At 44.4% G+C, this 57,671-nt stretch carries 57 protein-coding genes (1 of these 57 cut by a window edge); 35 read left to right on the forward strand and 22 right to left on the reverse strand.

What is annotated here, in order from left to right; genetic code table 11:
- Positions 1-2 precede the first annotated feature (2 nt).
- The gene (locus AACR09_RS02600) at positions 3-1,208 is read left to right on the forward strand and encodes a carbohydrate porin (protein ID WP_193835975.1); all 1,206 of its coding nucleotides are present in this window, start codon (positions 3-5) and stop codon (positions 1,206-1,208) included.
- Between the two features lie 91 nt (positions 1,209-1,299).
- Here the strand turns inward: AACR09_RS02600 and AACR09_RS02605 are convergent, their stop codons facing one another.
- The 3 genes from AACR09_RS02605 to metN all read right to left on the reverse strand — a co-directional run bounded on the left by AACR09_RS02605 (position 1,300) and on the right by metN (position 3,883).
- A complete protein-coding gene (locus AACR09_RS02605; protein ID WP_004734371.1) occupies positions 1,300-2,109 on the reverse strand; it encodes a MetQ/NlpA family lipoprotein in 810 nt (269 codons plus the stop codon).
- Between the two features lie 66 nt (positions 2,110-2,175).
- Entirely contained in the window at positions 2,176-2,859 is a 684-nt protein-coding gene (locus AACR09_RS02610) for a methionine ABC transporter permease (protein WP_004734372.1), read from the reverse strand.
- Entirely contained in the window at positions 2,849-3,883 is a 1,035-nt protein-coding gene (gene metN, locus AACR09_RS02615) for a methionine ABC transporter ATP-binding protein MetN (protein WP_102561139.1), read from the reverse strand. The genes AACR09_RS02610 and metN overlap by 11 nt, the downstream gene beginning before the upstream one ends.
- 240 nt (positions 3,884-4,123) lie before the next feature.
- On the opposite strand from metN, the gene gmhB reads away from it, so the two are divergent.
- The 5 genes from gmhB (at position 4,124) to treC (ending at position 9,616) form a co-directional block, all read left to right on the forward strand.
- Positions 4,124-4,675 (forward strand): D-glycero-beta-D-manno-heptose 1,7-bisphosphate 7-phosphatase, encoded by a 552-nt coding sequence (gmhB, locus tag AACR09_RS02620; RefSeq protein WP_193835976.1) that lies wholly within the window; start codon positions 4,124-4,126, stop codon positions 4,673-4,675.
- 118 nt (positions 4,676-4,793) lie between these two features.
- Complete coding sequence (locus tag AACR09_RS02625; protein ID WP_004734375.1) at positions 4,794-5,129, forward strand: MliC family protein; 336 nt, start codon at positions 4,794-4,796, stop codon at positions 5,127-5,129.
- Positions 5,130-5,218: 89 nt separating this feature from the next.
- Entirely contained in the window at positions 5,219-6,163 is a 945-nt protein-coding gene (gene treR, locus AACR09_RS02630) for a trehalose operon repressor TreR (protein WP_004734376.1), read from the forward strand.
- A gap of 203 nt (positions 6,164-6,366) precedes the next feature.
- Positions 6,367-7,791 carry a PTS trehalose transporter subunit IIBC gene (gene treB, locus AACR09_RS02635; protein WP_016791314.1) on the forward strand — a complete coding sequence of 475 codons (1,425 nt, stop codon included), beginning with the start codon at positions 6,367-6,369 and terminating at the stop codon, positions 7,789-7,791.
- Positions 7,792-7,930: 139 nt separating this feature from the next.
- Positions 7,931-9,616 (forward strand): alpha,alpha-phosphotrehalase, encoded by a 1,686-nt coding sequence (gene treC / locus AACR09_RS02640; RefSeq protein ID WP_193835977.1) that lies wholly within the window; start codon positions 7,931-7,933, stop codon positions 9,614-9,616.
- A 141-nt stretch (positions 9,617-9,757) separates the two neighbouring features.
- Here treC and AACR09_RS02645 read toward each other — a convergent pair whose 3' ends face one another.
- The 3 genes from AACR09_RS02645 to AACR09_RS02655 form a co-directional block, all read right to left on the reverse strand.
- Positions 9,758-10,660 carry a hypothetical protein gene (locus tag AACR09_RS02645; protein ID WP_193835978.1) on the reverse strand — a complete coding sequence of 301 codons (903 nt, stop codon included), beginning with the start codon at positions 10,658-10,660 and terminating at the stop codon, positions 9,758-9,760.
- 102 nt (positions 10,661-10,762) lie between these two features.
- The gene (locus tag AACR09_RS02650) at positions 10,763-12,328 is read right to left on the reverse strand and encodes a winged helix-turn-helix domain-containing protein (RefSeq protein ID WP_193835979.1); all 1,566 of its coding nucleotides are present in this window, start codon (positions 12,326-12,328) and stop codon (positions 10,763-10,765) included.
- An 82-nt stretch (positions 12,329-12,410) separates the two neighbouring features.
- A complete protein-coding gene (locus AACR09_RS02655; RefSeq protein WP_016784986.1) occupies positions 12,411-13,013 on the reverse strand; it encodes a YitT family protein in 603 nt (200 codons plus the stop codon).
- Positions 13,014-13,360: 347 nt separating this feature from the next.
- On the opposite strand from AACR09_RS02655, the gene glyA reads away from it, so the two are divergent.
- Together glyA and AACR09_RS02665 are read left to right on the forward strand one after the other, a co-directional pair.
- Complete coding sequence (gene glyA / locus AACR09_RS02660) at positions 13,361-14,611, forward strand: serine hydroxymethyltransferase (protein ID WP_017084166.1); 1,251 nt, start codon at positions 13,361-13,363, stop codon at positions 14,609-14,611.
- A 228-nt stretch (positions 14,612-14,839) separates the two neighbouring features.
- On the forward strand, positions 14,840-16,216 hold the full coding sequence (locus tag AACR09_RS02665; protein WP_193835980.1) for an IS4 family transposase: 1,377 nt from the start codon (positions 14,840-14,842) through the stop codon (positions 16,214-16,216).
- A 148-nt stretch (positions 16,217-16,364) separates the two neighbouring features.
- On the opposite strand, the gene AACR09_RS02670 is transcribed toward AACR09_RS02665, so the two are convergent.
- The 6 genes from AACR09_RS02670 to tsaA all read right to left on the reverse strand — a co-directional run bounded on the left by AACR09_RS02670 (position 16,365) and on the right by tsaA (position 20,949).
- Positions 16,365-16,691, reverse strand: coding sequence for a hypothetical protein (locus AACR09_RS02670; RefSeq protein ID WP_004736794.1), 327 nt, complete (start codon positions 16,689-16,691; stop codon positions 16,365-16,367).
- 232 nt (positions 16,692-16,923) lie between these two features.
- Positions 16,924-17,115, reverse strand: a complete 192-nt coding sequence (locus AACR09_RS02675) for a DUF4250 domain-containing protein (protein WP_010436438.1) — start codon at positions 17,113-17,115, stop codon at positions 16,924-16,926.
- A gap of 1 nt (position 17,116) precedes the next feature.
- On the reverse strand, positions 17,117-17,320 hold the full coding sequence (locus AACR09_RS02680) for a YaeP family protein (RefSeq protein WP_009847436.1): 204 nt from the start codon (positions 17,318-17,320) through the stop codon (positions 17,117-17,119).
- A gap of 205 nt (positions 17,321-17,525) precedes the next feature.
- Entirely contained in the window at positions 17,526-18,215 is a 690-nt protein-coding gene (locus AACR09_RS02685; protein WP_102449314.1) for a tellurite resistance TerB family protein, read from the reverse strand.
- 221 nt (positions 18,216-18,436) lie between these two features.
- Positions 18,437-20,152 carry a proline--tRNA ligase gene (locus AACR09_RS02690; protein WP_017079392.1) on the reverse strand — a complete coding sequence of 572 codons (1,716 nt, stop codon included), beginning with the start codon at positions 20,150-20,152 and terminating at the stop codon, positions 18,437-18,439.
- A gap of 101 nt (positions 20,153-20,253) precedes the next feature.
- Complete coding sequence (gene tsaA, locus AACR09_RS02695; protein WP_193835981.1) at positions 20,254-20,949, reverse strand: tRNA (N6-threonylcarbamoyladenosine(37)-N6)-methyltransferase TrmO; 696 nt, start codon at positions 20,947-20,949, stop codon at positions 20,254-20,256.
- A gap of 123 nt (positions 20,950-21,072) precedes the next feature.
- Between tsaA and AACR09_RS02700 the strand changes: the two genes are divergently transcribed.
- The 3 genes from AACR09_RS02700 (at position 21,073) to AACR09_RS02710 (ending at position 23,434) form a co-directional block, all read left to right on the forward strand.
- Positions 21,073-21,333 (forward strand): type B 50S ribosomal protein L31, encoded by a 261-nt coding sequence (locus AACR09_RS02700; protein WP_054541634.1) that lies wholly within the window; start codon positions 21,073-21,075, stop codon positions 21,331-21,333.
- A gap of 1 nt (position 21,334) precedes the next feature.
- Entirely contained in the window at positions 21,335-21,460 is a 126-nt protein-coding gene (gene ykgO / locus AACR09_RS02705) for a type B 50S ribosomal protein L36 (protein WP_193835982.1), read from the forward strand.
- A gap of 387 nt (positions 21,461-21,847) precedes the next feature.
- Positions 21,848-23,434, forward strand: a complete 1,587-nt coding sequence (locus AACR09_RS02710; RefSeq protein ID WP_004734363.1) for an AbgT family transporter — start codon at positions 21,848-21,850, stop codon at positions 23,432-23,434.
- Positions 23,435-23,539: 105 nt separating this feature from the next.
- Here the strand turns inward: AACR09_RS02710 and AACR09_RS02715 are convergent, their stop codons facing one another.
- The 3 genes from AACR09_RS02715 to AACR09_RS02725 form a co-directional block, all read right to left on the reverse strand.
- Entirely contained in the window at positions 23,540-24,310 is a 771-nt protein-coding gene (locus tag AACR09_RS02715; RefSeq protein ID WP_193835983.1) for a MipA/OmpV family protein, read from the reverse strand.
- 118 nt (positions 24,311-24,428) lie between these two features.
- On the reverse strand, positions 24,429-24,872 hold the full coding sequence (locus AACR09_RS02720; RefSeq protein ID WP_193835984.1) for a YaiI/YqxD family protein: 444 nt from the start codon (positions 24,870-24,872) through the stop codon (positions 24,429-24,431).
- Between the two features lie 121 nt (positions 24,873-24,993).
- Positions 24,994-25,278, reverse strand: coding sequence for a hypothetical protein (locus tag AACR09_RS02725; RefSeq protein ID WP_004734360.1), 285 nt, complete (start codon positions 25,276-25,278; stop codon positions 24,994-24,996).
- A gap of 769 nt (positions 25,279-26,047) precedes the next feature.
- Between AACR09_RS02725 and AACR09_RS02730 the strand changes: the two genes are divergently transcribed.
- Positions 26,048-26,566, forward strand: a complete 519-nt coding sequence (locus AACR09_RS02730; protein WP_193835985.1) for a GNAT family N-acetyltransferase — start codon at positions 26,048-26,050, stop codon at positions 26,564-26,566.
- On the opposite strand, the gene AACR09_RS02735 is transcribed toward AACR09_RS02730, so the two are convergent.
- Positions 26,532-26,840, reverse strand: a complete 309-nt coding sequence (locus tag AACR09_RS02735) for a DUF3301 domain-containing protein (RefSeq protein ID WP_004734358.1) — start codon at positions 26,838-26,840, stop codon at positions 26,532-26,534. The genes AACR09_RS02730 and AACR09_RS02735 overlap by 35 nt on opposite strands.
- Positions 26,841-26,987: 147 nt before the next feature.
- Positions 26,988-28,028, reverse strand: a complete 1,041-nt coding sequence (locus tag AACR09_RS02740) for a DUF3549 family protein (protein WP_108185691.1) — start codon at positions 28,026-28,028, stop codon at positions 26,988-26,990.
- 87 nt (positions 28,029-28,115) lie between these two features.
- On the opposite strand from AACR09_RS02740, the gene AACR09_RS02745 reads away from it, so the two are divergent.
- Both AACR09_RS02745 and truC read left to right on the forward strand, forming a co-directional pair.
- A complete protein-coding gene (locus tag AACR09_RS02745) occupies positions 28,116-28,430 on the forward strand; it encodes a YqcC family protein (RefSeq protein WP_193835986.1) in 315 nt (104 codons plus the stop codon).
- Entirely contained in the window at positions 28,430-29,179 is a 750-nt protein-coding gene (truC, locus tag AACR09_RS02750; RefSeq protein ID WP_029222102.1) for a tRNA pseudouridine(65) synthase TruC, read from the forward strand. The genes AACR09_RS02745 and truC overlap by 1 nt, the downstream gene beginning before the upstream one ends.
- Positions 29,180-29,304: 125 nt before the next feature.
- Here the strand turns inward: truC and AACR09_RS02755 are convergent, their stop codons facing one another.
- From AACR09_RS02755 to map, 3 genes are all read right to left on the reverse strand, one after another.
- Complete coding sequence (locus tag AACR09_RS02755) at positions 29,305-29,688, reverse strand: DUF3461 family protein (RefSeq protein ID WP_004734354.1); 384 nt, start codon at positions 29,686-29,688, stop codon at positions 29,305-29,307.
- A gap of 218 nt (positions 29,689-29,906) precedes the next feature.
- Positions 29,907-32,528, reverse strand: coding sequence for a bifunctional uridylyltransferase/uridylyl-removing protein GlnD (glnD, locus tag AACR09_RS02760; protein WP_017084157.1), 2,622 nt, complete (start codon positions 32,526-32,528; stop codon positions 29,907-29,909).
- Between the two features lie 137 nt (positions 32,529-32,665).
- Positions 32,666-33,544 (reverse strand): type I methionyl aminopeptidase, encoded by an 879-nt coding sequence (map, locus tag AACR09_RS02765; RefSeq protein ID WP_004734352.1) that lies wholly within the window; start codon positions 33,542-33,544, stop codon positions 32,666-32,668.
- A 458-nt stretch (positions 33,545-34,002) separates the two neighbouring features.
- Here map and rpsB point away from each other — a divergent pair, with 458 nt between their 5' ends.
- The 21 genes from rpsB (at position 34,003) to AACR09_RS02870 (ending at position 56,803) form a co-directional block, all read left to right on the forward strand.
- Positions 34,003-34,737, forward strand: coding sequence for a 30S ribosomal protein S2 (rpsB, locus tag AACR09_RS02770; protein ID WP_004734351.1), 735 nt, complete (start codon positions 34,003-34,005; stop codon positions 34,735-34,737).
- A 138-nt stretch (positions 34,738-34,875) separates the two neighbouring features.
- Entirely contained in the window at positions 34,876-35,721 is an 846-nt protein-coding gene (gene tsf, locus AACR09_RS02775) for a translation elongation factor Ts (protein WP_017072670.1), read from the forward strand.
- 156 nt (positions 35,722-35,877) lie between these two features.
- Positions 35,878-36,609: a UMP kinase gene (gene pyrH / locus AACR09_RS02780; RefSeq protein ID WP_017072669.1), complete on the forward strand. Its 732-nt coding sequence runs from the start codon at positions 35,878-35,880 to the stop codon at positions 36,607-36,609.
- 98 nt (positions 36,610-36,707) lie between these two features.
- Positions 36,708-37,265, forward strand: coding sequence for a ribosome recycling factor (gene frr, locus AACR09_RS02785; protein WP_004734349.1), 558 nt, complete (start codon positions 36,708-36,710; stop codon positions 37,263-37,265).
- A gap of 98 nt (positions 37,266-37,363) precedes the next feature.
- Positions 37,364-38,116: an isoprenyl transferase gene (locus tag AACR09_RS02790; protein ID WP_029222668.1), complete on the forward strand. Its 753-nt coding sequence runs from the start codon at positions 37,364-37,366 to the stop codon at positions 38,114-38,116.
- Positions 38,117-38,131: 15 nt separating this feature from the next.
- Positions 38,132-38,974, forward strand: coding sequence for a phosphatidate cytidylyltransferase (locus AACR09_RS02795; protein WP_004734347.1), 843 nt, complete (start codon positions 38,132-38,134; stop codon positions 38,972-38,974).
- 51 nt (positions 38,975-39,025) lie between these two features.
- Complete coding sequence (ispC, locus tag AACR09_RS02800; protein ID WP_017095542.1) at positions 39,026-40,234, forward strand: 1-deoxy-D-xylulose-5-phosphate reductoisomerase; 1,209 nt, start codon at positions 39,026-39,028, stop codon at positions 40,232-40,234.
- Positions 40,231-41,589 (forward strand): sigma E protease regulator RseP, encoded by a 1,359-nt coding sequence (rseP, locus tag AACR09_RS02805; RefSeq protein ID WP_017084151.1) that lies wholly within the window; start codon positions 40,231-40,233, stop codon positions 41,587-41,589. The genes ispC and rseP overlap by 4 nt, the downstream gene beginning before the upstream one ends.
- A gap of 48 nt (positions 41,590-41,637) precedes the next feature.
- Complete coding sequence (gene bamA / locus AACR09_RS02810) at positions 41,638-44,043, forward strand: outer membrane protein assembly factor BamA (protein WP_017084150.1); 2,406 nt, start codon at positions 41,638-41,640, stop codon at positions 44,041-44,043.
- A 27-nt stretch (positions 44,044-44,070) separates the two neighbouring features.
- Complete coding sequence (locus AACR09_RS02815; protein WP_004734343.1) at positions 44,071-44,571, forward strand: OmpH family outer membrane protein; 501 nt, start codon at positions 44,071-44,073, stop codon at positions 44,569-44,571.
- Positions 44,572-44,575: 4 nt separating this feature from the next.
- Positions 44,576-45,607: a UDP-3-O-(3-hydroxymyristoyl)glucosamine N-acyltransferase gene (lpxD, locus tag AACR09_RS02820; protein WP_017079409.1), complete on the forward strand. Its 1,032-nt coding sequence runs from the start codon at positions 44,576-44,578 to the stop codon at positions 45,605-45,607.
- A gap of 93 nt (positions 45,608-45,700) precedes the next feature.
- Positions 45,701-46,153: a 3-hydroxyacyl-ACP dehydratase FabZ gene (fabZ, locus tag AACR09_RS02825; protein ID WP_004734341.1), complete on the forward strand. Its 453-nt coding sequence runs from the start codon at positions 45,701-45,703 to the stop codon at positions 46,151-46,153.
- 1 nt (position 46,154) lies between these two features.
- Positions 46,155-46,943 carry an acyl-ACP--UDP-N-acetylglucosamine O-acyltransferase gene (gene lpxA, locus AACR09_RS02830; RefSeq protein WP_004734340.1) on the forward strand — a complete coding sequence of 263 codons (789 nt, stop codon included), beginning with the start codon at positions 46,155-46,157 and terminating at the stop codon, positions 46,941-46,943.
- Between the two features lie 129 nt (positions 46,944-47,072).
- On the forward strand, positions 47,073-48,269 hold the full coding sequence (lpxB, locus tag AACR09_RS02835; RefSeq protein ID WP_004734339.1) for a lipid-A-disaccharide synthase: 1,197 nt from the start codon (positions 47,073-47,075) through the stop codon (positions 48,267-48,269).
- Between the two features lie 33 nt (positions 48,270-48,302).
- Complete coding sequence (gene rnhB / locus AACR09_RS02840; RefSeq protein WP_017086234.1) at positions 48,303-48,923, forward strand: ribonuclease HII; 621 nt, start codon at positions 48,303-48,305, stop codon at positions 48,921-48,923.
- 193 nt (positions 48,924-49,116) lie between these two features.
- Complete coding sequence (gene dnaE / locus AACR09_RS02845) at positions 49,117-52,596, forward strand: DNA polymerase III subunit alpha (protein WP_061022344.1); 3,480 nt, start codon at positions 49,117-49,119, stop codon at positions 52,594-52,596.
- A 45-nt stretch (positions 52,597-52,641) separates the two neighbouring features.
- Complete coding sequence (gene accA, locus AACR09_RS02850; protein ID WP_004734336.1) at positions 52,642-53,601, forward strand: acetyl-CoA carboxylase carboxyl transferase subunit alpha; 960 nt, start codon at positions 52,642-52,644, stop codon at positions 53,599-53,601.
- 124 nt (positions 53,602-53,725) lie between these two features.
- Positions 53,726-55,060 carry a tRNA lysidine(34) synthetase TilS gene (gene tilS / locus AACR09_RS02855; RefSeq protein WP_193835987.1) on the forward strand — a complete coding sequence of 445 codons (1,335 nt, stop codon included), beginning with the start codon at positions 53,726-53,728 and terminating at the stop codon, positions 55,058-55,060.
- 58 nt (positions 55,061-55,118) lie between these two features.
- Positions 55,119-55,430 carry a c-type cytochrome gene (locus AACR09_RS02860; protein WP_029222103.1) on the forward strand — a complete coding sequence of 104 codons (312 nt, stop codon included), beginning with the start codon at positions 55,119-55,121 and terminating at the stop codon, positions 55,428-55,430.
- A 130-nt stretch (positions 55,431-55,560) separates the two neighbouring features.
- Positions 55,561-55,899 carry a nitrogen regulatory protein P-II gene (gene glnB / locus AACR09_RS02865; protein ID WP_004738609.1) on the forward strand — a complete coding sequence of 113 codons (339 nt, stop codon included), beginning with the start codon at positions 55,561-55,563 and terminating at the stop codon, positions 55,897-55,899.
- Between the two features lie 61 nt (positions 55,900-55,960).
- The gene (locus tag AACR09_RS02870) at positions 55,961-56,803 is read left to right on the forward strand and encodes an endonuclease/exonuclease/phosphatase family protein (RefSeq protein ID WP_193835988.1); all 843 of its coding nucleotides are present in this window, start codon (positions 55,961-55,963) and stop codon (positions 56,801-56,803) included.
- A 100-nt stretch (positions 56,804-56,903) separates the two neighbouring features.
- Here AACR09_RS02870 and AACR09_RS02875 read toward each other — a convergent pair whose 3' ends face one another.
- Together AACR09_RS02875 and AACR09_RS02880 are read right to left on the reverse strand one after the other, a co-directional pair.
- Positions 56,904-57,590, reverse strand: coding sequence for a YIP1 family protein (locus tag AACR09_RS02875; protein WP_004734331.1), 687 nt, complete (start codon positions 57,588-57,590; stop codon positions 56,904-56,906).
- Positions 57,587-57,671: the final stretch of a LysM peptidoglycan-binding domain-containing protein gene (locus AACR09_RS02880; protein ID WP_193835989.1), read on the reverse strand. 1,490 nt of this gene lie beyond the right edge of the window; 85 of the gene's 1,575 nt are visible here — the last part of the coding sequence; its start codon lies off the right edge, out of view; it ends in the stop codon at positions 57,587-57,589. Before AACR09_RS02880 ends, AACR09_RS02875 begins: the two co-directional genes overlap by 4 nt.

The raw sequence follows: 57,671 nt of genomic DNA on the forward strand, positions 1-57,671 counted from the left end.
CGATGAAACTGTTACCTATTGCTGCTGCACTCTCTACTGCTTTACTTGCCCCTAATTTATACGCTGATGAAACCACGCCATTGGAGTTCAATGGGTACATGCGCGGAGGCGTTGGCCTGAGTAATGAAGGCGGCTCAAACAGCAAGTGGGAGGTGAGTAAAGTTGGCCGACTCGGCAACGAAAATGACCTGTATGGTGAGTTTGGTTTTAAGAAAGAGGTGTATGCCGAGGACGACGTTTCATTTTTAGTTGATTCCATGTTGTCGTACTGGCAAGGCCAAGATGAAAACGCGGCGGATAAAAGCGTTGATGTGGTGCAATTGAATGTTCAGGCTGTGGGGCTTTTTGAAGATAAGGACATTGGAATTTGGGCGGGTGAACGTTACTACCAGCGTCATGATGTGCACATCGTTGACAACTACTACTGGGATGTCAGTGGTATTGGTGCTGGTGTTGAACACATCAATATGGGCCCAGGTAAATTATCGGTAGCTTTGATTCAAGACACCGTTACGGGTGATGTATTTGATGGCAAAGAAACCACAGCCATGATTGCAGACGTGCGCTATGCCGGGATTCCATTGTGGAACAATGCGGATCTTGAGGTCGGCATTGATATGAACTTCGCCAATGAAAAACAAGGTCAAACGATCGACGCGGATGACAGCGTAATGTTAACGGCAAGTTTGAATCAAAACCTATCAGGTGGCTTCAACAAAACCATTTTACAGGTTGCTAATTCCGGTTATGCCGAGCAGATGACGACTTTTGGTACGGGTAAAGGCATCGTTCGAGATGCAAACAACAACGACGCCGATGGCTTCCGTTTGATTAACTGGGGCGTGCTTGCGATTGGAGAAAATATTGAGTTTGGCCACACTGTGCGTTATGCAGCATCAACCGGTGTTGGCGCCAATAATAGCGATGATGATTCTTTCAGTGCGGTAATTCGCCCGCTTTACAAGTGGGACAAGCGTATGCGTACCATTCTTGAAATTGGTGGCTTTGTTGAAACTATCGATAATAAAGATGGGGCGGGTGGTAAATTCACAATTGCTCAGGCCTGGGTTCCACAAGTGGGTTTCTGGTCTCGTCCTGAATTCCGTATCTTTGCCACTTACCTGAATGATGCTGAAAACGACAATGCTTTCGGTGAAGGTAAAAACAGTGAAATGAGTGTTGGTATGCAAGTGGAAGCTTGGTGGTAAGTCGAACTTTCTTGTAAATCCTAACCAATAAAAAGGGGCTGACGTTATGTCAGCCCCTTCGGGTATCTATACAGTGCTGTCGTTTAGTTGATTACCAACCTTTAACTACGCCACCTTGGAAGATATCAGAAGCTGCGTTGTACACTTCTTCAGTTTGGTAAGCTTTTACGAAGTTCTGTACATTTTCAGCGTTTAGATTTTCTTCACGAGAAACGATTAGGTTTACATATGGAGAGTCTTTGTCTTCAACGAAGATGCCGTCTTTTTGCGGAGTCAGGTTGATAGAGCTCGCGTAAGTTGTGTTGATGATAGACAGTGCAACATCATCAAGAGAACGTGGCAGTTGAGCTGCGTCTAGTTCAACAATCGTTAGGTTCTTAGGGTTACCCACAATGTCACGAACGGTTGCTAGAAGACCAGCGCCTTCACGAAGTTCAAGTAGACCTTGTTGCTCAAGAAGAAGTAGAGAGCGACCTAGGTTTGTAGGGTCGTTTGGTACTGCAATACGAGCGCCGTCTTGGATTTCATCTACAGATTTCACTTCTTTAGAGTAACCTGCAATTGGGTAAACAAACGTGTTACCAGCGATTGTTAGCTTGTAACCACGGTCAGCCACTTGCTGATCTAGGTACGGTGCGTGTTGGAATGCATTGATATCGATAGAACCGTCATCTAGAGCTGCGTTTGGTGTTACGTAATCTGTGAACGTCACTAACTCAACATCTAGGCCGTACTGCTCTTTTGCTACTTTAGCTGCTACTTCTGCAACTTGTGCTTCAGCACCTGCCATTACGCCAACTTTGATTTTAGAAGTATCCACTTCTTTCTCGCCACAACCTGCTAGTACTAGCGCTGAAGCTGCCGCTGCGATAGTCAGTAAACCTTTAAGGCTAAATTTCATAATAATCTCCTTTTAATAAATCTATTTAATTTGGTTCAGACGACTCTCATCTTTATGCGTGAGTCTTTATCTGTGGTCAACGCGGCGAACCAATGAATCACCGATTGATTGAATAATTTGTACAAGCACAATCAACATCACTACTGTCACAGCCATGATGGTCACATCGTAGCGGTGGAATCCGTAACGAATCGCGACATCACCTAGGCCACCACCGCCCACAGTACCGGCCATTGCTGAGTAGCTCACCAGAGTCACTAGCGTAATCGTTACTGAGTTGATGATAGTCGGTAGTGCTTCTGGAAGCAGAACCTTATTGATGATTTGTGTTGGTGTTGCGCCCATTGATTGAGCCGCTTCTACTAGACCTGTTGGTACTTCAAGTAGTGCACTTTCGATAAGTCGAGCCACGAATGGTATAGCGCCAATTGTTAGTGGAACAATCGCTGCGGTTGTACCGATGAAGGTACCAATCAACATCTTAGTCAGTGGGATGATTGCAACCATCAGTACTAAGAAGGGCACGGAACGGCCTACGTTGACAACCGCACCAAGAATTTTGTTTAGCTTGGTGTTCTCTAACAGACCACCTTTTTTAGTCGTGTGTAGAATCACGCCTAATGGGATACCGACAGCGAAACCAACGATGCCTGCAACAGCAACCATGTAAAGAGTTTCACCTGTTGCGCCTAATAGAAGGTTACCGTTAAGGCTGATCCAGTCAGCAATCTCGTTGAAACTAAAGGACATAGCCAAGCACCTCTACTTTTACATTGTTGTCGCGTAGGAATTGGATAGCAGCATTATCATCTGCTTCATTACCGAACAATTCAGCAACCATCATGCCGAACTTCACGCCGCCGGCGTAATCAAGGTCAGAGCTTAAGATGCTAACGTCGATGTTGAATTTGCGTGCGATTTGCGTCATCAACGGAGCATCGACCGTTGCACCTGTAAACTCAAGGCGTACCAGTGGATAGCTGCTGTTTACGCGAGTATCTTGCAAACGTGCTTGGTAATCTTCAGGAATCGTTAGATCGAGCGTTGAACGAATGAACTGATGTGCCAGCTCTGTTTTAGGGTGTGCGAATATTTCACCCACAGTGCCTTTCTCTACTAGCTCACCATCACCAATGATCGCGACTTCGTGACAGATGCTTTTAACCACATCCATTTCATGAGTAATCAGTAGGATAGTGATACTCAACTTACGGTTGATTTCACGTAGCAGCTCAAGAATTGATTGCGTTGTTGCTGGATCCAGCGCACTGGTCGCTTCATCACATAGCAGTACTTTTGGGTCTGACGCTAGCGCACGAGCAATCGCGACACGTTGCTTTTGACCACCACTTAAGTTCGCAGGGTAGGTATCACGCTTATCCGATAGACCAACAAGCTCAAGTAGTTCACTCACTTTCGCTTCAATCGCAGCTTTATCTCTACCAGCAAGCTCTAAAGGCAGTGCTACGTTGTTAAATACAGTACGAGAAGACAGCAGATTGAAGTGTTGGAAGATCATGCCGATGTTACGGCGAGCTTCGCTGAGTTCTGATTTGCTGAGTTTTGTCAGGTCAATACCGTCAACAATCACTTCACCTGAGGTCGGGGCTTCCAACATATTTACACAACGGATCAGGGTACTTTTGCCTGCACCTGAAGAGCCGATAACTCCAAAGATTTGACCTTGAGGTATGTAAAGGTTGATATCGATTAAGGCATTGATTTCTTTAGTGCCTTGATAAAAAACCTTGTTGACTTGATTCACTTTAATCATAGAGAAACCCGTGCAGGTGGAACAGAATAATATGTCGATAGCTCGCTCGATTTACAGACGATGCTATGGTGTTCTATGATCTAAGTCAATAGATATTTTTACGTCTAGACGGCTAAACGTCGATAGTGTTGCTAAGGTAGAAACAAATCGTTAACGAACGCAAAACTAAATAGATAGTGATGAAGCAAATAAAGCGTGTAATAATTAATGATTAATAGAGAGTTGATAGAGAACTGAATTTTGTCTAAACCTGCTGTTTTTTTAGATCGTGATGGTGTGATTAACGTTGATCATGGCTACGTACATGATGAGCATGACTTTGAATACATCGATGGTGTGTTTGAAGCGGCAAAAGCGTTTAAAGATATGGGCTATTTATTGGTACTTGTGACCAACCAATCTGGTATTGCTCGTGGCAAGTTTAGCGAAGATCGTTTTCTTTCTTTGACGCAGTGGATGGATTGGAACTTTGTCGATAATGGCGTTGAGTTAGATGGTATCTATTACTGTCCTCATCACCCTGAACACGGCATTGGCGACTATAAGCAAGATTGTGAATGTCGTAAGCCTAAACCTGGTATGTTCATTTCAGCGCGTGACTTTCTCAAAATTGATATGGCTAACTCTGTCATGATTGGCGATAAAGCTGAAGACATGATGGCCGCAGAAGCAGCTGGTGTTGGTACCAGAGTATTGGTGAGAACCGGTAAACCCGTGACTGAAAAGGGTGAGGCACTTGCCAGTGTAGTGCTAGATAGCATTAAGGGTGTACCAGCTTTCCTGAAAGGCTGATACATTTTCCTATCGTTAACAGGCTTACTTATTACGTGGGTTCTAACCAGTTAACTGGGGTGCTAACCCATCAATAAGATATCAGTGCCGTTAACTATATAAAGATGAGGAACGCAGTATGAAAGCATTGTTGGCAGCATCTCTATGTACGGTAGCGTTAGTCGGGTGTTCTAAATCCGCGGCGCTTGATGGTGCAGTCTCGGATGATCAATTCGTGACTTATCAATGTGAGTCTGACGCTTCATTTAAGGTCGCTTACCTTGGTAATGAAAAAGCGGTATTACGTTTGCCAGAGAATGAATATCGCCTAACTCAAATAGCGGCAGGTTCAGGAACGAAGTACATCTTAGATGATGGAACCTCTGAACTGATCAATAGCGTCACTTTACGCACTAAAGGTGACAACGCACGTCTAGAACTTGGTCGTGTCGTCTATAAAAATTGCCGAAAGTAAGTCATAGTTAACTTCTAGGATTTACAAACAGTTAAGTGAGGGGGTATGCCCTCGCTTTTTCCTCTCTTCCCTTTAACGTTAGACTTTTTATGAGCAAAAAACTCACTATTCTCGATATTGCTAAGCTGTCCGGTGTTGGTAAGTCAACCGTATCTCGCGTTCTGACCAATGATCCAAAAGTGAAACCTGAAACCCGTGAAAGGGTGGAAAGAGTAATTCAAGAATCTGGGTACTCGCCTTCAAAGTCTGCACAGTCTATGCGCGGTGGCAGTCAAAAAGTCATCGGCGTAATCATTTCTCGTCTGGACTCTCCTTCTGAAAACAAAGCGGTAAGTACGATGCTGGCCGAGTTGTATCGAGCGGATTACGATGTGGTGATCATGGAAAGTCAGCTTGATAGAGAAAAAGCCAATGAACATCTGCAGGTTCTCAAGCGTCGCAATGTAGACGGCATCATTGTATTCGGTTTTACTGACTGTGATATTCCTGCGATTGAAGCTTGGGAACACAAAGCGGTGGTGATTGCTCTGGACACCGAGAACGTGACGTCGATTAACTATGATAACCAACAGGTGATCAATAGTGCGTTAACGCATTTAGCAGATCAGGGGATCTCTGAGGTTGGCTTCATTGGCGTTGATCCTAGTGACAAATCAACCGGTGAACTGCGTCTTAAGGCTTATCTCGAGTGGTGTGAAAATACAGGTTCAATTGCGAACTATCGTACTGGTCAACTTCATCATGAAAGCGCTTATCAGTTGGTGGATGAGGTGCTTGCTCCTGCGACTCAAGCGATTGTCTGTGCGAGTGATACACTGGCTCTTGGCGTAATCAAACGTCTGCAAGAGTTACAACGTGAAGATGTGGTGGTGACTGGCGTTGGTGGCAATGATCTTCTCTCCTTCTTGTTCCCTCGAGTATTTAGCATTGATCCTGGATATCAATCTGCGGGGAAGTTAGCCGCTAATCTATTGATCTCTCAGCTTTTAGGCAATGCAGAGATCTCTCATCACACTCAATCTCCTATCCTATAATCCACTCAATCAAGCGAAATTGAACCGCTTAGATTAAAATTAGAGTGTGATCTCTTTCAATTAATGGGACTGTTCCCATTTTAATTTATTATTCATGAGGGCATTATAATACCCGTAGTTGGGAATGTTCCCATAAATCTAAATCGAGTGGTTATAGCTGCATGGTTTAGAAGAGTAATTGAATGAAACCAGGGTGGGGTAGTATGAGTAAGATAGCGAAGCAAGACGTTGCGCGTCTTATCGAGTTAGTCGGTGGCAAAGAGAATATTGCGAGTGTCAGCCATTGTCTAACTCGACTGCGTTTTGTATTGAACGATACGGAACAAGCGAACAAAGCAGAATTAGAGAAGCTTAAACTGGTAAAAGGCTGCTTTACGAACGCAGGTCAATTCCAAGTCGTGATTGGCACCGAGGTTGATGAGGTGTACGCACTTCTGATTGAGCAAACGGGTAAAGATGCATCATCAAAAGATGAGGCGAAGTTGGCTGCTCGTCAAAACATGAATTTCCTTGAGCGTGGTATCTCCCATTTAGCCGAAATTTTCGTACCACTGCTACCTGCCATTATTACTGGTGGTTTGATTCTTGGTTTCCGTAATGTGATTGGCGACATTCGCATGTTCGACGGCAAAACCTTGGTTGAGATTAGCCAATTCTGGGCAACCGTTCACTCATTCTTATGGTTGATCGGCGAAGCTATTTTCTTCTTCCTACCAGTTGGTGTGTGTTGGGCAACCGTTAAGAAACTCGGCGGAACGCCTATTTTAGGTATCACGCTTGGTGTGACCTTGGTTTCTCCACAATTGATGAACGCTTACATGATAGGTAAGTCGGTGCCTGAGGTGTGGGACTTTGGTCTGTTCGTGATAGAGAAAGTTGGTTATCAGGCTCAGGTGATCCCTGCGATGTTAGCGGGTGTGGCTCTGGCTTTCATTGAGACCAACCTTAAGCGCATTGTTCCTTCTTATCTGTACCTGGTTGTCGTGCCATTTGTCTCGATCATCTTGTCTGTGATTCTAGCGCACGCTTTCATTGGCCCATTCGGTCGTATGTTAGGTGATGGTGTGGCATTCGCTGCCAAAGTGGCAATGACCGGCGACTTCGCGATTCTTGGGTCAGTAGTCTTTGGCTTCTTATACGCACCTTTGGTTATCACAGGTATTCACCACACAACCAACGCTGTGGACTTACAACTGATGCAAGACTTAGGTGGCACACCAATCTGGCCTTTGATTGCGCTATCAAACATTGCACAAGCATCTGCTGTAGTTGGCATTATTATTTTGAGTAAGCGTGAAGGTGAACGAGACATCTCAGTACCAGCTGCAATCTCAGCGTACCTAGGTGTGACGGAACCAGCGATGTACGGCATCAACCTTAAATACAAATTCCCAATGCTGAGCGCAATGATCGGCAGTGCCGCAGCGGCTGCAATCTGTGGTAGTGCAGGTGTGATGGCGAATGGTATCGGTGTTGGTGGTTTGCCGGGTATCTTATCGATTCAACCTCAATATTGGTCGATTTACTTAGTCGCGATGCTGGTGGCGGTTGTACTGCCGATAACGCTGACATTGTTTTTCTATAAACGAGCACAGATGAAAGGCGAGCTAGAAACCGCCAACGCGTAATGCATTTAACAAGCGATGGCTTCAAGTAAGTCATCGCTTTTTCTCTTATTTATAGCTTTTTCTTTTAGTTATAACGGCTATTCGACCATGTAAGCATGGTGATTTTTATTTTATATTTTCAGGTAAGTGAGTGTTAGAGATGGCGATGACTGAACATGATGAAAGCTGGTGGAAAACCGCAACCATCTATCAAATCTACCCAAAGAGCTTTTGTGACAGTGGCAGTAAAGGTACTGGCGATATCAAAGGGATCATTTCGAAACTGGATTACCTCAAAAACTTGAGCGTGGATGCGATTTGGCTAACCCCGGTTTACGCATCTCCTATGATCGATAATGGCTACGATATTTCAGACTACTACGCGATTAATCCTCAATTCGGCACCATGGAAGACTTCGACTTATTGCTGTCTGAAGCGCACCAACGTGGTATCCGTATCGTGATGGATATCGTGGTAAACCACACTTCGACAGAGCATGCATGGTTTCAATCTGCTTTGGGTGACAAAAACAGCCCATACCGTGATTATTACATCTGGAAAGACCCAGTAAACGGTCAAGCACCAACCAACTGGCAGTCTAAGTTCGGTGGTAATGCATGGGAATTAGATGAGGCGACTGGACAATACTTCCTACACTTATTCGCCAAAGAACAGGCTGACCTTAATTGGGAGAACCCGGTTGTACGTGAAGAAGTGAAAGACGTTATCAGCTTCTGGGCTGAAAAGGGCGTCGATGGTTTCCGGCTCGATGTCATTAACCTGATTTCAAAGCAGCAAGACTTCCCTAATGATGATATTGGCGATGGTCGTCGTTTCTATACCGATGGCCCACGTGTGCACGAATATCTAAAAGAGATCAGCGAAGCGGTATTCCAGAAATACGGCAGCGTGACCGTCGGCGAGATGTCTTCAACCACGTTGGAGCATTGTCAGCAATATTCAAACATTGATAACAGCGAGCTATCGATGGTGTTTAACTTCCACCACCTTAAGGTCGATTACACCAATGGTGAGAAGTGGACCAACGCTCCCTTCGATTTCTTACAGCTCAAGTCAATCTTTAACCACTGGCAAACGGGATTGAACGGAAAAGGTTGGGGTGCACTATTCTGGTGTAACCACGACCAACCAAGAGTCGTGAGCCGCTTAGGTAACGATCAGCAATATCGCGTTGAATCAGCTAAGATGCTTGCCGCTTCTGTACACATGATGCAAGGCACACCCTATATCTATCAAGGTGAAGAGATTGGCATGACTAACCCTGGCTATACTGAAATTAGCCAGTATCGTGATGTAGAGAGTACCAATATGTACGACATCATGGTTAACCGTGACGGTGTTACTCATCAAGATATGATGGCGATCTTAGCGCAGAAATCTCGTGATAACTCTCGTACACCAATGCAATGGAACAGTGAGCCTTACGCTGGCTTTTCGCTATCACAGCCATGGTTAGATGTTGCGAATAACTACACTGAGATCAACGCTGAGCAAGCGTTGGAAGATAAAGATTCTGTATTTTACTTCTACAAGGCTTTGATTGAGTTACGTAAACGAGTACCGGTGATTACTCATGGTCGCTATCAAGACCTTCTGCCTGAGCATCCATCCATTTTTGCGTATGTTCGTGAGAGTGAAGGACAAACTCTGCTGTGCATTAACAACTACTATGGTGAAGAGGCTGAATGCGTTTTACCTGAACGTTTTGAGATGGCGAAGGCTAAGAGCTTGTTGTCTAATTATCAAGTGAGCGAGAGTTTAGTGGCGTCTCATCATCAAGTTTTGCGACCTTACGAGACTCGTATTCTCTTGATTGAAGGTTAGCCTTGTTTTTATTTCAATCGGCTTGATTCTCATTCCCCTTAAAGGATTCGGCTGTTAAAAGGCTTTGGAGTGCTCCCCAAAGCCTTTTTTATTGTTTGCGGTTTCGCGGTTAAGCTTAGGTTTAGTGAGTCTAAGTCAAGGCTAGCTAATTGAGGTCAGTATCGCTGCTGATTCTTCGATAGTAGATTGTTCTACAGACATTAATTCAATCTGTTCAATTAAGCCGATACTTGGGTTGAACCAGCGCTCTGATGATGTGCCAAATTCTGCGGAATCCATGCCTTCACAGTTGATGTTGTAGGTGTTTTTCTCCGTTAGGTTCGCAGCTTCGATCGATTTATCAGAGATCTTGAAACTCTTACGTACACCTGTTTCTTCAATCTGTTGTTGCCATGTGACTTGGCACGAGGCGTCAGTTGGAAGGCTTGCTACCCACGAGTGATCTTCAAAGTCATTCAGCATGTTAGCGACTGCTTCGCCATCTAACGTGACTTGTAACGAAACGGTTTCCTCACTGATATCAATGATCGGGTTGCTCTCTTTTACGTCTGTTCCTTTCAAACGGAACATTGGGCTGCTGTACATCATTCTTGTGATGTATTGGCTACCAATGAAGTAAGCGTTGGTGATTTCGTGTAACCCACGGTCGGGGCCTGCAAAATAAATGCTGCCGTCTTCTTGTGTACCTTCAGCATTCGTCATGATGTCTTCAGAAACATAAAATTCGGTGATGCCGTAATTGATCAGGTCATTGATAACTTGAACGACCGCTTCATTGCCGGCCTCTTCTTGTAACCCTGCAATAATGAGCTCACCGCTTAAAGGAGTGAAGTTCATTGTCATCACGCCTTCAGTCTGACCATCTTTGGTAAACGAGTAGCCCAATGTTGTTTCTGGTTTAGGGGAAAATGCAGAGCTCGCAATCGGGTAATCAACCTGACTGCTTGGGCCTTTATTACCATCTGTAGAACCAGAAGAAGAGCCGCCGCCACAACCATAGAGAGCAAAGAGAGAGGTCGCTAGCAGCGTCATTGTTTTTTTCATGTTGAACATTCCTAAAGTTGGAAGCCCTTGGTGGGCCCGATGTTTTTAGGAATGTTATTGTTTGAAGAGTAAATAGGGCAAAAAACGAAGTCACATAAGATCTTAATTTATGTTTAAGTTATTTATTTTAAATGGTTTTTTGTTTTGATTTGAGATCTGTTGCCCAACAGCTGTGCAGTAATTCAGCATTAAGCTTTCCCACTGTTTTATGATAAGTGGGTCTTTAACGCTTAGCTTCAAGCTCTTCCAAGGTTGCAGGCAGGTCGATTTTGATTCTGGTTTGGATAGCCGGGCGAATAGATCTTCGGATGGAACCACTCTCAATAAGGCAACTAGAGACTCCATGTAGTTCAGGCGAAACTTCTCCATGTTGTCTTGCTTATAAGCGATATGAGATACCATCATATAAACCAACGCATTTTCGATAGTAGAGTTGCCTGAGGTATTGGTCAGAAGCTCTTTTGCGGTTTGCAGGTCTCTTAGTTTGAAATGAATGATACCAAGCCACAGCTTCAGTTCGTCTGGTAGTCGGTTAAAACGAGTTTGAACAAGGTTAGTGAACGCGACGAGCTTCTTCTGATCTGTTTCAAATAGCGCAAGTTGACGCGCAATCAGAGTCGACGTCATGGTATTGAGCTTGATGTCATCCAGCGCTATGGCTTTTCCACTTAGCAATTCGCTGACTTCGGCATTGTCGACTGACCATTCTGGCGGTAATGGTGCTGGCAGTGCAAAGTAGTTAGCTAGCTCTCGGTTGATCTCCATAAGGCTGCTGCTGATATTATTGACATCAATAGAGTAAACACCACCAAATGCGAGCTTCCCTGAGTTTGGGTAAATCAGGCTTATCTTTGCGATAAGGCGTTTGTCCACTTCTTGATCTTTGAGCTGAATGTTAAGCAGGTAATCACTGGTACGCATGTTCTTTGCGCCCGGAAAGAAGGGAGAGCTATCAATAGGGTCAAGGAAGTAGCTTGGCGCATCTTGGTTAGCAAGATCGGTGTAGGCGTATTCAATCTGCTGTTGAAGTAATAATGCTTTTACGACTTTTCGGTATTTTCTGGAATTCTCACCAATGGCATCCAATCGGTTCAGGAGAAGCTCGACCTTAGGAATCAATCGTTGGTCACGTTCAATTTCTGAAGCGCGAGTGGGAGATTGCCAAAGCATGTAACCCATTACCGCAGTGCTGATCAGCAAAGCCAAAGACACCACGACTAACCAAGGGTTAACTGGATTAGATCTATTCCCTTCTTGACTGACTGGAGATTCCAGTTCTGCATCATTCGGGGCAGTTTCAGGGGAGGTCGCGGCAAAACTAACCGAGTTTGGGTTTAGAAAATAGCCTTTACGTGGGTAAGTCACTAGTATTTTGGTTGCGTCGCTATCAGGCAGGTGTTTTTGAAGTACTGAACGTAACGTACTGATTCGGTTGGTCAGAACATTTTTGGAAATAAAGTTGCTTTGCCAGACAGATTCAATGATGTGCTCGGCGGCGAGCGGTTGACCAACGCTGGTAAGAAATAACTCTAAGAGCTCGATAGAACGAGGCTCTAAATCAATGACCTGCTCGTCGCAGCTTAAGACTCGTGTGTTGGGGTTGAACTCCAAGCCTTCAATATAAATAGAGGCTTGTTGGTCTTTGGCGCTGGAGAGGTAATCTTGCATAGAAAAGGCGACGGTTTATAAAACCTAAATTCTAGCTGTTTTTGTTACTAAAAACAGCTAGTAATTCATAGGGGGATGGGTATTAAGACGCGTAATTCACCGAGTAACGAGTAGGCTTGTGGTTCATTGCCAATACGATGTTCAATACTGCGGTGCCCAATACCGAAACGGCAATTACCCAAGGCGATACGAAGAAGCAAGAAGCAAACAGAATACAGGCATCAATGCCCATCTGAGTTTTACCTACAGAGATGCCGTAGCGGTCTTGGATGAACAAACATAATACGTTGAAGCCACCCAAGCTCGAGCGATGACGGAATAGGATTAACATACCTAAGCCCATTAATAAGCCACCGGCAACAGCACAGTAGATCTCGTTATGAACTTCTAGTGAGATAACTAGGTATAAATGATCGGCAAACACAGAAACTAACGCACCAGCAATTGCACTGCTAATGGCAAAGCTACGGCCAAATCGTTTCCACGCTAATAAATAGAATGGACAGTTGGCCACAAAGTACAAAATACCGAAGGTTACAGGTAAGAATTGACTCAAAAGCAGAGCCAAGCCAGTAGTACCACCGGTAAGCAGGTTCGCTGACTGTAAAAAGAAGACGCCTAACGCCACTAAAAACGTGCCAGTGAGAATAGCTACCCAATCTTCTTTACGTGAGTGTTTTTCCATCGTTTTAATAATTACCTAACCAATAAAGGCGTGCATAGTAGAGAAAAACCTTAGCTTTCGGTAGCTTGAGGGGCAAAATTAAGGTAAACCTATGTAATCTGCGTTTTACAGGGTGTAAAGCGTAAAATTGACAGTAAGCGTCATCTTTGGTTGGATAAGCTTAATAACCATGATGAATCTTATATGTGATTATGAAAAAACTGCATGATAAAATTGCAATTAGCTCTTTATGACCTAGATCAAATTATGTAGAATGCGTCACATCAAAACGGTGACGGAAACGTTTGCTTTCGGTCGTTGTGTGGTTTTTTTGAAACTTTCAGTACAATCTGAGTCAGGAGATACAGATGCTTAAGCGTGACATGAACATTGCTGATTACGATGCGGACCTATTCGCAGCTATCCAAGAAGAAACTCTTCGTCAGGAAGAGCACATCGAACTTATCGCTTCAGAAAACTACACAAGCCCACGTGTAATGGAAGCTCAAGGTTCTCAACTTACAAACAAATACGCTGAAGGCTACCCTGGTAAGCGTTACTACGGTGGTTGTGAGTTCGTAGATAAAGTTGAAACTCTAGCAATCGAACGTGCATGTGAACTGTTTGGCGCTCAATACGCGAACGTACAACCTCACTCAGGTTCTCAAGCAAACAACGCTGTATACATGGCACTACTGAATGCTGGCGATACTGTTCTAGGTATGAGCCTAGCGCACGGTGGTCACCTAACTCACGGTTCTCCAGTAAACTTCTCTGGTAAGCTTTACAACATCATCCCTTACGGTATCGATGAAGCAGGTCAAATCGATTACGAAGAGATGGAAGCGCTAGCTATCGAGCACAAACCTAAGATGATCATCGGTGGTTTCTCAGCTTACTCTCAAGTTTGTGATTGGGCGCGCATGCGTGAAATCGCTGACAAAGTAGGTGCTTACTTCTTCGTAGATATGGCTCACGTTGCGGGTCTAATCGCTGCAGGCGTTTACCCGAACCCAGTTCCACACGCTCACGTTGTTACAACAACAACGCACAAAACGCTTGCTGGTCCTCGTGGTGGTCTTATCCTTTCTAACGAAGGTGAAGATCTTTACAAGAAGCTAAACTCAGCAGTATTCCCTGGCGGCCAAGGCGGTCCTCTAATGCACGTTATCGCTGGTAAAGCAGTAGCGTTCAAAGAAGCTCTAGAGCCAGAGTTCAAAGAATACCAAGCTCGCGTTGTTGCTAACGCAAAAGCAATGGTGGCTGAATTCCTAGCACGCGGTTACAACATCGTTTCAGGTTCTACAGAGAACCACCTGTTCCTAGTTGACCTAATCGACAAAGACATCACAGGTAAAGAAGCAGATGCAGCACTAGGTTCAGCTAACATCACAGTGAACAAGAACTCAGTACCAAACGATCCACGTAGCCCGTTCGTTACTTCAGGTATCCGTATCGGTTCTCCTTCTATCACTCGTCGTGGTTTCTCAGAAGCAGACGCGAAAGAGTTAGCAGGTTGGATGTGTGACATCCTAGATAACATGGGTGATGAGTCTGTTATCGAAGCAACTAAAGCAAAAGTACTAGAAATCTGTAAGCGTCTACCGGTTTACGCTTAATTTTTCTGGCTCAAATAGCTTAATTTCTGTGTCAAAGGTGCTCATTTACATTCGTAAACTCCGCGCCTTTTCCTTGAACTAAAGCTATTTGATTGAAAAATACGATTTGAAAGGCTCCTGTTGGGCTGTCTCTTATACACAAATCCCTAAGCCACGCTTGGGGATTTTTTTTGAACTATTTTTAGGTTTCATGATCTGATCATCTAAGCAATGACAAGGATGATTATCATGACCTATATAGAGCCAACCCTTTGGGCACAAAAACAGTTCGGTCAAGCCCACCTTAATGACCCTAGACGCACTCAAAGACTCGTTGCTCTCGCAGCCTCACTGGCCGAGCAACCTGGCGTACCTGTCTCGAAACTCATTATCTCCCCTGCTGAAATGGAAGGGGCTTATCGCTTCATCCGTAATGAGCAAATCAAAGCAGAAGATATCGCAGAAGCGGGTTTTTATGTCACCGCACAAGAAGCATTAGAGCAACAAACACTTCTTGCCTTAGAAGACACCACTTCTCTCAGTTACTCCCATCGCAGCATTCGAGATGAACTCGGGCACTCCAATCAAGGCAATCGACATCGCGCCATGTTCGTACACTCAACCTTACTTTTTGCTCCCGACACTCAATCTGTTATTGGTTTAATTGAACAACAGCGCTGGACTCGTGATATAGAAAAGCGAGGTCAAAGGCACCAGCATGCGACTCGACCATACAAAGAGAAAGAAAGTTATAAGTGGGAACAAGCCTCTCGCCATGTCGCTGAGCGACTTGGCGATAAAATTTCGGATGTCATTTCTGTGTGCGATAGAGAAGCCGACCTATTTGAATACCTCACTTACAAGCGAGAGCAACAACAAAGGTTCCTCGTTCGCTCAATGCAAAGCCGCTGTATTGAAGAGCATGATAATCGTCTTTATAGCTATGCCTCTACCCTGTTATCAGCCGGAGAGAAAGTGCTAGAAATACCGCAAAAAGGCGGTCGTAAAGCTCGCAAGGCTCATTTAGATATCAAATATGCCCCCGTGACACTCAAGTCTCCTGCTAACAAAAAAGAGTTCGATAACATTCCGCTTTACTACGTGGGATGTATAGAACAAGGAGAGAGTGGTAATAAGCTCGCATGGCACTTACTGACTTCAGAGCCGATAACGAGCAAGGAAGAGGCACTCAAAATCGTCAGTTATTATGAGCGGCGCTGGCTAATAGAAGATTTTCATAAAGTCTGGAAAAGTGAAGGGACTGAAGTTGAGCAACTGAGAATGCAAAGTAAGGATAACTTAGAAAGGCTCAGCGTCGTTTTGGCTTTTATCGCGACTCGGTTACTCCAGTTGAGGTTTATGAATGAATCAGACGAGTTATCTAAGAGCAGTTGTGAGCCGGTATTAAAAGGCAAAGCGTGGAAGTTAATGTGGCTCAAGTTGGAGAGCAAAAAACTACCGAAAGAAGCGCCTAATATATCATGGGCTTACAACGGTATTGCTCGGTTAGGTGGTTGGAAGAATACCAAGCGAACAGGTCGCGCTTCTATAAAGACGTTATGGCAAGGATGGTTTAGGTTACAAACCATCCTTGAAGGGTATGAACTCGCTAAGTCTCTTGATTAACCAGACTTGTGATCAAGAGACAGCCTGTATAGGGGCCTTTTTTGTATTGGTCGGTATGAGCGTTGGGTTATCTGAGAATACAGAAAGGCAGGTACTAAAAAGGGCTGATGTTTGCACATCAACCCTTTGCTGTTTGTTGGTATCGGTTTTACTTTTTGATGCTCAGTAAAGTACCTGACTTACATCTAAACGAGTAGTAGCTACGGCTCTCGTTGAATTTGCCTAAGCCTTCGCCATCACAATAGTCGATGTTGATATCACGCATTACTTCTAGCGTATCTTCGCTGTTCAAAGCGAATTTGGAACCATCAGAACAGACGATACGAATTCGCTCATCATGGCTTACTGAGTAGATATCGACTTCGGTATTACACAGCTCAAAAGAGGCTTCACGAAAGTTGTCTTGCTGTGTATTTGAAGCGCAACCTGCAGTCAGTGTTGCAGCGAAAACTGCCAAAAGTCCGAGTCTTTTCATTGTTAATCCTTCGCTATCATCAGATTGGGTGATGAGTTTTATATGCTATTTGAGGTAGCCTATACAACAATACGCTTCGGTTCAAGGAGCGTTCGTTGACTCTAAGATATAAAAGTATAGATGTAGACAGATAATTTATAACTGGTTAACTACATGTTTATCCAATACGTATCACCAATAAAAAAGACCAACACTGAGGTTGGCCTTTAAAAATCAAGTTTGTTTTAAATGACTATCGAAACTGTTTGGCTTCTGGAAGGAACTCAAAACCAGCAGACGCAAGTTTAGCGATCAATGCTGCTTTGTCGATTTCGTAGAAGTTGACCACTCGATCCAAGTCACCACCGAAGTCGTCACGCAGTTTCATGTTGACGATACTCATCAACATCACTGGATCCATCTTTTCAAAATTAGCGAGGTTCATATTAGTCCTCGAAATCTGAGATCAGCAGATTGGCTGCGGCAAATGCAGCGCGATCACGTGCTTCTTTAGGAAGAGATTCATCTGCAGCAAGGTCATTCAATGTTTTTACCGCGCAGGTGATCGCTTTAGGGATATAGCCTTGGTCGCCACTGCCAATTTGAGAATACAGTTCACGCACCAAATCACAACAATCGTATACTTTCATTTTTATACCTAACCAAATGATAACTGATCTCAATATACACATAGAGATAAGCAAAAACAAAGTGGATCTGATTAAGTTCAGAGTTAGTTTGTTCTTGCTCAATATCTCATTCTGTTAATGCTCAGCGTATCACTTTGCTAGTCTGCTACTTAGCGTGTATTTGCGGCTTAGCATGATATTTATTGATTAGCCTAATATTGACCGCTTAACCAGATATCTGCTGTTCAAGTTGATAAGTAACTTCATCTGCAAGGTTGAGTTGCTTAGCTAACTCTTTGAGGTAGGCCTTCTCCATAAAGTTCTGCTCGTCAGCCACAATCAAAGAGGCTAAGTAGATCTCACTCGCTTGTTGAGGTGAAGTTGCGAGCTGAGCAATCTCACTTGGGTCGAGTGGCTTGTGCAGTTCTTCAGAGACCAGTTTAGTCAGTTGATAGTCCGCGCCCATATTTTCGACCGCTTGCTCGATCTTTGCCATCTCCTCCTCATCGACATGACCATCGGCTTTGGACGCAGCAATCATCGATCTTAGAATCAGCACACTATGGTTTGAGTCGTTCTCATCAAATTGAGCTTGTTCGGCATTCGGTGTTTGGCCTTGTTTAGACTGATAGTCGTTGTAGACTTTGTAAGCGAGAGCGCCAAGTGCTGCTGCGCCACCAATACCAGCGGCTTTCTTACCCATTTTCTTGGTTTTCTTCGAGCCCATTAATGCACCTAAGAGTCCGCCGCCAACTGCGCCTGCACCGAAGGCTCCGAGCGTGCTTTTGTTGATACTCTTGCCATTGCTGCCTTGAGTTAGGCCACTTAAACTTGAAGACCCTTGTGAAAGTTTCTGAGTGCCTTGTTTTACGAGATCTGATTTAAGTGCTTGGTTCAGTAAGCTTTTGATATCCATCGATAGCTCCATGTAAATGTGTCAAAGAGTAGTTAAAACCAATATACGGATTTAAATATGAACAGGGGATTAACTTACGTTATTTACTCTACTGATAAATAGAAGGGAGTTTGAAGAGAAACGACAGGCACAAAAAAGGCCACCTAATGGCAGCCTTTCAATGTTTATCTAGCGAGTAACCAATTATTTAGTCAATACAGACTTATTCAGTTACTTAATTACTAAGCTAGTTGAGCTTTAAGGTGCTCGATAACCGTGTCCATTGCGATAACTTCTTTATCACCAGTACGACGGTTTTTGTATTCGAAGTTACCTTCGTCCATGCTGCGATCGCCGATAACGATAGTGTGAGGGATACCCACTAGCTCGATATCTTTAAACATAACACCTGGGCGCTCTTTACGGTCATCGAATAAAACTTCGATACCCATAGCCGTTAATTCAGCGTATAGCTTCTCAGCGGCTTCTTTAACACGCTCAGATTTGTGCATGTTCATTGGTACGATAGCAACTTGGAATGGTGCTAGTGCGTCTGGCCAAGTGATACCGAATTTATCGTGGTTTTGCTCGATAGCCGATGCAACAACACGTGAAACACCGATACCGTAACAACCCATTTCTAGGATTACGCTCTTACCATCAGGACCAAGCACGTTACAGTTCATTGCTTTAGAGTAAGTATTACCTAGTTGGAAGATGTGACCAACTTCGATACCGCGCTTAAGCTGGATAGTACCTTGGCCACATGGGCTTAGGTCGCCTTCAATAACGTTACGTAGGTCTTCAACTTGAGCAAGCTCAACGTCACGACCCCAGTTGATGCCGAAGTAGTGCTTACCGTCTACGTTTGCGCCAGCGCCGAAGTCACTCATTACTGCTACAGAGCGGTCAACGATGAATGGTAGCTCTAGGCCAACAGGACCTAGTGAACCAGGGCCTGCACCAACAAGTGCACGGATTTCTTCTTCAGAAGCCATCTCTAGCGGAGAAGCAACTTGTGGAAGATTTTCAGCTTTCACTTCGTTCAGTTCGTGATCACCACGGATGATCAGTGCGATGATGTCTGCATCTACTTCATCAGAAGCTTTAACGAATAGAGTCTTAACTGTCTTCTCGATTGCTAGACCGTGCTGCTCTACAAGCTCTGCGATTGTTTTTGCGTTTGGCGTATCAACCAGTTCCATCTCTTGAGTAGGCGCTGCAACTTCTTCAGTAGGAGCTAGTGCTTCTGCTTTCTCGATGTTCGCTGCGTAATCAGATTCAGAAGAGAATGCGATTAGGTCTTCGCCGCTTTCAGCAAGAACGTGGAACTCTTGAGAGCCGCTGCCGCCGATTGCGCCAGAGTCTGCTAATACTGGACGGTATTCAAGGCCCATGCGGTCGAATGCTTTACAGTAAGCATCGTGCATCGCTTGGTAAGACTTTTCTAAGCCTTCTTTGTCGATATCAAAGCTGTACGCATCCATCATAGAGAATTCACGTGCACGCATTACGCCAAAACGAGGGCGGCGTTCATCACGGAATTTAGTCTGGATTTGGTACAGGTTTAGAGGTAGCTGTTTGTAAGAGCTGATCTCGTTACGTACTAGGCTCGTCACTACTTCTTCAGCTGTTGGGCTAAGAACGAACGGACGAGAGTGACGATCTGTGAAACGAAGTAGCTCAGGGCCCATCTTTTCAGAACGGCCAGTCTCTTCCCAAAGCTCAAACGGTTGAACTACGGGCATCAAGATTTCAACGGCACCTGCATTATCGATCTCTTGGCGAACGATATTTTCGACTTTACGCAGTACACGTAGACCAGTAGGTAGCCAAGTATATAAACCTGAAGCTAGCTTACGGATCATACCTGCACGTAGCATCAGCTGGTGGCTGATAACTTCTGCGTCGTTTGGAGTCTCTTTCAGAGTAGAAAGAAGGTAGTTACTGGTACGCATTCTATGGTATCCGTTTCATCATTGATAAAAGAAAATTTGCTGCAGTGAGTGACGACAGCAAATCTGATATAGCCGCATATAATATCAGCCTATTTGGGATCTCAAAAGCGTTCAATGTCAGTTACATTGATGAAAAGCGTTTCAACCACGAATTTCACGTTAAGATCGAACAAATTTACCGCATATTCCTTGTTGTCAGGCTTACCTTTCTTATAGGCAGGGCGAGGATCTTGGCCTAATACTTCTTTGATCACCTGAATGATATGGCGCGCTTGTGGATGGCTTGCGAGCTTACTTTGCGCTTGCTGCGAAAAGTTAACGTTGAGCACTTCTGGTTCATCGGCGGCAAACCCTCCCAATGCATCCGGGATCGAATCTGAGTAGGGGATATAAGGCTTGATGTCGATGATCGGTGTGCCGTCTACTAAGTCGACGCTGCCAAGATCCAACCAAGTTTGCCCTTTATCTTGAGACACACCTTTGAGTTCAACCGCAGACATGCCAATTCCATTGGGTCTGAATGTGGCACGAGACGCGAAGACACCAATACGTTCATTGCCGCCAAGGCGAGGTGGCCTCACGGTTGGTTTCCAGCCTGCTTCAAGGTTCTTATCGAACAAAAACAACAACCACACATGGCTAAATTGCTCAATATCTCGAACAGACTCAAGGCAGTTTGCTGCGTCAACCAACCTGACTCTTGAGGTGGATGTTGGTACTAACCTAGGCTGTCTTGGCACAGCGAACTTCTCTTTATAAGGAGACTCAATAAAGCCAACAGGTTTAATGGTGTACATAGCAAGGTGTTCTCTGGTTTCAGTTAAGACGGAAAAATATCATAAAATCGCTTGTTTTTCTTTTGATAATAATTATCATTTGATATGTTATAACGTATCAATTTAATTATTTAGGGAAATACAATGAAACCGAATATCCACCCTGACTACCGCACAGTGGTGTTCCATGACACCAGCGTTGATGAGTACTTCTTAATAGGCTCTACGCTGAAAACAGACCGCACTATCGAATGGGAAGATGGCAATACTTACCCTTATTTCACGATTGAAGTGTCTGCAAAGTCGCACCCTTTCTATACGGGTAAACAGCGAGTGCTACATAAAGAGGGACGTGTTGCTAACTTTACTCGTCGCTTTGGTCAATTAGGTAAGGGAGCGAAATAGAATGAAAGTTATAAAATCACTTAAAAGTGCGAAAAGCCGTCATCCAGATTGCCAAATAGTAAAGCGCAGAGGCCGTCACTATGTCATCTGTAAAACCAACCCGAGATTCAAAGCGGTTCAAAAATAGTCAGTCAAATTGATGTGACACGAGTGTAAAAACGAGGGGAAAGTCAAACTTCATTCATTTGTCTGTTTTTCTTTTCCTTCGAGAGGAACCTTGCAGAATATTGCGTGTTAAATTAGCGTATGCTGTGTTTTATTTTCAAATGAATCAATGAGTTATATCGCCAGTTATTTTTGTAGTGAATGTGTTCTTGTGAATTATAAATCTAGTTTTTGTATTTAATGTAGATTTATTTGCTAATTAATTGTTCTTATAGAGTTAAAAGTAGTCATTTGTTACACATTTTGTAACATTTTGAATTTCTAATTGATAATTTTGTCGCGTACTCTGCGCTGGCAATTTGAACATTTTTGTCACAATTGCACAGGAATCACTACAAGGAGGGAACTGATGAGTTCATCAGCTTCAATTAAAAACAACTCGCCAAAGAAACCAATTTTTACCCGCTTTCTCGATGGCGTTGAATATTTGGGGAACCTTTTACCCCACCCAATCACTCTTTTCGCAATCTTCTGTGTCGCAATCCTAGTCTCTTCAGGAATTGCTGGTTACTTCGAAGTATCTGTAATGGATCCTCGCCCAGAAGGTGCTAGCGGTCGTGCTGCTGATGGCATGATCCACGTTGTAAGCTTACTTAATGCTGAAGGCTTACAACTCATCGTAACGAATCTAGTTTCGAACTTTGTTGGCTTTGCGCCACTTGGTACTGTGCTTGTTGCAATGCTAGGTGTTGCGATTGCTGAACACTCAGGTCTATTATCTGCGGCAATGCGCGGCATGGTAATGGGCGCATCTCAGCGCATGGTTACTGTAACCGTGGTATTTGCCGGTATTATCTCTAACACGGCATCTGAGCTGGGTTACGTAGTTCTTATCCCTCTTGCAGCAATGCTTTTCCACTCATTGGGTCGTCACCCATTAGCAGGTCTAGCGGCAGCATTTGCTGGTGTATCTGGTGGTTATTCTGCAAACCTACTTATCGGTACGGTTGATCCGCTGCTTTCTGGTATTACAGAAACAGCGGCACAAATGCTTGATCCTTCTTACTCTGTTGGCCCTGAATCAAACTGGTACTTCATGTTTGTTTCGACCTTCTTTATCTCGATTGCCGGTGCATTGGTAACAGAGAAGATTGTTGAACCTAAGTTAGGTAAATACAACGATGAAGACGCGTCTGAAGATCTTTCAAATGACTCAATGGGTAAGCTTACTGCAATTGAGAAGAAAGGCCTTAAGCTAGCGGGTGTTGCTGTATTAATCGTGAGTGCACTTTTAGCTTGGACTGTAGTTCCTGCTGACGGTGTTTTGCGTTCAGAGGCAGGTACGATTTCAGGTTCTCCATTCCTGAAAAGTATCGTCGCGTTTATCTTTGTATTCTTTGCTATTCCTGGCTTTGTTTACGGCAAAGTTACGGGCTCAATGAAGAATGACCGTGATGTGATTAATGCAATGGCAACGTCTATGTCTTCAATGGGCATGTACATTGTTCTTGTATTCTTTGCTGCGCAGTTTGTTGCTTTCTTTAAGTGGACGAACTTTGGTCAAGTAGTCGCTGTAGGTGGCGCAACATTCCTTCAGGATATTGGCCTAACGGGTCCAATGTTGTTCTTCGCATTCATCCTAATGTGTGGCTTCATTAACCTGATGATCGGTTCAGCTTCTGCACAGTGGGCAGTAACAGCGCCAATCTTCGTTCCAATGCTAATGCTAGTAGGCTACGCACCTGAAACGATTCAAGCGGCTTACCGTATCGGTGATTCAACAACCAACATCATTACACCAATGATGAGCTACTTCGGTCTTATCCTTGCCGTAGCTACTCGTTACATGAAGAACCTTGGTATTGGTACACTGATCGCAACCATGTTGCCTTACTCAATGGTATTCATGTTCGGTTGGAGCATCTTGTTCTACCTATGGGTATTCGTATTCGGTCTACCAGTAGGTCCAGGCGCTGCAACGTACTACACGCCTTAGTGAACGGTGATAGGCGAACATTTCGATTCGCTTATCAACGGAATAAAAGACGAGATACCAAAGAGCCTGCATTGATGCAGGCTCTTTTTGTTTGAGTCAGTAAACTTACAATCCCGCAAACCGATAGGTAACGCCTAGTTCGAATGACCAGCCCAAGTCTCGTTGTATCAACGCGCTGTCGCTGTCGTGATGAATCAAGTCTGCGCGTGCGATACCAATCCAAGTTGGCGTAAACTCATAAAGCCCGATTAACCCCGCTTGATAAACAAACGTCGACTCCGCATCAAACTGGTTTAACCCTGAGGCAGAAGATTCGGTGTTAGAAATACCATAAAGGTGATTGGACAGTTTCTTGTCACGATAATCGATTTCTAGGTAAGGCGTAATGGTGAATGGCTGCGCCCAGGTTTCTAATGTTCTGCCTAAATGAAGCTGAACTTCGTAGCCGTTATGTTCTGAAGTCACATCGTGTAAGTAGGTAAGGCGTGCGCCTACCGTTCCTAAGGTTATCCCCAGCTCTCCATTACCATCTCTGTCTTGAATGCCGTTAGGTAGATCCACAAAAGTGTCTGACACCTCAGCAAAACGCCAATTTCCAGATAGCCCGACGTAAGGGAGCAGTTGCCAATTGGCTAAGCTGCCATCAATAAAGCCTTTCGGGCCGGAATAGAATAGGTTGGGTGTCGCACCAAATTGAGGTGCACTTTTAGTGGAGAAAACACTTTCACCATAGGTGATGCTGCCTCCGATGATTCCGAATTCTTTATCGGCAACGTCTTCATTGGCAAAGACTTCATCAGCAAAGTCCTCACCGGCAAAAGAAAGTTGGGTGCTGCCAAAAACAATGGATAGCGAGAGGGCGATTCGACGAATCATAAGCAATACTCCGTTATTGTAATAAATATCAAGAACGGAGTATGTCGATTAAAATTTCATCGGGACTATAGCGACTAAATGACGACTTCTAAAGTTGTCGTCATTAGAAAGGCTGTGGCTAGCGTTTAGCTAACAGGCGATCGAGGTGGTTTGCGAACTCACGACGGTCGGTTTGAGAAAGGGTGCTTGGTCCGCCAGTTTGGATGCCGCTTGAACGCATAGTATCCATAAAGTCACGAATGTTGAGACGCGCTTTAATGGTCTCTTTGGTGTAAAGCTCGCCGCGAGAGCTTAAAGCAAGCGCACCTTTGGTGATCACATCATCAGCCAGAGGGATGTCAGAGGTAATCACGAGATCGCCGGGTTCAGTGCGTTTTACGATTTCATCATCTGCAATATCAAACCCGCTTGGCACTTGAATTGAGTGAATGTTATTGCGTTTAGGAACGGGAACCAAATGGTTCGCGACAAAGGTACATTCCACCCCTGTGCGTTCAGCTGCGCGTACGATTGTTTCACGGATAACCTTTGGACAAGCGTCCGCATCAACCCATATCTTCATAGTGTTCTATTTCTCTGTTAGCTTATTTATCGGTCAACTTATTGCTCAGTTGCCTTATTGCTCAGTTGCCTTATTGCTCAGTTGCCTTATTGGCCAGTTAACTTATTGTTCAGTTAACTTATTACTCAGTTAATTTGGCTTCAAGCGTGGCAACGCGAGCGGTAAGTTCAAGGATTTGCTTTTCCAGTTGGCTAACACGATCAAGTGCCGGCTCTTCTTGTGTCGCGACTTCCACTTTAGGGACGCGATTGGCGCTTTTCCAGCTTTTGATAGTCATGATTAAAGCTGGCATCGGAACGGATGTGCTCATACGAGCTTTAACTAAAGCAACTGTCGGCTCTTTCCCTTGTGCTTGCAGTCCTTCAAGCACTGATTTCAACTCTTCAGACACATCTTTTGTCAGCATGTTGACCTCCATTTTTAGTCTTTGGTCATTTTACTCGCTCCGGTGAATGATAGCGAATCATAAAACCGTCCATAGCTTGTGAGAGATCTCTTACAAAGGCTGTGAGATAACACGAATACATCACTAGAGAGATTTAAGTGCATATGGTTAAGCTTTTGAATTTTAATTGTTTTATATAATTAACAACTTTATTGAATTGAAAGTGTGATGCAAATCTATTGTCCAAAATCCTAAATCGCGTAAATTAAACCTTGTCGGAAGGATTCTGACACGGAACAGGAAAGCACCAAGGATTTGGTTATCTTCAGGATGAAGATTTGGTTACTTAGGATTGAGTAGTCAAGCATGGAGCGTAAGGACATTGTAGGGATACAGCCAGTTAACAGGAAGTTAGCTGCAACGGAATGACAATGGACACCTTTAGGATTTAAAGGGTTGGATTAGCATCAGGACGATGTAAAGGACACCGCTCACGGAACAAGTGATGTGCGCTAACTAGGATTGTTAGCTTTCAGGATGATTGGACACCGCTAGGACGGCGAAGTAAAGGAAAGAGCTGAAGGATTACAGCCACTATTATGGATGATGCATGGAGCATTTATTAGTAGCCGGACTGCTGCGAGTAAGACCCTAGCCCTGACACTTCGGTGTCGGGGCTTTTCTTTTCCTGAGGCTTTTCTCTATCTAGGAGGCTCTTTTTAATTCAGGAGCTTTTACCTAAGCGCGCGACATCTGTTTTTCTGCTAATGGTCAACACAAGGAGTGTTTTATGACGATAGCAACCTCAAGAACGCTGTTGGTACCTTATACCGAACAGCTACAACACGACTTTATCAAGTTGAATTGCTGCCCCATTAATCGTGCTGAAATGAATGGGCCGCACTCTATCGCCTCTGCAAAACACCTATTTCAAGAAATACTGAACGATAACGTCGGTTTTTGCCGTGCCATTATCCACAACCAAACCCGTGAATACCTTGGGCATTTGTTTGTTTCGTCTGAAGAAGGGAACCATGAACTAGGATTTATTCTAGACAAGGAGTTTTGGAATCAAGGCCTTGCTAGCGAAGTGCTAAAACCTTTCTTTAGTTTGGTGTGCTTTGAAGAGCACTTAACTAATGTGGTCGCGACTGTTAATGTCGGTCATAACCCATCGATTAAGTTACTCGAAAAGTTAGGCTTTACATTTAAAGAGACCAAGCAAGATCAGTTTGGCCCTTATCATGAATATCGTTATACCGAGTTTTGCGACGTTACATTCTATGAGGCTGTAGCTCAAACCGCATAGAGCGGAAGCCGACCATGGTCAGTTTTCCTTGGTACAGATCATCACCCAATGCTGAAAACTCAAATTGGTACACAGTGTGCCAGCGCCAAATGGTGGTTAGCTCATGGCGCATCTTAAATTTATGACCACTGAAGGCAACGCTTAGTAGCTGCAAGTCGAGCTCTTTACATTTTCTTGCAATGGCAGTTTTCGCAAGCTCTGATTGCCTGCGCTGTTGCCAAAAGAAAAAGCAAAAGAAGCACAGCATCAAAATAGCCAATAAGTTATCTATCATTTAATCCATACTTCCTTTTATCTCTCTATTCCAATCGTGTTTTGAGCATGCTCTTACGAGCTATTGGGCTTGTTTTTACGAGCTATTGAACTGGTCCGTTACTTGAGCCAGCACGTGCTTCAGTTAATCCGGTATTGATTTACCCTGCTATTGCGACTTAGCCGCTTGTTGTAACTCAATCAATGCGTTTGCGAGCTCAGGTGATGGGTTCGAATTCAACAAGGGTAAAAATACCATTCTTAGCGTCGGGATCATCACTAAATCTGCAAATAACTGATTGAACAGGTTTTGATTACCCGTTTGTGCGAGACGCAGCAAGAATTGCTCAGCAATCGCAGGATCTTGTAGCGCATGCCAGCTGCGACCCGCTAAACCAATCAACACTTCTTGGTGGCTCAGGCGTGGACTAGCCAGAACTCGGTTAATGATGTTATTCGCGATCCCTTGTTCTGCACCGGAAAGGGCACGAACCAAAGCTGAAAGTAAGAACAAATCAGGCTCTTTACTAGCGATCTCATTCTCTGCAAGCTCTTGTAAGCGTTGCGCGAGTTTGTCATTGATTTGTGTATGCTCAAGCGCACCTAACGTCGCGTATAGCGGTTCTGATGGCAGCTTATTGATGGCTTTACGAATTGACACACCGTTTTGTTGGCTGCCTAAACGCGCGCACATATCTGTAATGCCTTGTAAGCCAACCGTTTTCCAGTTATCCCAACCAAGCTCACCAGTGAAGTAATGCTGAGCGTGCTCGTAATATTGGCTCGTCGCGAGGTCTAAACCTGCTCTTACTTGGCTATGGAATACGGCCATTTTGTCTTCAGAAGGCTTGAAGGTATAAGGGTTGTTTGACAGCTTTTGTTGTTGCTCTTCGCTGATATCACCGTTCAAACGCGTGCCCATTGCTTCGATAACAAACTTAAGAAAATTCCCCACATCTCCTTGATGCAGTAGGCCTCTTTCATCGAGTTTGAATTTTAGGAACCAGATCCAAGGCTGCTTGTGTTCGTTCCAGTAGCTAATCGCTAAGTGAGCTTGTTTTTGAAGTGGAAACGGGTATGGCTGTTTCCCCTGCTCAACATCAGAGAATAGGGTGTTGTCGATCTTCTGGATACGGCGACCGAGGTCGTAGATATCGTATTGGCAACCGCTATTCTTTAGCAACTGAGTGAGCGTGTGAATCGTTTCCATAGTAATAAAGCTCCTAACTTTCTTTCCTAAATAGATGGTACTCTATGCCCCAATTTCAAGGTCACTAGATAAATAACTTGGTGAAAAATGACAGCAGCCACAAAGTTACCTCTTTTACTTCAACAATTAGAACAACAAATGCGCCAATGTTCTCTATGGGGTGCTCTTCCGCCTTCGGATCAAGCTCTGGCGAGCGTTGAACCTTTTGCGATTGACTCGCTACAGCCAGAAGAGTGGTTGCAGTGGATCTTCATCGTTAAGATCAATGCAATGATGGATGCACAAATGAGCCTACCTAAAGGCTTTGCTATTCATCCTTATTTTGGTGAAGTGTGGAAAAATGAGGCAGATAAAGCTGAACTGCTAGTGACGATTCTAAGCATTGATGAGGTATGCGCGTAATGTTAGAGATCATTTATCAAGATGAGTACTTTGTCGCGGTGAATAAGCCAGCCGGCATGCTAGTACACCGCTCATGGCTCGATAAACACGAGACTCAATTTGTTATGCAGACACTACGAGATCAAATTGATCAGCATGTATTTCCATTGCATCGCTTAGACAGACCGACATCGGGTGTGTTGGTGTTTGCGTTGTCGAGCGAGGTTGCTTCACAGGTGATGCCGATGTTCGCTAACCATGAGATGCAAAAAACCTATCATGCGATTGTTCGTGGTTGGATAGAAGAGGGCGACACGCTCGATTATGCACTCAAGGTCGAGTTGGATAAGATCGCAGACAAGTTTGCAAAAGAAGATAAAGAACCACAAGAAGCTGTTACCGTTTACGAGCCGTTAGCGAAAGTCGAAGTGCCGTATTCAACAGGCCGTTTTCCTACCAGTCGTTATTGCTTAGTTGAGATGATGCCTAAGACAGGACGTAAACATCAGCTGCGTCGTCACATGGCTCATCTAAGACATCCAATCGTTGGCGATACTTCACATGGTGATGGTAAGCACAACCGACTGTTCCGCGATGATTTAGACTCACACCGTCTGTTGTTGCACGCTTCTGAGTTGCGTTTCATTCATCCTTTTACAAAGAAAGAATTAGTAATGAAAGCCAGCCTAGATGAAACGTGGCTAAGGTTGTTTGAAACCTTTGAGTGGGATACCAGCTTGGTGAATGCTGAAGCACGGTCGTCTAAGTAAAGACCAGGCGTCTAGTAAACATAGAGAATAGAATAAAAATAAAGGGCTGATAGTGATATCAGCCCTTTTTGTGTCTATGCAATCTTAGCGGTAAAACTAATGTTAGTTAGTCGCTCATCGCGGGATCATTTCAGCTTTTCTAGATCGGCTTCGATCTCTGCGATCTTACTTGATACAACCTTCTCTAAGTGGCGTAAGTCGGTAAGGATCTTCTGCTTCACATCGACCTCAGCGGTTGGCGTCGGTTTGGTGATCTTATTGAGCTCATCAATCACAAGAGTGAGGTTACGGTTAATCTCAGTCACTTCTTTGTATTGATTATTGCCACCGCTAACAAGCACACTTTTTACTTGTCGTGGGTATTTAAACTTAACGCTTTTCGCGAACAGTTCACCTTTCTGCTTACGAAAGTAAATCTTCAGGATATCTTTATGAGCTTCTTGGCGAAGGGAGTAACGTTCAATCTGTTTAGGTTCGTGGATACCTAAGCCAGTGAGGTTTGGATACATAAGCGACCTCTAGGTTATGAATGTAATACTTTTATGTAATTGACTTGATCAATGTAGCAGCCTAACGACGAGCTAGATAGTTGATATCTGTGAATTGATTGTAAGTTGTGGGCAAGATCGCTCTCTATCTTTGCCCACACTTATTTGGTTATTAAAGCTGTTCTTAGAGCTAAACTTGTTTCCTAGTCATAACTTACTTCTAGCACTAAATTAGCTTTCTAAGGTGCGAGTTCTGAAACATGCTCAGTTAATCTTTCTCTTAGCGCTTGTTCCTGTTCTTCAGACAGTCTTCCTCCCGCGTCACTGGTCAGAATAAACAAATCTTCAGCTCTCTCACCTATGGTGGTGATTTTCGCACCGTGTAAGTTGATGTCTAATTCTGCAAAGGTTGCACCGACTTGAGCCAACAACCCCGGCGTATCAAGAGCTCTTAACTCCATCAAGGTGCGTTTCTTACTCTTGGTTGGTAGGAACTCAACTAAGGTTTTTACCTTGAAATGCTGCAAGTTACGTGGCGTACGACGAGTCTTAATCTTAGTCGGGCGGCCATCAGCCAGAACATGAGTTAGATGCTTAGCGACGGCTTTGTGTCTTGCTTCATCAATTGCTTCGCCGTGCTGATCCAGTACTATAAAGGTATCCAAAACGTGGCCATCTTTACTGACCATGACTTGTGCGTCGTGAACGTTAAAGTTGCGTCTGTCGAGCTCGGCAACCACGGTCGCAAAAAGTGCCGCTTGGTCTTTACAGTAAACGAATACCTCTGTGCCGCCACGTGTCGCTTTTTGGCTGATAAGCACTAAAGGTTGACTCGGATCTTCTAAGCGAAGTAAGTGTTCACAGTGCCATGCGATTTGAGTGTGTGTATGACGCAAGAAATAGTCAGCTTTGAAACGCTGCCACAACACCTCAATCTCACGAGCCGTGAATCCTTCTTTACGCAGCAGTGCAGATGCCATTTGCTGGTTATGACGAATACGGTCTCTGACATCGACCGGGTTTTCTAAGCCGCGGCGCAGTGCGCGCTGCGTAGAATGGAACAGTTCTGCGAGTAGGGTACGTTTCCAGCTGTTCCATAGTTCTGGGTTGGTTGCACAGATATCGGCTACCGTTAGGCACACCAGCAGTTCTAACGACTCTTCGTCGCGTACTTTCTTGGCGAACTCTGTGATTACGTCCGGATCGTAGATATCACGGCGTTGAGCGGTCACTGACATTAACAGGTGGTTTTGTACTAGCCACGCGACTTGTTTCGCTTCTGGCTTTGATAGCCCGTGCTCAATACAGAAAGAGTAAGCTTCAACAGCGCCAATTTCTGAGTGGTCTCCGCCGCGGCCTTTACCGATGTCGTGGAAGATAGCCGCCAGAATCAACAGCTCTTTCTTTTGTACTCGTGGATACACTTCACAACAGATAGGGTGCTTATCGTGGTTCTCGATTTGGCCAAAGCGGTTGATGTGTTTGAGTAGGCGAATACTGTGTTCATCCACGGTGTAAACGTGAAACAGATCAAACTGCATTTGACCAACAATTTGGCTCCACTGTGGCAAATAGGCCGATAGCACGCCCAATTTGTGCATCAAACTAAAGGCTTTGTGCAGTGCATTTGGGTGGCGAACCAAATCCATGAACTTGTCACGAGCTTCAGGAATGGTATGCAAGAAGCGATTCAATCGGCGACGTGCGGTTCGCAGTTGTCGCAATGTTGGTGGGCTTACCCCTTCGATAGAAGAGTCATTCGCGATATGGATAAACATATCGAGAATCGTTTCTGGTCTCGCTTGGAATAGAGCTGGCTTACGCGCTTCGATCAATGAACCTCGACGTTGGAAGTCGTTGTCGAGAATCTCGGCTTCTTGTGTTTGACCGCCATTGATGATCGCTTGATCGAACAACTTAAGCAGCATCTTATTGAGCTCAGCTACGCGGCGAAGTGTTCGATAGAACTCTTTCATCATCATCTCGACGCCACGGTTGCCTTCACCACTGTAACCCAGGTGTTCCGCTACCTGAGCTTGATGGGCAAACGTGAGACGGTTGTCGTAACGGCGCAGTTCAATGTGCAGTGCAAAGCGAACACGCCATAAGAAATCTTGGCACTCTACCAACTCACGATATTCAGCATCGGTTAGAAAGCCATATTTGCTCATCTCCAATAAAGACGTTGCACCAAAATGTCGACGCGCAACCCAGCTCAGGGTGTGGATGTCTCTGAGCCCTCCTGGAGTCGATTTGATGTCCGGTTCTAAATTATAGGTGGTGTCGTGGTAACGAGCATGACGCTCCCTCTGTTCTTGAATCTTGGCTTTGTAAAACGTCTCACTTGGCCAAAATGAATCGGAATGAATCTTTAGCTTCAGCTCTTGGAAGGTGTCTTCACTGCCACACAGTAAGCGCGACTCTTGCAGGTTAGTGGCAACGGTTAAATCATCGGTGCCGATCTCAAGACACTCCGCAATTGTACGCACCGCGTGGCCAACTTCGAGTTTCAAGTCCCAGAGTAGGGTAATGAATTGACTGACTTTTTCACCCAGTGCGGGTGGCAGTGTTTTTTGCGAGACGATGAGGATATCAATATCGGACAAAGGGTGTAGTTCACCACGGCCATAGCCTCCCACCGCAACAAGTGAAATATGAGGCAGTTTGTTGAATCCAAAATGCTCCCATAAACGATTGAGAAGCAAATCCATGTATTCGGAACGAAGCAGCACCAAATCGGTGACTGGATGATGATTCAGAAATTCATTTTTTTGATACTGCGTGAAGATTTCGAGCTGATTTTTTATTTCGCAGATTTCAATTTGTTCGTCATTGAACGTAAGGGGACATTGATAAGGCATAGTCTGCTATCCGTGCAAGCAAATGAGAATAGTAAACAATTTAACAGAAGCTGATGGAAAATCGAAATTGAGCGGATAAAAAATATCCTCGACAGGCGAGGATATTTTTAAAAGTCTGAGGTATTCAGCTTGTTGAACTAAGCGTTCTTCATGATACGTGGGATCGTATCGTCGCTGCGTAGTGTTAGTACCTCACAACCAGTATCCGTTACAACCAGAGTGTGTTCCCACTGAGCTGAGTTCTTGCTGTCTGCTGTGTACACTGTCCAGCTATCTTCGTCATCTAGACGACAGCCAAACTTACCCGCATTGATCATTGGCTCGATTGTGAAACACATGCCTGCTTTCAGTACGGTACGGTCGCTATTTTTGTAGTGAACGACTTGTGGATCTTCGTGGAACTCAGAACCAATACCGTGGCCACAGTAATCTTTAACAATAGAGAATTTAGCGCGTGGGTTGTTCTTGTTGTTTGTTTTGATGTACTTCTCAATAGCAGTACCGATTTGGCCAAGTTGAACACCTGGTTTAACCTGACGCATGCCTTCGTAAAGTGCTTCTTGAGCAACCATACACAGACGTTTGTTTGCTGGAGAAACTTCACCCACAAGGAACATCTTAGATGTGTCACCGTGGTAGCCTTGTGGACGAACACTTAGATCAGCATTTTCGTCATCAGGAACAATCACAGTGATATCAACGTTTAGAATGTCGCCATCTTTTAGTACTGCAGGTTTGAATTGACCTGTGCTACCCGTCTCATCTTGTGATGCTGGAATACCGTGACACACGATGTGGTTGATAGAAGTACAGATTGACTTAGGGAAACCGTGGTAATCAAGTGGTGCTGAGTATGCGCCTCTTTCTAGAGCGTACTCATGACAGATTTGGTTTAGTTCCTCTGTCGTTGTACCCACTTGGATGTGAGGTTCAATCATCTCTAGAATTTCTGAAGCCAGCTTGCCGGCAACGCGCATTTTTTCAATTTCTTCAGCAGTTTTAATTTTTACAGCCATTGCATATCTCTTAAATTTGGTAGCACCTAAGTGTGCATATTGGGGCTATTCTAGCAGTGCAGTATTTTAGCGCAACATTCTGATACCCATATAATGCTGGTGGACATTACTAAGCATGATTGAATAGTGTTCAAATTTAGACAGTTTGTCTCTTGTGTTATTGATACTCTTTATAAGAGAAATACAGTGTCAAAGATCAGTATAGCAGTCGCCATTTTTAGATTTTTTTCTAGCCATAGATAGACAAAATATGGTATAAAGCGCGCCGGACATCAGGACTCTTTTCTCCATTTGGCGAAACAAGCTTTGTGTCCACTAACTTATTTCTTTAAATCACACACATTCCGACACATGTTCCGGGGTGCCTCAACAACACAGATAACGGCTGAAAAGTGGTTAGTTGTTAGGGGTCGGATTCATGGGGAGTGTGGAGGCCTAACCCCATAGAGGATTTTAAAATGGCAACTGTATCAATGCGCGATATGCTTAAAGCTGGTGTTCACTTCGGTCACCAAACTCGTTACTGGAACCCAAAAATGAAGCCATTCATCTTTGGTGCTCGTAGCAAAGTTCATATCATCAACTTAGAAAAAACTGTACCAATGTTCAACGAAGCTCTAGCTGAAATTGCTAAAGTTGGCGAGAAGAAAGGTAAAGTTCTTTTTGTTGGTACTAAGCGTGCTGCATCTGAAGCTGTTAAAGAAGCTGCTATCAACAGCAACCAGTTCTACGTTAACAACCGCTGGTTAGGCGGTATGCTAACGAACTACAAAACTGTTCGTCAGTCTATCAAGCGTCTGAAAGAACTTGAAGCGCAAGCTCAAGACGGTACTTTCGACAAGCTTACTAAGAAAGAAGCTCTAATGCGTACTCGCGAAATGGAGAAGCTAGAGAAATCTCTTGGTGGTATCAAGAACATGGGCGGCCTACCTGACGCTCTATTCGTAATCGATGCTGATCACGAACACATCGCAGTTAAAGAAGCTAACAACCTAGGTATCCCAGTTTACGCTGTAGTTGATACTAACTCTAACCCAGACGGCATTGACTTCATCATTCCTGGTAATGACGATGCAATCCGTGCAGTACAGCTTTACCTTAACGCTGCTGCTGACGCGGTTAAAGAAGGCCGTAACAAAGACGTTGTTATCGCTGCTGCTGCTGAAAAAGACGGTTTCGTAGAAGCTGAATAATAGCGGCTCTGAGCCATATTTAGTTCATATTCAGGTGTCATATTGATATTTGAAGCAAGCTAAATACAGTCAATATCAGGGGCCATTTAATGAGGCCCCTGTTTTTTATCTTTTTTAGAATTTACTGAGGAATAGAGAATGGCAACTGTAACTGCAGCTCTAGTTAAAGAACTTCGTGAACGCACAGCTGCGGGCATGATGGAATGTAAAAAAGCGCTTGTTGCTGCTGAAGGCGACATCGAGCTAGCAATTGAAAATATGCGTAAATCTGGCGCAGCGAAAGCAGCTAAAAAAGCTGGTAACGTTGCTGCAGAAGGCACAATCGTTATTAAAGAAGACGCTGGCGTTGCTGCTCTTCTTGAAGTTAACTGCCAAACTGATTTCGTAGCTAAAGATGCAGGTTTCCTTGCATTCGCTAACGAAGTTGCTGAAGCTGCTCTAGCAGAGCGTTTAGATATCGTTGCACTTCAAGCTAAGTTTGAAGACGCACGTATTGCGCTAGTAACTAAAATCGGTGAAAACATCAGCATCCGTCGCGTTGAGCTAATCGAAGGTGTTGCACTTGCTTCTTACCGTCACGGCGAGAAAATCGGTGTTGTTGTTGCTGGTGAAGGCGAAGCTGAAACGCTTAAGCACATCGCTATGCACGTTGCTGCTTCTAAGCCTGAGTACGTTAACCCATCTGACGTACCTGCAGACGTAGTAGAAAAAGAAAAAGCTGTTCAAGTTGAAATCGCTATGAACGAAGGCAAACCACAAGAGATCGCTGAGAAAATGGTTATCGGCCGTATGAAGAAATTCACGGGCGAAGTATCTCTTACTGGTCAAGCTTTCATCATGGAACCTAAGAAAACTGTTGCTGACATTCTTAAAGAGAAAGGCGCATCAGTTACTACCTTCGTTCGTTTAGAAGTTGGTGAAGGTATCGAGAAAGCGGCTGAAATGAGTTTCGCAGACGAAGTTGCAGCGGTACAACAAGGTTAATCCTTAGTGTATTGATTGAAAAAGACCGTGGCAAATGCTGCGGTCTTTTTATGAATAATGAATTATTTTTCGGCTGTTAGCTGTTATGAATGCAAACTGAGCTCTTCAGTTTTTATCCATGACTGTTAATCATCAACTCTTTGGAAGGTAAACTCCATGACTACGAACCCTAAACCGGCGTATCAACGTATTCTGTTAAAACTTAGCGGCGAAGCACTACAAGGCGAAGAAGGTTTTGGTATTGACGCGACGGTCCTTGATCGTATGGCTCAAGAAGTAAAAGAATTGGTTGAACTAGGTGTTCAAGTAGGCGTTGTTATCGGTGGTGGTAACCTTTTCCGTGGTGCAGGCCTTGCTGAAGCAGGTATGAACCGCGTTGTTGGTGACCACATGGGTATGCTAGCAACGGTAATGAACGGCCTTGCAATGCGTGACGCCCTGCACCGTGCTTACGTAAATGCACGTGTAATGTCAGCTATCCCTCTTAAAGGTGTGTGTGACGACTACAACTGGGCAGATGCAATCAGCCAACTACGTCAAGGTCGTGTTGTGATCTTCTCAGCTGGTACTGGTAACCCATTCTTCACTACAGATTCTGCTGCGTGTCTACGTGGTATCGAAATTGAAGCTGACGTAGTTCTAAAAGCGACAAAGGTAGATGGCGTATTTACTGCTGACCCAGTAGCAAACCCAGACGCAGAGCTGTATGATACGTTGTCTTACAACACTATTCTTGAAAAAGAACTTAAAGTGATGGATTTGGCTGCATTTACGCTAGCACGTGATCACAAAATGCCAATCCGTGTATTTAACATGAATAAACCAGGCGCATTACGTCGCGTGGTTATGGGTGAAACTGAAGGTACATTAATCAGCGACGCTGACTAATTTTTCGGGCTTACTGAGGTGTTATGCTTTGGTAAGCTTATCCTTATCACTCCAAATAAAAAGCTTTCTTGAAGAAAGAACATAATCAAGGTGAAATTGTGATTAACGAAATCAAAAAAGACGCTCAAGAGCGTATGGATAAAAGTGTAGATGCACTTAAAAATAGCCTGCAAAAGATTCGTACAGGCCGTGCTCACCCAAGCCTACTGTCTGGTCTTACTGTAGAGTACTACGGTGCACCAACGCCTTTGGCTCAAGTTGCTAACGTTATTGCAGAAGATGCACGTACACTAGCAATTACAGTGTTTGATAAAACACTGACTCCTTTAGTTGAAAAAGCAATCCTGACATCTGACCTAGGCCTAAACCCTATGTCTGCTGGCACGGTTATTCGTGTACCACTTCCAGCGTTAACGGAAGAGCGTCGTAAAGACCTTGTTAAAATCGTTCGTGGTGAAGCTGAAGGTGGCCGTGTTGCTATCCGTAACATCCGTCGTGACGCGAATGGCGATCTAAAAGCACTTCTGAAAGACAAAGAAATCTCTGAAGATGAAGATCGTAGAGCACAAGACGAAATTCAAAAGCTAACTGACATTGCGGTTAAGAACGTAGATGAAGTTCTAGCAACTAAAGAAAAAGAGTTGATGGAAGTTTAATTTTCCATATTCTTTTCTTTCCGGAAAAACGCTGTACTCACGGTTCAGCGTTTTTTTATGCTACTCTGTTCGACTATTAGAATTTGATTCACTCTTTTATGCATAATTCTCAAGCGTTCACAGACTCTCTTCCTAAACACATTGCTATCATTATGGATGGTAATGGCCGCTGGGCAAAAGCTCAGGGCAAGCCTCGCGTCTTTGGTCATAAAAACGGTGTTCAAGCCGTTCGTAAAACCATCTCTTCATCTGCCAGACTTGGCATTAAGGCCGTTACACTTTTTGCGTTTAGTAGCGAGAACTGGCGTCGTCCTGAAGAAGAAGTCGGTATCTTGATGGAGCTGTTTATTTCAGTGCTGTCGAGTGAAGTGAAAAAACTTCATAAAAATAATCTACAATTGCGTGTTATTGGTGATAAAAGTCGTTTCAATGATCGACTACAAAAGAAGATAGAAGAAGCAGAAGCTTTGACTAGCACCAATACGGGTATGGTTATTAATATTGCTGCTAACTATGGCGGCAAGTGGGATATCCAGCAGGCAATGACCTCTATTGCTCAACAGGTAAAGTCTGGCGATATTAATGTAGATGACATTGATGAAGCTATGATTACACAGCACCTGACTATGGCAGATATTCCTGAAGTTGACCTACTTATCCGCACCAGTGGCGAGTGCCGCATTAGTAACTTTATGCTTTGGCAATTGGCTTACGCCGAAATGTATTTCACTGAACAATTCTGGCCAGACTTTAATGAAGACAGTTTAGTAGAAGCTGTGACTTGGTTTGTAAACCGCGAGCGTCGTTTTGGATGCACTGGTGAGCAAATTAAAGCTCTGATGGACAGTTAATAAGGATTTTTTGGTTTGAAACAACGAATTATTACGGCGTTGATTTTAGCTCCCCTAGTTATTCTAGGTATTTTCGAGTTATCACTTCCCACGTTTATTCTTTCACTAGCAGTAATCTCGCTATTGGGCTTTTGGGAGTGGACTCAGTTTGTTGAAAGCAAATCGCGTTATTTAGCGCTGATTCCAACGGTTGTAGTCAGTGCTGCAAGTTTTGCTTTTATCCCTTTTGATGCATTTAGCCTTAATCATTTATCTAGCGCTCACTATACCATTCTAACGATTGGCTCTATTTGGTGGGTAATAGCGAGTGGTATGGCAGTGACTTATCCTAAGTCTATGCCCGCATGGAAAGATTCTTCTCTCCTTCGTCACGCATTTGGCGTGCTGACTCTGCTGCCATTTTTCTGGAGTGTGGTGATTCTGCGCGCTAACGGTATCGATGCGGATCCTTACCATGGTGCAAAGCTAGTGATGTTTGTTTGCTTGCTCGTGTGGGCTGCAGATAGCGGCGCATACTTCTCTGGTAAGAGTTTTGGTAAACGTAAGATGGCGCCAGCGGTAAGCCCTAATAAGACGATTGAAGGTCTTATTGGTGGCATTATTACAGCGGTGATCATAGCTTGGATTTTTGCTGACTTGTTTGATATCCAATTCACAAGTCCTCTTCACATGATTGTAATTACCCTTGTGACTGTCGTTATCTCTGTTCTTGGTGACCTTGTTGAAAGCATGTTTAAGCGTGTTTCAGGGGTGAAAGACAGCAGTAATCTGATTCCTGGTCATGGTGGTATACTTGATAGAATAGATAGCTTAACGGCTGCATTCCCTGTCTTTGCTCTGCTTTATTTAGCATTCTAATAATAAAGGGCAGTGATTCTGCCCTTTATTTCATTTCTACGGTCATATGTGATGCGAAATCTAACTATCCTTGGCGCTACCGGCTCAATTGGTGCAAGTACACTAAAAGTCGTTGAACAAAACCCAGATCTCTATTCGGTCGTGGCACTGGCTGCCGGGTCGAATGTCGAAAAGATGTTGGCGTTAGTTGAAAAGTGGCAACCAAGCTATATTGCTATGGCTTGCCCTGATGCAGCATCTCAGCTGACTGAAATACTGTCCGCTAATTACCCTAACGTTACAGTACTTTCAGGCCCAGAAGGCATGTGTCAGGTTGCTTCTCTAGAGGAAGTGGACACGGTAATGGCTGCGATTGTGGGAGCAGCAGGCTTGCTTCCTACGATGGCTGCGGTTGAGGCTGGTAAGCGTATTTTGCTTGCTAATAAAGAAGCCTTGGTGATGTCTGGACAGTTGTTTATAGACGCCGTGGAAAAGTACGGTGCTGAACTACTTCCTGTAGACAGTGAGCATAATGCTATCTTCCAATGCCTGCCTCAAAATGTACAAACCCATCTAGGCCGTTGTAATCTGGAAGAGAACGGTATCAACCATATTCTCTTGACGGGTTCTGGTGGCCCTTTCCGCTATACGGATGTTGCTGAGTTAGAATCGGTAACACCGGCTCGAGCTATTGCACACCCTAACTGGTCTATGGGCCCTAAGATCTCTGTTGACTCTGCGACCATGATGAATAAAGGTCTTGAGTACATTGAAGCTAAGTGGCTATTTAATGCTTCTCAAGAACAGTTAAAAGTCATTATTCATCCTCAATCTGTGATTCATTCAATGGTCCAGTACAAGGATGGCTCGGTGCTTGCTCAAATGGGTGAACCCGATATGGCGACGCCAATCGCTTTGACGATGTCTTATCCTGAGCGTACAGAAGCCGGCGTTAAGCCGCTGGATTTCACCAAAGTGGGCGAGCTTACTTTTCTAGAACCCGATTTTAGCCGTTACCCATGTTTAAGGTTAGCAATTGAAGCGTGCTACCTAGGGCAGCATGCAACAACAGCAATTAATGCTGCCAATGAAATTGCAGTCGATGCCTTTTTGAACAATCGGGTTAAGTTTACCGATATTGCTGTCATTAATGAGCATGTTATGAGCAAAGTATGTGAACAATATAGCTCTGAGGGTTTAGATAGCTTGGAAAGCCTTCTTGAGCTAGATAATATGTCTCGTCAAATAGCCATTCAATTTATTAAAGAGCAGCTAGCATGAGTGGAATTCTGTGGAACTTCGCATCTTTTATTGTAGCGCTTGGTATCCTGGTTGCTGTTCATGAGTTTGGACACTTCTGGGTTGCTCGTCGTTGTGGTGTGAAAGTAGAAAAATTCTCGATTGGTTTTGGTAAATCAATCTGGAGCAAGATCGGCCGTGATGGTACTGAATACAGCTTGTCAGTGATTCCGCTGGGCGGCTACGTTAAGATGCTCGATGGGCGTGTTGACGACCTTTCTGAAGAAGAGCAGCAATATGCTTTTGACAAGAAGCCATTGTGGAAACGCACGGCGATAGTCGGTGCAGGCCCAGCATTTAACTTTATCTTTGCGGTGTTTGCGTATTGGCTGGTATTTTTGATTGGCGTGCCTGCGGTTAAACCGGTGATCGGTGAGGTCACCCCGCAATCTATTGTTGCACAAGCCGGAATTGAAACTGGAATGGAACTTAAATCTATTTCAGGAATCAAAACCGCAGATTGGGAATCAGTCAATATGGGTTTGATATCACATATTGGTGACCAATCCATGACAGTAACGGTTTCTTCTCAAGACGATATCGGCTTTGAGCAACAGGTGACATTGGATATTTCAGACTGGTCGTTCAACCCAGAAACTGAGTCTGCAATGACAACGCTTGGTTTTAGACCGTACTCTCCAGAGATATCAACAGTGCTTGCTCAAGTTATTGATGATGGCGCTGCATACTCTGCGGGGCTAGAAGCTGGTGACAAAATTGTTGAAATTAATGGGCAGCCAATTGAACAGTGGCAGTCGGTTGTTGAGTTAATTCGCTCGAACCCGATGAAATCCATGAACCTTATTGTACTGCGTAATGGTTTTGAACAGTCGTTGTCTATGACGCCAAAAAGTCGAGAGCTTTCTGATGGTTCAATAATCGGCTATGCGGGTATTGCTCCAGAAGTCGCAGAATGGCCAGAAGATTATCGCTTTGAGTTACAATTTGGTGTAATTGAGTCTGTAGGAAAAGCATTTGATAAAACAGGTCAAATCATTAGTTTGACGCTGACAATGCTCAAGAAGCTCATCGTTGGCGATGTCGGCTTAAACAACTTGAGTGGCCCGATTTCAATTGCTAAAGGCGCAGGTACAACCGCCGATTACGGTTTGGTTTACTTCTTAGGCTTTTTGGCTCTGATTAGTGTCAATTTGGGTATTATTAATTTGGTTCCGCTGCCTATGCTTGATGGCGGACATTTGCTCTTTTTCGCTATTGAGGCCATTACTCGTAAACCTGTCCCTGAAAAAATTCAGGAAATGGGATACAGAGTGGGAGGTGCAATCCTCTTCTCTTTGATGGCTCTGGCAATATTTAATGATTTTACTCGTCTGTGAATGGTTTCTCACAGGCATTGGTAGTAGCAAGGAATAATTAGAATAAGTATGGCGATTAAGCAAATTCTGTTCGCAAGTCTATTGGCCACTAGTGTGGCTGCGAACGGAGCACAAAACTTTGTAGTTCAAGATATCAAGATCGAAGGTTTACAGCGTGTTGCACTTGGTGCAGCTCTACTGAAAATGCCAGTGCGTATTGGCGATGAAGTGGATGAAGGCGATGTATCTGAGATCATTCGTGCACTGTATGCTTCAGGTAACTTTGAGGATGTTAAGGTCCTTCGCGATGAAGGTGTTTTAGTTGTTCAAGTAAAAGAACGACCGACCATCGCAAGCATTTCATTTTCAGGGAACAAAGCGATCAAAGAAGAGCAACTTCAGCAGAACCTAGATGCATCTGGTGTTCGTGAAGGTGAAGCCCTTGACCGCACAACGCTGAGTAACATCGAGAAAGGCCTTGAAGATTTTTACTACAGTGTTGGTAAGTACAACGCGACAGTAAAAGCGGTTGTGACACCTTTGCCACGTAACCGTTCTGACCTTAAGTTTGTATTTACTGAAGGCGTATCCGCTAAGATTCAGCAAATCAACTTTATTGGTAATGAAGTCTTCTCTGATGCTGAGCTACTGAGCCGTTTCAACTTGAATGTTGATGTTGCATGGTGGAATTTCCTTGCGGATGAAAAATACCAGAAGCAAGTATTAGCGGGTGATATCGAAGCGTTGAAATCGTACTACCTTGACCGTGGTTACCTTAAATTTAAGGTGGATTCTACACAAGTAGCGATCTCTCCAGATAAGAAAGGCGTTTACATCACGCTTGGTATTGATGAAGGCGAAGCCTACACCGTTAAAGATGTCGCGTTTCGCGGTGAGCTGATTGGCCGTGAGGCTGATTTTGAAGCATTAGTTCCATTTGAAGACGGCGATACGTATAACGGCTCTTCTGTGACATCACTAGAAGAGGGCGTAAAACGTATTCTTGGTGAGTCTGGTTATGCGTACCCACAAGTACGTACTATTCCTGAATTTGACGATGAGACCAAAGAAGTATCATTGGTGATTAATGTAGAAGCGGGCAGCCGTATCTACGTTCGTGATATTCGATTTACGGGTAATAACTCGACCAAAGATGAAGTACTACGTCGTGAAATGCGTCAAATGGAAGGCAGCTGGCTTAACTCTAAGTCAATTGACACCGGTAAGAGCCGCCTTAACCGTTTAGGTTTCTTTGAAACGGTTGATGTACAAACAGTGCGTGTTCCTGGCAGTGAAGACCAAGTTGACTTGGTTTACAACGTTAAGGAAGCGAACTCAGGCAGCATCAACTTTGGTGTTGGTTACGGTACCGAATCAGGTGTCAGCTTCCAAGTTGGTTTGCAACAAGATAACTTTGCGGGTTCAGGTAACCGTGTTGGTGTAAGTGCCATGATGAACGATTACCAAAAGAACGTGAGCTTAGACTACCGTGACCCATACTGGAACCTTGATGGTGTGAGCTTAGGCGGTAAGATCTTCTACAACGAATTTGAAGCCTCTGAAGCGGGTATTGTCGACTATACCAACCAAAGTTACGGTACCAGCCTGACATGGGGCTTCCCTATGGATGAGCTGAACCGTATCGAATTTGGTGTTGGCTATACGCACAACAAGATCGGTAACGTTCCGACTTATATCCAAGTGGAACAGTTCGCGAGAAGTATTAACCAATATGGTGACGAAAACATCTTAACCGATGACTTCGATATCAATATCTCTTGGACTCGTAACAACCTTAACCGTGGTTTCTTCCCAACCGAGGGTAACCACCAACGTGCTTTCGCTAAAATGACTGTACCAGGCTCTGACGCTAAGTACTTCAAAGCTCAGTACGATGTAAAACATTACATCCCGCTGACCAAAAAGCATGAGTTCACACTTTTGATGCGTGGCCGATTAGGCTATGGTAATGGTTACGGTCAAACGGATGGTAATGATAACTTGTTCCCATTCTACGAGAACTACTACGCAGGTGGCTTTACAACGTTGCGTGGCTTTGGCTCTAACTCAGCGGGTCCAAAAGCCGTTTATGGGAGCAGTACGGGTAACAACCCTACGTACAGCTCTGCAACCGATGATTCGGTTGGTGGTAACGCGGTTGCCTTGGCAAGTTTAGAGTTAATTGTACCTACGCCGTTTGCTTCTGATGAAGCACGTAGCCAGATTCGAACCAGTGTCTTCTTCGACATGGCAAGTGTATGGGATACCGAGTTCGTAGACCGTGGTGCACCTAACAGTGGCAGCCAGTATTACTACGATTACTCTGATCCAACAAATTACCGTTCATCTTATGGTGCAGCCCTTCAATGGATGTCGCCGATGGGCCCATTGGTTTTCTCTCTAGCGAAACCCGTTAAAATTTACGAAGGTGATGATGAGGAATTCTTCACATTTACCATTGGTAGAACTTTCTAATATTTAAAGGACAATATTTTGAAAAATATGATTAAAGCAGCAGGTTTAGGCCTTGTAGTTCTTAGCTCTTCTTTCTTTGCAACAGCTGCTGAAGCTGCGCAAAAAGTGGGTTATGTAAACACTGCACAAGTATTCCAGGCTCTACCTCAGCGCGAAGTTGTTCTTCAAAAAATGCAGGAAGAGTTCAAAGATAAAGCTGCTGAGCTGCAGAGCATTCAAGCAGAAGCAAAAACTAAGATTGAAAAGCTTAAGCGTGATGGTGAACTACTAGGTCCTGACGAAGTTGAGAAGCTTCGTATCGAAGTCGGTCAACTAGATAGTAAGTACAAAATCAAAGCTCAAGCACTAGAAAAAGCAAGCCAACGTCGTGAAGCACAAGAGAAGCAGAAGCTATTCAAAGTGATTCAAGATGCTGTAACTAAAGTTGCAGAGAAAGAAGGCTACGACATGATTGTTGATATTCAAGCTCTGCAGTACGGCAAGCCGGAATACAACATCTCTGAGCAAGTAATTAAATCACTGAAATAAGTTTATGAAGAACCTGACTTTAGCCGAATTGGCAACGATTACCGGGGGAGAGCTACACGGAGACGGTACGGTTACCGTTTCAGCAGTTGCTCCTATGGATAAAGCGCAAGAAGGAAACATTACGTTCCTTTCGAACGTGAAGTACAGCAAGCACCTTGGTGACTGTAAAGCATCCGCTATTATGGTTAAAGAGAGTGAGCGCGAACTGTGTAAGACCAACGTGATTGTGGTCAGCGACCCTTACGTTGCTTTTGCTAAAGTTGCTCAAGCGCTTGATACTACTCCTGCACCCGCAGCGGCTATCGCTGATTCTGCTTCAATTTCAAGCGATGCAACCATTGGACAAAATGTGTCTATCGGTGCGAACGCTGTGATTGAGTCTGGTGTGGTACTTGGTGATGATGTGATCATCGGAGCTGGTTGTTTTATTGGTAAAAATGCAAATATTGGCACAGGCACTAAGCTATGGGCTAATGTAAGTGTTTACCATGAAGTCGTGATTGGTGACGCGTGTTTGATTCAATCAAGCACTGTCATTGGCTCTGATGGCTTTGGTTATGCGAACGAGAAAGGTGAGTGGGTTAAGATTCCACAAGTCGGTTCAGTTCGCATTGGTAACCGTGTAGAAATTGGCGCGTGTACAACCATCGACCGTGGCGCATTAGATGACACAATCATTGAAGATAACGTTATCTTAGATAACCAGCTTCAAATTGCTCACAATGTTCACATCGGATATGGTTCTGCTATTGCCGGTGGTACTATTATCGCAGGCAGCACGACGATAGGTAAGTACTGTATTATTGGTGGCGGTTGTGTGATTAATGGTCATATTGAAATCGTTGGCGGCGTTACAATCACCGGTATGGGGATGGTAATGCGCAGTATCACTGAGAAAGGCATGTACTCTTCGGGTATTCCTTTACAGCCAAACAAAGATTGGCGTAAAACAGCAACGCGTGTACATCGTATTGATGAAATGAACAAGCGTTTGAAAACCGTTGAAAAGCTTATCGAGAAAAGCGCGGAATCATAATTCCAGCATTTCTAATAAAAGGCTCGCGTACAGCGAGTCTTTTTCGTTTATAATCCTTCTAATTAAATAAAGAATATACATAGGAATACGACTTTGACTACTGAACAGACAACGATGAACATTACTGAAATTCAGGAACTATTACCTCATCGCTACCCATTCTTAATGGTTGATCGTGTGACTAGCTTTGAAAAAGAAAAAACACTGACTGCGATTAAGAATGTCTCTGTTAACGAACCTCAGTTCACAGGCCACTTCCCTCAACTTCCTGTATTCCCAGGCGTGTTGATCTTAGAAGCAATGGCGCAAGCAACAGGTCTTCTAGCATTTAAATCATTTGGTGCCCCTTCTGGTAACGAGCTTTACTACTTTGCAAGTGTAGATAAAGCTAAATTCCGCAAGCCAGTAGTGCCAGGTGACCAACTGATTATCGAAGTTGAATTCTTAAAAGAGCGTCGTGGTATTGCATCGTTTAACGGCGTTGCTAAAGTTGACGGCGTAGTTGTATGTTCAGCTGAACTTAAATGTGCTCGTAGAGAGTTTTAATATGATTCATGAAACAGCGAAAATTCACCCGGCAGCAGTAATCGAAGGTGATGTAACTATCGGTGCTAACGTGACGGTTGGGCCTTTCACTTACATTGCTGGTAACGTGACAATTGGTGACGACACTGAAGTGATGTCGCATGTGGTGATCAAAGGTCACACAACCATTGGTAAAGAAAACCGCATCTTCCCACACGCTGTTATCGGTGAAGAGAACCAAGATAAGAAGTATGGTGGCGAAGAGACAACAGTTGTGATCGGTGATCGCAACGTGATTCGTGAGGCGGTTCAAATCCACCGTGGTACAACTCAAGACAAAGCAACCACAGTGATCGGTGATGACAACTTACTTTGTGTTAATGCTCACGTAGCACACGATGTTATTGTTGGTAACCATACTCATATTGGTAACAACGCTATTCTTGGCGGTCACGTAACAGTGGGTGACTACGCTGGTGTAATGGCGCTATCTGCGATTCACCCGTTCTGTTCAATAGGTGCTTACGCCTACATTGGCGGTTGTTCTGCTGTTGTACAAGATGTACTGCCGTACGTGCTTGCACAGGGTAACCATGCGGCTCCATTTGGTCTTAACCTAGTGGGCCTGAAGCGTAACGGATTTGAGAAACCAGAAATTCGTGCACTACAGAAAGCGTACAAAGAGTTATACCGTTCAGGTAAAACACTTGAAGAAGCGAAAGCGGCTTTAGTTGAAATGGCGAAAGAGTTTACTTCGGTTACTCCTATGCTAGAAATGCTAGAGAACTCTGAGCGCGGTATTATTCGTTAATACTTGATATGATTGTTTACCAATCAGCGCAAGTACGACAATAATGACTTAATCAGATTGGTATAACAAAAAGATCGCTACTCATTGGGCGGTCTTTTTTGTTTTAGGCAACAAGGGAATTGGAAAACTATGGCACAGCAAGAAGCAGCAACCAATAGCTCGGACTTTGTTTCGAATGAACCTCTACGCGTAGGTATCGTCGTCGGAGAACTCTCGGGTGACACGCTTGGCGAGGGTTTTATTAAAGCGGTCAAATCACAATATCCGAATGCTGAATTCGTGGGTATTGGCGGACCAAAAATGAAAGCGCTTGGTTGTGAGTCTCTTTTCGAAATGGAAGAGCTTGCCGTGATGGGGCTTGTAGAAGTGCTTGGTCGTTTACCTCGTTTGTTAAAAGTGAAAGCGGAACTGGTTAAGTATTTCACTCAAAACCCGCCAGATGTCTTCGTTGGTATCGATGCGCCAGATTTCAACCTAAGACTTGAATTGGATCTTAAGAACGCGGGTATTAAGACCGTTCATTATGTCAGCCCTTCAGTATGGGCATGGCGTCCAAAGCGTATCTTTAAAATCGACAAAGCAACCGACTTGGTACTGGCTTTCTTGCCGTTCGAAAAGGCATTCTACGATAAATATAATGTTGCTTGTGAATTTGTTGGCCATACATTGGCAGACACCATTCCACTAGAACCGAATAAAAAAGAAGCTCGCGAGCTTTTAGGTTTAGATCAAGATAAGCCTTGGTTAGCCGTATTACCGGGTAGTCGCGGTGGTGAGATGAGTTTGATTGCTCAACCCTTTATTGAGACTTGCCAGCGTATTAAGCAAAAATACCCTGATATCAACTTTGTTGTTGCGCTCGTTAATGAGCAACGTAAAAAGCAGTTCACTGAAATTTGGCAATCGACGGCACCTGAACTTGAATTTACATTGGTAGAAGATACCGCCACCAACGTGATCACCGCTGCTGATTCTGTTCTGTTAGCTTCGGGTACTGTTGCTCTCGAATGCATGTTGTTGAAACGCCCAATGGTCGTTGGCTACAAAGTAAATAAACTGACGGGTTATATTGTTAAGAAATTATCGATTACTGAGTTCGTATCGTTGCCGAACATTTTGGCTGGCGAAGAGATTGTGAAAGAGCATATTCTTGAAGAGTGTCACCCAGACTTCTTGTTTCCGTCTGTCGATAAGATGCTATCCGCTGATAACAGTGCATTAATCGAACGCTTTACCGAGATGCATCATTGGATTCGTAAAGACGCGGATAAACAAGCCGCTAATGCGGTATTGAAATTGATAGATCGACCATGTGTTGAGTCATAAAGTGCTTGTTTACAGAATATTAAGAGAAGAATTATGGCAGTAAAAGAGAAAAAAGAGCTTCCTCCTTTTGAGTATCCTCAAGGCTACCAGTTATTTGCTGGTGTTGATGAAGTAGGGCGCGGGCCGTTAGTTGGCGATGTTGTTACTGCTGCGGTTATCCTCGATCCTAATAATCCAATCGAAGGTTTGAACGACTCAAAGAAACTGTCTGAGAAGAAGCGTCTGGCTCTGTTTCCTGAAATCAAAGAGAAAGCCTTGGCTTGGTCTGTTGGCCGTTGTTCTCCGCAAGAAATTGATGAGTGGAATATTCTGCAAGCGACCATGATTGCTATGCAGCGAGCGATCGCAGGGCTAAGCGTTCAACCTGATATGGCACTAATCGATGGAAACCGCGTTCCTGAACTGCCGATGGATGGTCTTGCTATTGTAAAAGGGGACTTGCGAGTTGCTGAAATCAGTGCGGCATCTATCATCGCTAAAGTTGTTCGTGACCAAGAGATGGAAGAACTTGATAAACTTCATCCAGAGTTTGGTTTTGCTCAACATAAAGGTTATCCGACCAAAGCGCATTTCGAAGCGATTGAAAAACACGGTGTAACCGAGCATTACCGCAAAAGCTTTAAGCCAGTAAAGCGCATTTTAGGTCTCGATTAACGCTCGTCGGCTAAGGCTGTATATTGATTAGGGCTTAGTATTGGTTAGAGCTTTATATTGATTAGAGCTTTATCTTGCTTAGACTCATGTTGACCGGAGCAAGGCATCGAATAAAGTTGCTTATTTGCGGTAGAAAAAAATAGAATACACACAGTTGTAATCCTAGGCCTAAACCTAGAACTCAGGAAAAATAATGTCAGATCCAAAATTTGTTCACCTACGCGTACACAGTGATTTTTCGATGGTGGATGGCCTCTCTAAGGTGCCACCATTAGTAAAGAAAGTCGCTGAAATGGGTATGCCTGCTCTAGCATTGACCGACTTTACTAACCTATGTGGCTTGGTGAAATTTTACGGTACTGCCCATGGGTGTGGGGTTAAGCCAATTATTGGTGCTGACTTCTTGATGCAGTCTCCGGATTTTGGCGATGAATTGACCAAACTCACTGTTATTGCAACGAATAATAAAGGTTACAACAACCTAACATTATTGATTTCAAAAGCTTACCTTCGTGGTCATGTACAACATCAGCCAGTTATTGATAAAGAGTGGCTGATTGAACATGCCGAAGGCCTGATTCTTCTATCGGGAGCAAAAGAGGGTGAGATTGGTAAAGCGTTGCTGAAAGGTAATCGAGAGTTGGTTGCAAGCAGCGTTGAGTTTTACAAAACACATTTCGCAGACCGTTTTTATCTGGAGCTCATTCGTACTGGGCGCCCGGATGAAGAGTCTTATCTGCACTTTGCGCTAGAGCTTGCTGAACAAGAAGACCTGCCTGTTGTCGCGACCAATGAAGTGGTTTTCATATCTGAAGACTTGTTTGACGCCCATGAAATTCGTGTGGCGATTCATGATGGTTTCACTATGGTTGATCCACGTCGACCGAAAAACTACAGCTCACAACAATACTTGCGTAGTGAAGAAGAGATGTGTGAGTTGTTCTCTGACATCCCTGAAGCACTGGAAAACAGTGTCGAGATTGCTAAGCGTTGTAACGTAACAGTTCGACTGGGCGAATACTTCTTACCTAACTTCCCAACGGAAGGTTTGGCGATTGAAGACTTCTTGATTAAAAAATCAGAAGAAGGCCTTGAGCGTCGTTTAGCGTTTCTATTCCCTGATGAGAAAATTCGAGCTGAACGCAGACCTGAATACGATGAGCGACTTAAGATTGAACTTGAAGTTGTCAACAATATGGGGTTCCCGGGTTACTTCTTGATCGTAATGGAGTTCATCCAGTGGTCAAAAGATAACGACGTACCAGTAGGTCCGGGTCGTGGTTCTGGTGCCGGTTCTTTGGTGGCTTACGCATTGGATATCACCGATCTTGATCCACTTGAATATGACTTGCTGTTCGAACGTTTCTTGAACCCAGAACGTGTATCTATGCCCGATTTCGATATCGACTTCTGCATGGATAAACGCGACCAAGTTATTGATCACGTAGCGGAGATGTACGGTCGTGATGCCGTTTCTCAGATCATCACCTTTGGTACTATGGCGGCAAAAGCGGTAATTCGTGACGTTGGCCGTGTATTGGGCCACCCGTTTGGTTTCGTTGACCGTATTTCTAAGCTGGTTCCGCCAGATCCGGGCATGACGCTAGAGAAGGCCTTCCTTGCTGAGCCAGCATTGCCAGAACTCTACGACGGTGATGAAGAAGTACGTGAACTGATTGATAAGTGTCGTATTCTTGAGGGGTGTACGCGAAATGCCGGTAAGCACGCGGGTGGTGTTGTTATCTCACCCACCACGATTACCGACTTTGCACCTATTTATGCAGATGCAGAAGGTAACTTCCCGGTAACGCAATTCGATAAGAATGACGTTGAAACCGCCGGTTTGGTTAAATTCGACTTCTTGGGTCTACGTACCCTGACCATCATCGATTGGGCGTTAGGCCTCGTAAACCCACGCTTGAAGAAAGAGGGTAAAGAGCCGGTTCGTATTGAATCGATTCCTCTAGATGACCAAGCGTCATTTAACCTATTACAAAATTCTGAAACGACGGCGGTATTCCAATTGGAATCACGCGGTATGAAAGATCTGATCAAGCGTCTACAGCCTGACTCTTTTGAAGATATCATCGCATTGGTAGCTTTGTTCCGTCCGGGCCCTCTGCAATCAGGCATGGTAGATAACTTCATCGACCGTAAACACGGCCGAGAGGCTGTCTCTTACCCTGATGAAACGTGGCAACACGAATCGTTAAAAGAAACACTAGAACCGACTTACGGCATCATCCTGTATCAAGAGCAGGTAATGCAAATCGCTCAGATCCTTGCGGGTTATACGCTTGGTGGAGCCGATATGTTGCGTCGTGCGATGGGTAAGAAAAAGCCTGAAGAGATGGCAAAACAGCGCGGTACCTTTAAAGAAGGTGCTGAAGCCAATGGTGTTGATGGCGAACTGTCCATGAAGATCTTTGACCTGGTAGAGAAGTTTGCGGGCTACGGCTTTAACAAATCTCACTCTGCGGCATACGCACTGGTTTCTTATCAAACGCTGTGGCTGAAAACCCACTACCCAGCGGAGTTTATGGCAGCGGTAATGACTGCAGATATGGATAACACCGAAAAGGTTATTGGCCTTGTCGATGAGTGTTTCCGTATGAAGCTCAAGCTCCTTCCACCTGATATCAACTCGGGTCTATACCGCTTCAATGTCGATGAAGACGGCGCGATTGTTTATGGTATTGGTGCGATTAAAGGGGTGGGTGAAGGTCCTATTGAAGCCATCATTGAAGCGCGAAATAAAGGCGGTTACTTTAAAGATTTATTCGACTTCTGTGCACGTCTTGATCTGAAGAAGGTCAACAAACGTGTTATTGAAAAGTTGATTCTATCCGGCGCGTTAGATAGATTAGGTCCTCACCGAGCTGCGATGATGGCATCATTGAAAGATGCGGTTAAGGCGGCAAGCCAACATCACCACGCTGAGTCTTTTGGTCAATCGGATATGTTTGGCGTGTTGACTGACGCTCCGGAAGAGGTGGAACACAAGTATACCCAAGTACCGAAGTGGCCTGAAAAGGTTTGGCTTGAAGGTGAGCGTGAGACGTTAGGTTTGTATTTAACGGGTCACCCGGTTAATGCTTACATTAAAGAGTTAGCCAAATACACTAGCTGTCGTTTGAAAGACGCTACGCCAACTCGTCGTGATCAGTCTTTAACGATTGCAGGTTTGGTGATCGCAGCCAGGGTAATGACCACGAAGCGTGGAACTCGAATTGGTTTGATGACCCTCGACGATCGATCGGGACGAATGGAAGTGATGTTGTTCTCTGATGCGCTCGATCGCTACGCTGAATTGCTTGAAAAAGACAAAATTGTGGTCGTTTCTGGACAGGTCAGCTTTGATGATTTCAATGGTGGGCTTAAAATGTCCGCGCGCGAGGTCATGGACTTAGGAAGCGCCCGTGAGAAATATGCTCGTGGGGTGTCGATATCTATCGACCAATCCCAAATTAATGGTCAATTTTTTGAACGCTTTAGTCAAATCTTAGAACCTTATAGAGCCGGAACGGTCCCAGTCAATGTATACTACCAGCGTGCCGACGCTAGAGCGCGGTTAACATTGGGCACAGAATGGCGCGTGACGCCAAGTGATACATTACTAGACGAATTAAAACAGCTGCTTGGAAATAGCCAAGTAGAACTCGAATTTAACTAAAATTTAGCTCCATGATTGTGGAGCTGAATCAACAAGGATTCATAGATGAGCCTGAACTTTCTAGAATTTGAAAAGCCTATCGCTGAACTTGAAGCAAAAATCGAAGCGCTACGTGACGTTTCACGTCACGGTGGTGACACAGCGGTAGATCTAGACAAAGAAATTGAACAACTAGAGAAAAAAAGCTTAGAGCTTAAACAGAAAATCTTTAGTGACCTAGGTGCATGGCAAGTAGCTCAACTTGCTCGTCACCCGCAACGTCCGTACACCAAAGATTACCTGGAGCATGCCTTCACAGAATTTGAAGAGATGGCGGGCGATCGCGCTTTCGCTGACGACAAAGCAATTGTGGGTGGTATGGCTCGTCTAAATGGTCGTCCTGTTATGGTTATTGGTCACCAGAAAGGTCGTGAGACTAAAGAAAAAGTGATTCGTAACTTTGGTATGCCAAAGCCAGAAGGTTACCGTAAGGCACTTCGCCTAATGGAAACGGCAGAGCGTTTCAACATGCCAATCATTACTTTCATCGACACAGCGGGTGCATACCCAGGTGTTGGTGCTGAAGAACGTGGTCAATCTGAAGCTATCGCAAAGAACCTTAAAGTTATGGCTGGCCTATCTGTGCCAGTTATCTGTAACGTTGTGGGTGAAGGCGGTTCAGGTGGTGCACTAGCGATTGGTGTTGGCGACTACGTGAACATGCTTCAGTACTCTACGTACTCAGTAATATCTCCAGAAGGTTGTGCTTCAATCTTGTGGCGTGATTCAGATAAAGCACCACAAGCTGCTGAAGCGATGGGCCTAGTTGCTCCTCGTCTGAAAGATCTTGAGCTTATCGACGAAATCATTCCTGAGCCTCTAGGTGGCGCGCACCGCGATCCAGTACAAACGGCTCAGAACATGAAAGACATGCTAGTTAAACAGCTAGAAGAGCTAGAGCAGTTTGATAACGAAGCACTACTTGAGCGTCGTTACCAACGCCTAATGAGCTACGGTTACTGCTGATAAGCGTGCCTTGAAATGAGGCAGCTTCAAGTAACAAGATGATGAAAGGGTTGGACTCAGTGCCAACCCTTTTTTATTATTAAAATATTCTCCCTTCAAACCTACTCTCATGGTTCACTCGCTCATGACTCACTTAATCGAAACCTTCACATCTGTACTTCATCAAAGCGCACTCAAGCCTAGTCGATTGATCGTGGCTTTCAGTGGCGGTGTTGATTCTCGAGTCTTATTGGAGTTAGCAGCACAGTACGCACAAACTTATGACATTGAGTGCTGTGCGGTGCACGTTCACCACGGTTTAAGCCAGAATGCTGGTCACTGGGCAGAGCAGTGCCAAACATGGTGTGATGCTTTGTCAGTTTCGTTAGCTGTAGAGCGAGTCTCGCTGGATATCGACAGTGGTGAGAGCGTAGAAAAGCTGGCTCGAGATGCTCGTTATAATGCGTTTCAGAAGCACCTGAGTTTTGGTGATGTGCTTGTTACAGGTCAACACATCGATGATCAACTTGAGACTTTCTTGTTAGCGTTGAAGCGGGGAAGTGGCCCTAAAGGGCTTTCTTCAATGGCGAAAGTGATGTCGTTTGGCGAAGCGTTTATCGTTCGACCGCTACTTTCAGTGACTCGATCAGACATTGAAGCGTCGGCGCACGACATGGGTTTAACTTGGGTCGAAGATGAGAGTAATCAAGACGTTCGCTTTGACCGCAATTTTATTCGCCATCAAGTAACGCCAACGCTGACTGAGCGCTGGCCCAATTTTCGAGAGGCGGTCAGTCGCAGTGCTCAGCTATGTGCAGAGCAAGAGTTACTGCTCGATGAGTTACTTGAATCACACTTTCAGCAAGCTTTGGAAGATAGCCAGAGCTTAATCATTGAGGCGTTATTCCAACATTCAGACTTGTTACGAGCGCGACTGATAAGAATGTGGTTGAGTCATTGTAATCAACCGATGCCGAGTCAAAAGCAGCTCAAGCTTATTTGGGATGAAGTGGCATGCGCTCAGGCGGACGCCAACCCTAAGCTGGTGTTGAATGATGCCGAAGTTCGACGCTTTAATCATCAGCTCTATTTGGTGAGAGAGACTAAAGACCTATCCGACTGGCAAAGCCATCTTTCAGTGGGAGAGAGTGTGACGCTACCCGATGGCTTAGGGGAGCTACGCTTAAATTCAGCACTGAGTGATGGCGCATCGAACAACCGTGATGTGCAAAGCTTTAGTTTGTCGGATACACACGCAACACTAAGAGTGATCTTTAACCCTGAAGGGCTTTCCGCTCACCCTGTTGGGCGCGGGCATAGTAGAAAGCTCAAGAAGCTGTTTCAAGAGTACCAAGTACCCAGTTGGTTAAGACGCAGAACGCCGATATTAATGGATGGCGATCGAGTGATCGCTGTTTTAGGCTTATTCGTAGATAAAAACTACGAAGGTCAAGATTGTGAAGCGCTTTGGAGCAAGTAGAAAAAGTTTGTGTCACAATTCACCGTCACTTTAATAAAAATAATTAATGGAATATGCAATGAAGAAAATTACACTAGGATTAGTTCTCGGACTTGGACTATTGAGTGGTAACGCTCTGGCGGGTGATGTTGCTGCGGGCCAAGCTAAAGCAGCAATCTGTGCGGCTTGTCATGGCGCCGATGGTATCGCTATGATCCCAGGTTACCCAAACCTGAAAGGACAAAACGAGCAGTACATCGTTTCATCGATCAACGCTTACAAAACAAAACAGCGTAATGGTGGCTTGGCCGCTGTGATGCAGGCTCAAGCTTCTATGCTGAGTGATGAAGATATCGCTAATCTAGCCGCTTACTACGCAAGCCTTAAGTAAAACCTTCTCAAAGCGCTGATTAAACAAGATGATAAATTTCGAGCCAGAGCTTTAAAGCTCTGGCTTTTTTCATTGAATGTTTACTATAGCTAACCGATAATGAGCTATTCGCACAGTTTAAGGGATGAACATGAAAAAGATTGAAGCCATTATCAAGCCATTCAAACTTGATGATGTACGTGAAGCACTTGCAGAAGTGGGTATTACGGGTATGACAGTATCTGAAGTTAAAGGCTTTGGACGCCAGAAAGGTCATACTGAGCTATATCGCGGCGCAGAGTACATGGTCGACTTTTTACCTAAAGTTAAATTGGAAATCGTTGTGACCGACGAAGTGGCTGACCAGTGTGTTGATACCATTATCGAAACGGCTCAAACCGGTAAAATCGGCGACGGTAAGATCTTCATTACTGACGTTGAACGTGTGGTACGTATTCGTACTGGCGAAGAAGACGAAGACGCCGTATAAAAAAACTATTACCCTAAAAGGAGCGTTTATCGCTCCTTTTTCATTTCTGGTAGGGTGCTGTATGTGTAAGAAAACCATCATTGTTATCACGCTATTGATAACGCTTGCTGTCGTTAGTTTTCATTTTATCTTCGTGATCCCGAATAAACCCAACCTGATCACTTCCTCTCAAAGTACCAGTAACGACATCTACAGTTGTTACCAAAACTCTGCACCGAAAGCGATTGATGTGTCTGATGGTTTAGACATTACGGTGTGGAATATCTACAAGCAAAACCGAAATAATTGGCAGAGTGAGTTAAATAAGCTGTCGGCAGGTAGCGATTTAGTCTTGCTGCAAGAAGCGAGTATGACAGTAGAGCTTCGCCAATGGGTGACAAGCGGCCAGTGGGGAAGCACTCGTGTGAATGCGTTTGAGGCCTTTGAACAAAGTGCTGGCGTACTTAACTTAGCGACGCATTTACCGATCGAAGCTTGTGCTTATACTCATGAAGAACCTTGGCTTCAATTGCCTAAATCGGCGCTTTGGTCGCGTTACCAACTAAGCAATGGCGAAGAGTTGGCTGTGATTAATATCCATGCTGTGAACTTTACCTTTGGTACGGAAGATTACGAGGCTCAGCTCAAGAGCTTAACTGACAATCTGCAAAAGTATCGTGGGCCTGTTATTTTTGCTGGGGATTTTAATAGCTGGAGTGAGGCTCGCTTTGCGGTATTGAAAGGCGCGTTGGAACAGGTCGGTTTGACGGAGGTTGCCTTTGAACCGGATAACCGAACTCAGTTTATGACAGGATTGGTGCTCGACCATGTGTTCTATCGAGGGCTAGAGGTAGAAAAAGCAAAAGCGCCCATTACGGACGCTTCTGATCATAACCCTATGCGAGTGACCTTTAAGGCTAAATAGTTATTAGCTATTGGAGCTTAACCATTCGCACGGTGGTTACGTTGGGTAATCTAACGGAGCAAATAGGCTAGAGAGTTTTCGCTAGCCTAACCTCTTCAACTTAAAATATTAAAATGTAGAGCGCCCAGATTAGGTAGTAGCCAACCCATGGCAAGCCAGAGATGACCAATGCTTGACCACGTTCAAACTCAGTCCACGTTAATACGGCTGCATAACCCAACACGATATACCATGGTAATAACAGTGGTAAAGAGCTGGCAAACTGCGACCAATCATTGGTCAGTGGTAACTTGATTAAGCCGTTTAAGCTGTTCAAGTCAGCAGCGTAGCTCATCACTTGTCCATGCTTGAGTATCAGGCTTGCGTAGCTTGCTACATCACCTAAAACAGCCGGAAATATCACAACTGATGCTGCTGCAAACCATCGCCAAAAGCTATGTTGATGCTGGCTTGGTTTGGTTGCTAGGTTAAACCAGAATGCCAACAGAATGATGGTTAACGTACGGCCAAACACATCGCTGATGATTTCACTGGCGAGTAGGGTATTACTGTCAAGTAACGCCAATTGGTCAGGGTTCGTTTGAGCCAGTTGTTGTGACAATTCTGCACTTAACCATGCAAAATCTACATTCGAAAAATAAGCACCCCAGAATAAAAACGGGCTGAGCATTAATACGACGTAGGGTTGCCATCCCCAAGCACTTCGCTGATAAAGCGCTAAGAAACAAGCTGTTGGTGAACGGAATATATCCAACAGCATGACGAGTGGGTTACTTGACGGGTTCATACACTTACCTTAGTTACATCAACATACAGCTTCAGTTTTTGTCCTGGCTGTAGGTATTTCTTGTTCTGCAAAGCGTTCCAT

This window comes from Vibrio sp. OPT20, from assembly GCF_963889365.1.
GTDB lineage: Bacteria > Pseudomonadota > Gammaproteobacteria > Enterobacterales > Vibrionaceae > Vibrio > Vibrio splendidus.

Bases quoted from the DNA above. Each gene is read 5' to 3' on its own strand.
- AACR09_RS02680 (WP_009847436.1), bottom strand. From the start codon at position 17,320: ATGAAAGTATACGATTGTTGTGATTTGGTGCGTGAACTGTATTCTCAA.
- AACR09_RS02755 (WP_004734354.1), bottom strand. From the start codon at position 29,688: ATGTATCCAAACCTCACTGGCTTAGGTATCCACGAACCTAAACAGATT.
- AACR09_RS02860 (WP_029222103.1), top strand. From the start codon at position 55,119: ATGAAGAAAATTACACTAGGATTAGTTCTCGGACTTGGACTATTGAGT.
- AACR09_RS02625 (WP_004734375.1), top strand. From the start codon at position 4,794: ATGAAAGCATTGTTGGCAGCATCTCTATGTACGGTAGCGTTAGTCGGG.
- treC (WP_193835977.1), top strand. From the start codon at position 7,931: ATGGCGATGACTGAACATGATGAAAGCTGGTGGAAAACCGCAACCATC.
- AACR09_RS02600 (WP_193835975.1), top strand. From the start codon at position 3: ATGAAACTGTTACCTATTGCTGCTGCACTCTCTACTGCTTTACTTGCC.
- glyA (WP_017084166.1), top strand. From the start codon at position 13,361: ATGCTTAAGCGTGACATGAACATTGCTGATTACGATGCGGACCTATTC.
- treB (WP_016791314.1), top strand. From the start codon at position 6,367: ATGAGTAAGATAGCGAAGCAAGACGTTGCGCGTCTTATCGAGTTAGTC.
- AACR09_RS02605 (WP_004734371.1), bottom strand. From the start codon at position 2,109: ATGAAATTTAGCCTTAAAGGTTTACTGACTATCGCAGCGGCAGCTTCA.
- AACR09_RS02685 (WP_102449314.1), bottom strand. From the start codon at position 18,215: ATGGATATCAAAAGCTTACTGAACCAAGCACTTAAATCAGATCTCGTA.
- AACR09_RS02730 (WP_193835985.1), top strand. From the start codon at position 26,048: ATGACGATAGCAACCTCAAGAACGCTGTTGGTACCTTATACCGAACAG.
- AACR09_RS02645 (WP_193835978.1), bottom strand. From the start codon at position 10,660: ATGAAAAAAACAATGACGCTGCTAGCGACCTCTCTCTTTGCTCTCTAT.
- map (WP_004734352.1), bottom strand. From the start codon at position 33,544: ATGGCTGTAAAAATTAAAACTGCTGAAGAAATTGAAAAAATGCGCGTT.
- lpxA (WP_004734340.1), top strand. From the start codon at position 46,155: ATGATTCATGAAACAGCGAAAATTCACCCGGCAGCAGTAATCGAAGGT.
- truC (WP_029222102.1), top strand. From the start codon at position 28,430: ATGTTAGAGATCATTTATCAAGATGAGTACTTTGTCGCGGTGAATAAG.
- AACR09_RS02670 (WP_004736794.1), bottom strand. From the start codon at position 16,691: ATGAAAAGACTCGGACTTTTGGCAGTTTTCGCTGCAACACTGACTGCA.
- glnB (WP_004738609.1), top strand. From the start codon at position 55,561: ATGAAAAAGATTGAAGCCATTATCAAGCCATTCAAACTTGATGATGTA.
- accA (WP_004734336.1), top strand. From the start codon at position 52,642: ATGAGCCTGAACTTTCTAGAATTTGAAAAGCCTATCGCTGAACTTGAA.
- AACR09_RS02740 (WP_108185691.1), bottom strand. From the start codon at position 28,028: ATGGAAACGATTCACACGCTCACTCAGTTGCTAAAGAATAGCGGTTGC.
- AACR09_RS02610 (WP_004734372.1), bottom strand. From the start codon at position 2,859: ATGTCCTTTAGTTTCAACGAGATTGCTGACTGGATCAGCCTTAACGGT.
- lpxD (WP_017079409.1), top strand. From the start codon at position 44,576: ATGAAGAACCTGACTTTAGCCGAATTGGCAACGATTACCGGGGGAGAG.
- AACR09_RS02815 (WP_004734343.1), top strand. From the start codon at position 44,071: ATGATTAAAGCAGCAGGTTTAGGCCTTGTAGTTCTTAGCTCTTCTTTC.
- AACR09_RS02665 (WP_193835980.1), top strand. From the start codon at position 14,840: ATGACCTATATAGAGCCAACCCTTTGGGCACAAAAACAGTTCGGTCAA.
- tsf (WP_017072670.1), top strand. From the start codon at position 34,876: ATGGCAACTGTAACTGCAGCTCTAGTTAAAGAACTTCGTGAACGCACA.
- AACR09_RS02745 (WP_193835986.1), top strand. From the start codon at position 28,116: ATGACAGCAGCCACAAAGTTACCTCTTTTACTTCAACAATTAGAACAA.
- AACR09_RS02735 (WP_004734358.1), bottom strand. From the start codon at position 26,840: ATGATAGATAACTTATTGGCTATTTTGATGCTGTGCTTCTTTTGCTTT.
- AACR09_RS02675 (WP_010436438.1), bottom strand. From the start codon at position 17,115: ATGAACCTCGCTAATTTTGAAAAGATGGATCCAGTGATGTTGATGAGT.
- AACR09_RS02690 (WP_017079392.1), bottom strand. From the start codon at position 20,152: ATGCGTACCAGTAACTACCTTCTTTCTACTCTGAAAGAGACTCCAAAC.
- tilS (WP_193835987.1), top strand. From the start codon at position 53,726: ATGACTCACTTAATCGAAACCTTCACATCTGTACTTCATCAAAGCGCA.
- AACR09_RS02655 (WP_016784986.1), bottom strand. From the start codon at position 13,013: ATGGAAAAACACTCACGTAAAGAAGATTGGGTAGCTATTCTCACTGGC.
- metN (WP_102561139.1), bottom strand. From the start codon at position 3,883: ATGATTAAAGTGAATCAAGTCAACAAGGTTTTTTATCAAGGCACTAAA.
- pyrH (WP_017072669.1), top strand. From the start codon at position 35,878: ATGACTACGAACCCTAAACCGGCGTATCAACGTATTCTGTTAAAACTT.
- AACR09_RS02720 (WP_193835984.1), bottom strand. From the start codon at position 24,872: ATGAAGATATGGGTTGATGCGGACGCTTGTCCAAAGGTTATCCGTGAA.
- AACR09_RS02725 (WP_004734360.1), bottom strand. From the start codon at position 25,278: ATGCTGACAAAAGATGTGTCTGAAGAGTTGAAATCAGTGCTTGAAGGA.
- lpxB (WP_004734339.1), top strand. From the start codon at position 47,073: ATGGCACAGCAAGAAGCAGCAACCAATAGCTCGGACTTTGTTTCGAAT.
- rpsB (WP_004734351.1), top strand. From the start codon at position 34,003: ATGGCAACTGTATCAATGCGCGATATGCTTAAAGCTGGTGTTCACTTC.
- glnD (WP_017084157.1), bottom strand. From the start codon at position 32,528: ATGCCTTATCAATGTCCCCTTACGTTCAATGACGAACAAATTGAAATC.
- tsaA (WP_193835981.1), bottom strand. From the start codon at position 20,949: ATGTACACCATTAAACCTGTTGGCTTTATTGAGTCTCCTTATAAAGAG.
- rseP (WP_017084151.1), top strand. From the start codon at position 40,231: ATGAGTGGAATTCTGTGGAACTTCGCATCTTTTATTGTAGCGCTTGGT.
- AACR09_RS02700 (WP_054541634.1), top strand. From the start codon at position 21,073: ATGAAACCGAATATCCACCCTGACTACCGCACAGTGGTGTTCCATGAC.
- AACR09_RS02650 (WP_193835979.1), bottom strand. From the start codon at position 12,328: ATGCAAGATTACCTCTCCAGCGCCAAAGACCAACAAGCCTCTATTTAT.
- rnhB (WP_017086234.1), top strand. From the start codon at position 48,303: ATGGCAGTAAAAGAGAAAAAAGAGCTTCCTCCTTTTGAGTATCCTCAA.
- AACR09_RS02715 (WP_193835983.1), bottom strand. From the start codon at position 24,310: ATGATTCGTCGAATCGCCCTCTCGCTATCCATTGTTTTTGGCAGCACC.
- ykgO (WP_193835982.1), top strand. From the start codon at position 21,335: ATGAAAGTTATAAAATCACTTAAAAGTGCGAAAAGCCGTCATCCAGAT.
- AACR09_RS02870 (WP_193835988.1), top strand. From the start codon at position 55,961: ATGTGTAAGAAAACCATCATTGTTATCACGCTATTGATAACGCTTGCT.
- bamA (WP_017084150.1), top strand. From the start codon at position 41,638: ATGGCGATTAAGCAAATTCTGTTCGCAAGTCTATTGGCCACTAGTGTG.
- AACR09_RS02875 (WP_004734331.1), bottom strand. From the start codon at position 57,590: ATGAACCCGTCAAGTAACCCACTCGTCATGCTGTTGGATATATTCCGT.
- ispC (WP_017095542.1), top strand. From the start codon at position 39,026: ATGCGAAATCTAACTATCCTTGGCGCTACCGGCTCAATTGGTGCAAGT.
- treR (WP_004734376.1), top strand. From the start codon at position 5,219: ATGAGCAAAAAACTCACTATTCTCGATATTGCTAAGCTGTCCGGTGTT.
- AACR09_RS02790 (WP_029222668.1), top strand. From the start codon at position 37,364: ATGCATAATTCTCAAGCGTTCACAGACTCTCTTCCTAAACACATTGCT.
- dnaE (WP_061022344.1), top strand. From the start codon at position 49,117: ATGTCAGATCCAAAATTTGTTCACCTACGCGTACACAGTGATTTTTCG.
- AACR09_RS02710 (WP_004734363.1), top strand. From the start codon at position 21,848: ATGAGTTCATCAGCTTCAATTAAAAACAACTCGCCAAAGAAACCAATT.